The organism is Streptomyces sp. NPDC002779, from assembly GCF_042888685.1.
In the GTDB taxonomy this organism is placed as follows: Bacteria; Actinomycetota; Actinomycetes; order Streptomycetales; family Streptomycetaceae; genus Streptomyces.
In genome coordinates this window covers 230,687-287,641 of the sequence record NZ_JBIAQC010000001.1, presented here as the reverse complement: position 1 = coordinate 287,641, position 56,955 = coordinate 230,687, and the positions used below count along the sequence as shown (strand labels likewise).

Here is a 56,955-nt window from a genome sequence, read left to right as displayed (position 1 = left end):
ACCCGGCGCAGCAGCTTCAGGATGAACGTATCGCCATAGACGATCGACGAGTTGGACTGCTCGGCGGTCATCACGCGCGGGACCAGGCCCGGGCGGATCTCCTGGTCCTGCTCCCGTTCGAAACGCAGCCCGCCGATCCGGGCCTGGGTGCGCAGCGCCTCCAGGAGCAGTTCGGCGGGCCGGGGGTCGTACAGGGCCTCGTACACCGTGCGTCCGGCGAGCGGGCCCCCCTCCACGTGTCCGATCAGCGCGGGCGCGAGCCTGGGCGGCAGCGCCTCGCGCGCGCCTATGAGGAGCTGGTAGCAGTCTCCGGGGTGCGTCTCGGCGCCGAGGGCGAGCGGCTGATGGGCGCGGACCAGCAGGTGGTACAGGCCCAGCTGGCCGTCGGCCGGCAGCAGCTCGGTGGCGGCGACCAGGGAGAACCCGGTGACCGGCCGGCCCTTTCCGGCGAACCACCGCTGCCGCGGCAGCCACTCCCGCAACAAGGGGTCCAGGGACGCAAGGAAACCCGGAGTCGAAGTGAGCGTACGGATGACGGCTTCCGACATGACGTCGCGTCCTTTCCCCGGGGGGTGGTCGGGGTGTTAGTGATGCGTGCCCCGGGCGGGGCGGAGGAAACCGCCCCGCCGGGCTTGTGGGAGTCAGTTCTCCGTGCGGAGGCGGAACCAGTAGAAGCCGTGCCCCGCCAGCGTCAGCAAGTACGGGAGTTCCCCGATGGCCGGGAAACGCACCCCTCCGAACAGCTCCACCGGATGCCGTCCGCTGAATTCGCGCAGGTCCAGCTCGGTCGGCTGGGCGAACCGGGAGAAGTTGTGCACGCACAGGACGAGATCGTCCTCGTACTCCCGCAGGAACGCGATCACGGCCGGGTTGGACGACGGGAGTTCGGTGTAGGAGCCGAGTCCGAACGCCGGGTTCTGCTTGCGGATCTCGATCATGCGCCGGGTCCAGTGCAGCAGGGACGACGGCGACGCCATGGACGCCTCGACGTTGGTGACCTGGTAGCCGTGGACCGGGTCCATGATCGTGGGCAGGAAGAGCCGGCCGGGGTCGGCGGTGGAGAAGCCCGCGTTCCTGTCCGGCGTCCACTGCATCGGGGTGCGGACGGCGTCGCGGTCGCCGAGCCAGATGTTGTCGCCCATGCCGATCTCGTCGCCGTAGTAGAGGATCGGCGAGCCGGGCAGCGACAACAGCAGGGCGGTGAACAGCTCGATCTGGTTGCGGTCGTTGTCCAGCAGGGGCGCGAGCCGGCGGCGGATGCCGATGTTGGCGCGCATGCGGGGGTCCTTGGCGTACTCGGCCCACATGTAGTCGCGTTCCTCGTCGGTGACCATCTCCAGGGTCAGCTCGTCGTGGTTGCGCAGGAAGATGCCCCACTGGCAGCCGGAGGGGATGGCCGGGGTCTTGGCGAGGATCTCGGAGACGGGGTAGCGCGACTCCCGGCGCACGGCCATGAAGATGCGGGGCATGACCGGGAAGTGGAAGGCCATGTGGCATTCGTCGCCGCCGCTGCGGTAGTCGCCGAAGTAGTCGACGACGTCCTCCGGCCACTGGTTGGCCTCCGCCAGCAGCACCGTGTCCGGGTAGTGGGCGTCGATCTCCTTGCGGACCCGCTTGAGGAACTCATGGGTCGCCGGAAGGTTTTCGCAGTTGGTTCCTTCCTCGGCGTACAGATACGGCACCGCGTCGAGCCGGAAGCCGTCGATGCCGAGGTCGAGCCAGAAGCGCAGCGCGGAGATGATCTCCTCCTGCACGGCCGGGTTCTCGTAGTTGAGGTCCGGCTGGTGGGAGAAGAACCGGTGGAAGAAGTACTGCTTGCGGACCGGGTCGAAGGTCCAGTTGGAGGCCTCGGTGTCGACGAAGATGATCCGCGCGTCGGGGTACTGCTTGTCGTCGTCGGCCCACATGTAGTAGTCGCCGTAGGGGCCGTCGGGGTCCTTCCTGGACTCCTGGAACCACGGGTGCTGGTCACTGGTGTGGTTCATGACGAAGTCGATGACGACCCGCATGCCGCGCTGGTGAGCGGAGTCGACGAACTCCACGAAGTCGGCGAGGTCGCCGAACTCCGGCAGCACCGCGGTGTAGTCGGAGACGTCGTAACCGCCGTCCCTGAGCGGCGACTTGAAGAACGGGGGCAGCCACAGGCAGTCCACGCCGAGCCACTGGAGGTAGTCCAGCTTGGCGGTCAGGCCCTTGAGGTCGCCGACACCGTCGCCGTTGCTGTCCTGGAAGGAACGGACCAGCACCTCGTAGAAGACGGCGCTCTTGAACCAGTCGGGATGCCGGTCCTTGGCCGGGGTGTCCTCGAACGTGTCATGGACGGGCTCGTTGACGATCATGTGGTGGGTGACCCTCCGATCTGCGGGGTGGACGGTCGCAGGACGGTGAGGAGGTGCGCGGGACGAGTGCCCGGTTCGAGACGCACGTAATTCGTCCTGCCCCAGTGATAGGTCTCGCCGGTGAGCTCGTCGCGCACCGGAACCGACTCGTGCCAGTCCAGGCCGAGTTGCGGCATGTCCAACGAGACCGTGGCCTCCTGGGTGTGGTGGGGGTCGAGGTTGACGACCACCAGAACCGTGTTCGACCCCGACCGCTTCGAGTAGACGATCACCTGATCCTGGTCGGCGTGGTGGAAGTGCAGGTTGCGCAGCTGCCGTAGGGCGGGACTCGCGCGTCGGACGGTGTTGAGCCGGGTGATGAGGGGAGCGATGGTGTCGGCGGTGTCCCAGTCACGCGGCCGCAACTGGTACTTCTCCGAGTCCAGGTACTCCTCGCTGCCCTCGCGCAGCGGGGTGTTCTCGCACAGTTCGTAGCCGCTGTAGATGCCCCAGGTCGGCGAAAGGGTGGCGGCGAGGACCGCGCGCAGTTCGAAGGCGGGCCGGCCGCCGTGCTGGAGGAAGGCGTGCAGGATGTCGGGGGTGTTGGCGAAGAAGTTCGGCCGCATGTAGGAAGCCGCCTCGCCGGACAGTTCGGTGAGGTACTCCGTCAGCTCCTGCTTGGTGTTGCGCCAGGTGAAGTACGTGTACGACTGCTGGAAGCCGATCTGGGCGAGGGTGTGCATCATCGCCGGCCGGGTGAACGCCTCGGCCAGGAAGATCACGTCCGGGTCGGTGCGGTTGATCTCCGCGATCACCCGCTCCCAGAACAGCACCGGCTTGGTGTGCGGGTTGTCCACCCTGAAGATCCGCACCCCGCAGGCCATCCAGTGCCGCAGCACCCGCAGCGTCTCGGCGACCAGCCCGTCCAGGTCTGCGTCGAAGGCCAGGGGGTAGATGTCCTGGTACTTCTTCGGCGGGTTCTCCGCATAGGCGATGGTGCCGTCGGGACGGTGGTGGAACCACTCCGGATGCTTGTGCACCCACGGATGGTCCGGCGAGCACTGCAGCGCGAAGTCCAGCGCCACCTCCAGCCCCTGCGCGCGGGCCTGCTGAACGAACCAGGTGAAGTCCTCCAGGGTGCCCAGCGCGGGGTGGACGGCGTCGTGGCCGCCCTCGGGGGAGCCGATCGCCCACGGCACCCCGACATCCTCGGGGGCGGGGTCGAGGGTGTTGTTGCGGCCCTTGCGGAAGGTCGTGCCGATCGGGTGGACCGGCGGCAGGTACACGACGTCGAAGCCCATCGCGGCGATCGCCGCAAGCCGCCTGGCCGCGGTCCGGAACGTGCCGTGCGGCACCTGCTCGGTGCCCTCGGAGCGGGGGAAGAACTCGTACCACGACCCGTACAGGGCCCGCTCCCGCTCCACCAGCAGCGGCAGCGGATCCGACGCGGTCACCAACTCCCGCAGCGGATACCGCGACAGCACCGCATCCACCTCGGGAGTCAGGGCCGCCGCGAGGCGCGCGGTCGCCGGGCGGGTGTCGTCCCTGAGGTGTTCGGCCGCGGTGAGGAGGATCCGCCGCTGTTCGGAGGGGACTTCGGTGGCGGCCCGCTCGTACAGCCGGGCGCCCTCCTCCAGGACCAGCTCCGTGTCCATTCCGGCCGGGATCTTGATCCGGGCGTGGTGCCGCCAGGTGGTCACCGGATCGCCCCACGCCTCCACGGTGTACGTCCACAGGCCCTCGGCGTCGGGCGTGACGTCGGCGCCCCAGCGGTCGGTGCCCGGCGCCAGTTCGCGCATCGGCGTCCAGGGACCGGGACGGCCCTCGGGGTCGCGCAGCACGACATTGGCGGCCACGGCGTCATGTCCCTCGCGGAACACGGTCGCCGAGACCTCGAACGTCTCGCCGGTCACCGCCTTGGCGGGCCTGCGGCCGCGCTGGACGAACGGGCGGACGTCGAGGACGGGTATGCGCCCGACACCGCGAACGCCGTTCGCGGAGGGTGGCTCCGCGCCGGGCGGTCCGGCGGCGGCCGGGCGTGGTGCGGGAGATCGCTCGGGTTTGCGCGTCGTGGGTGCTGACGAGTGGTGCTTGGCGGGCATGACCGCTCCTGTCCGCGTCAACGTGGGTGGGCGGATGGATAGGGGGTGGGTCCTGCGGGATGCTGTTGTGGTGTACCTGTGGAGTGTCCCGGAGGAGCCTTCCCACCCTATTCGGGTGAGCAATCCGGCACTTTGTTAACTACTCACGCGTATATCTGCCCACAGGGCCGGCCCCGTCCGGTGAACGGGACCGATCCTTCCGGGGTGTTCTCAACGGGGCGCGAACATGTCGCTACGAGCCCGGTACCTGGAGCAGTTTGTTCGGTGAGCCCGGCCCGCGCCCGGAGACCCTTCCGCTCACCGCCCCGGCCACGAGCGCCTCGGACACCTGTGCGGGCATGGCCTTGCGATGGTCGGCCAGATGGAGTGCGGCAGCGCCCGCCGCGTGCGGCGACGCCATCGACGTACCGGACCGGGTGGCCCTGGCGCGGTCGCCCCTGGACGACGTCGAGGTGATCGACACGCCCGGTGCGAACAGGTCGAGGGCCGAGCCGAAGTTGGAGAACCCCGCCCGCGCGTCCTCGCGGTCGGTGGCGCCGACCGTGATCGCCTGGCGCACCCCGGCCGGTGAGGAAAGACCGGCCGGGAGACCGTCGTTGCCCGCGGCGACGGTGTGGGTGACGCCGGACGCGATGGAGGTGCGTACGGCCGCATCGAGCTGGGCGTTGTAGGCGCCGCCCAGGCTGAGGTTGGCGACCGCCGGCTTCCTGGCGTTCCTGGTCACCCAGTCGATGCCCGCGATGGCCTGGGCGGTGGTGCCGGCGCCCGCGTGGTCGAGGACGCGCACGGAGACCACCTCGGCCTTCTCGGCGACGCCGTACGCCGATCCGGCGACCGTGCCCGCCACATGGGTGCCGTGGCCGTTGCCGTCGCCCGCGGACCCGGGCGCGGTGTAGCGGCCGTTGAGCGGCAGGCTCGGCTGGTCCACGCGGTCCAGACCCCAGGACGGCGGGTTCTTCCGGGTGGTTTCCGGGGCCACCCGGGTGTCCTGCGCGACCGAGGCGACACGCGGGTCGGCGGCGAGTTGTCCTGCCTGTCTCTCGCTCGCCCGGACCGCGCAACCGTTGAGAACGGCGCCGTAGGTGTGGCTGATTCTCGCCCCGTACCGTTCCGCCAGGCCCTTTCCGGCCACCGAGGGAGCCCGCGTGCCCTCCTTGAGTGTCACCAGGTAGCTTCCGCTGACGGTGCCGGGTCGCCCGGCGCCGTGGATCCGCCCCTCCGGTACGGCGCGCGCGAGCGGGCCGATGGCCGAAAGCGCCGCGGTACAGGTCACCGCGGTCAGGCCGCCCGCCCAGCGCAGAGACCGGGTTCGCGTCCGTGCCATGGTCCGAGTCCCCTCCTCGCTCGGCGTCCGGCCACCGCTGCCCGCCGGGCCGCACCCGGCGCGGGCCGGACGCCACGAGCAGCCTCGCGTGGCGGACGAAGTCGCCACAAGGACGCCGGTGAGGGCGGAATCGGCCATATCGCCGAGGGCGGATCCGGGAAGGTGGCGGTGCTTTTCGGACGACGTCCGTGAGTGGTCCGGGTGGAGTCCCTGTCCAGGTTCGAGGGAGACGCGGGAAAGGCGCCGTGGTTACAAAGCGCCCGCACCGATACCGTGCAGATGATGACAGGACGCACACCGCCGTGCGTCCTCTTCCGCACGCCTGCCGAGGTGGAATGTGAAGGCGATCCGTCGATTCACCGTCCGTCCCGTTCTCCCCGAACCCCTGCGGCCGCTCAGCGATCTGGCGCGCAATCTGCGCTGGTCCTGGCATGCGGAGACCCGCGACCTCTTCCAGTCCGTCGATCCCGAGCGCTGGGCCGCCTCGGGCGGCGATCCGGTACGGCTCCTGGGCAGTGTGGCGCCGGGAAGGCTGGCCGAGCTGGCCGAGGACCGGCGTTTCCTGCGCCGTCTGACGGCCGCCGCCGACGATCTCCACGACTATGTCTCCGGTGACCGCTGGTACCAGGCCCAGTCCTCCGAACTCCCGGCCGCCGTCGCCTATTTCTCCCCCGAATTCGGCATCACCGCCGCCCTGCCGCAGTACTCCGGCGGCCTGGGCATCCTGGCCGGCGACCATCTGAAGGCGGCCAGCGATCTCGGGGTGCCGTTGATCGGTGTGGGGCTGCTGTACCGGCACGGCTACTTCCGGCAGAGCCTTTCCAGGGACGGCTGGCAGCAGGAGCACTACCCGGTGCTCGACCCCAACGAACTGCCGGTGGCCCTGCTCAGGGAGGCCGACGGCACCCCAGCCCAGGTCTCCCTCGCCCTGCCCGGCGGCCGCTCCCTGCACGCCCGGGTCTGGCTGGCCCAGGTCGGCAGGGTCCCGCTGCTGCTCCTCGACTCCGACGTGGAGGAGAACGACCTCGGCGAACGCGGGGTGACCGACCGGCTCTACGGCGGCGGCAGCGAGCACCGGCTGCTCCAGGAGATGCTGCTCGGCATAGGAGGGGTCCGGGCGGTACGGACGTACTGCCGGCTGACGGGCCACGCGGAGCCCGAGGTCTTCCACACCAACGAGGGGCACGCCGGCTTCCTCGGGCTGGAGCGGATCGCCGAACTCTGCGACCGGGGACTCGACTTCGACTCCGGCCTGGAGGCGGTCCGGGCCGGGACCGTCTTCACCACCCACACCCCCGTCCCCGCCGGCATCGACCGCTTCGACCGGGAACTCGTCGCCCGCCACTTCGGGCCCGACGCCGAACTCCCGCGCATCGACGTCGAGCGGATCCTCCAGCTCGGCATGGAGTCCTATGCCGGGGGCGAGCCGAACCTGTTCAACATGGCGGTGATGGGTCTGCGTCTCGGCCAGCGCGCCAACGGCGTCTCACTGCTGCACGGCAACGTCAGCCGGGAGATGTTCTCCGGGCTCTGGCCGGGCTTCGACGCCGACGAGGTGCCGATCACCTCGGTCACCAACGGGGTGCACGCCCCGACCTGGGTCGCCCCCGAGGTCTTCCGGCTCGGCGCCAAGCAGATCGGCGCCCAGCGCACCGAGGACGCCTTCACCGTCGGCGGTTCCGACCGCTGGGACGCGGTGGCGGACATCCCGGACCAGGAGATCTGGGAGCTGCGCCGGGTGCTGCGCGAACAGCTGGTGACGGAGGTGCGCGAGCGGCTGCGCGCCTCCTGGCGGCAGCGCGGCGCCGGCAGCGCGGAGCTGGGGTGGATCGACGGGGTGCTCGACCCGGACGTCCTCACCATCGGCTTCGCCCGCCGGGTCCCGTCGTACAAGCGCCTCACCCTGATGCTGCGCGACCAGGACCGGCTGATGGAGCTGCTGCTGCACCCCGAGCACCCGGTCCAGATCGTGGTGGCGGGCAAGGCGCACCCGGCGGACGACGGCGGCAAGCGGCTCATCCAGGACCTGGTGCGGTTCGCGGACGATCCGCGGGTGCGCCACCGGATCGTCTTCCTGCCGGACTACGGCATGGCGATGGCACAGAAGCTGTACCCGGGCTGCGACATCTGGCTGAACAATCCGCTCCGCCCGCTGGAGGCGTGCGGCACCTCGGGCATGAAGGCGGCGCTGAACGGCTGTCTCAATCTGTCGGTGCTGGACGGCTGGTGGGACGAGTGGTTCCAGCCGGACTTCGGCTGGGCGATCCCCACCGCGGACGGCTCCCAGACGGACCCGGACCGGCGCGACGACATCGAGGCGGCGGCCCTCTACGACCTGCTGGAGCAGCGGGTCACCCCGCGCTTCTACGAGCGCGGCCAGGGCGGACTGCCCGACCGCTGGATCGAGATGGTCCGCCAGACCCTCACCCTGCTCGGCCCGAAGGTGCTGGCCGGGCGGATGGTCCGGGAGTACGTCGAGCGCCTGTACACCCCGGCCGCGCTCGCCCACCGCGCGATGGACGCGGACTCCGCGCGCGAACTGGCGCTGTGGAAGGCGCGGGTGCGGGCGGCCTGGCACCGGGTGAGCGTCGACCATGTGGAGACCTCGGTCGCCACCACGACGGCGGAGCTGGGCACGACCCTGAGCCTGCGGGTCCGGGTCGGCCTCGGCGAGCTGGTCCCCGACGACGTGGAGGTGCAGGCGGTCTCGGGCCGGGTGGACGCCGAGGACCGGATCACGGACGCGGCGACGGTCCCGCTGAAGCCGACCGGCGGTCCCGACCTGGACGGCCGCTGGGTCTACGAGGGCCCGCTGTCCCTGGACCGCACGGGGCCGTACGGCTACACGGTACGGATCCTTCCGGCGCACCGGCTGCTGGCGTCGAGCGCGGAACTGGGGCTGGTGACCGCGCCGTCGCAGGACGTGGTGGAGGGCGCCGGGGTCCTCCTGCGCTGAGGCGGTACGGCGGGGGCGTCAGCCGGTGTCGCCCCCGCACAGCCTGCGCAGGGCCGCCCCGCACCGCCGCGCGTAGGCCTGCTGCAGGCCGCGGCCGGCGGGGCCGCCCGCGCGGGCGTACCACTTCGCGGCCCGGCTGAAGGCGTGCACCGTCAGCCAGACGGTGCCGTCGCCGGTGCGGTCCACGACGAAGGACTCCTCGCCGCACTCCGGATGCCCGGGCAGCGTGCCGTACGCCCAGCCCGCCCGGCGGTGCTCCTCCAGCGTCCAGACCACCCGGCACGGTGCCTTGATGACGCCGGCCAGGGTGACGGTGACGTCGACCCCGGGCGCGGCCCGTTCCGCGGAGGCGTCTATGCCGACGCCCACCGCCCGGTGCATGTCCCAGGTCAGCACCGCCTCGGCCGCCCGGGTGAAGACCTCGTGGCCCTCGCCGATACGGGTGCGCACATGCAGGGGACGGAATCCGGGCGGGCAGAACCCGGGCTCCCGGGTGGCGCCGACATCGTCGTACGTGAAGGACATGGGGCCTTAGCCTAGGGCGGCCGGCGCCCGCGGGACGCAGCGGGCGCCGTCCCGGGGAGTCGAACCACCGGGACGGCGCCCTGGTCACAGGGGAGCGGGACGTTCTACGGGAACGTCAGCTTCCAGCTGTTGATGTAGCCGGTGTCGGCGGACGCGTTGTCCTGCACCCGCAACTGCCAGACGCCGTTGGCGACCTCGGAGGAGGCGTTCACGGTGTACGTGGTGTTGATGTTGTCCGCGCTGCCGCCGGTGCCGTAGCCCTTCAGCGTGTACGCCGTGCCGTCGGGGGCGACGAGCTGCACCTGGAGGTCACCGATGTAGGTGTGGACGATGTCGACCGCGACCGCGAGGTTCGACGGCGCGTTGCCGGTCCGCCCGGAGACGGTGATCGACGAGGTGACCGCCGCGCCCCGGTCCGGGATGGCCACGTCGGCGGTGTTCTCGAAGGAGGTGCCGCCACCGCCGCCGCCGGGCCGCGCGCCGACCGCGACGCCCGCCCAGGCGTGCTGCACCGCCGCGTACTCGGGGCTGGTGGTGCCGTACAGCTCACCGGCCGCCGCGAGGGTGCCGGTGCGGGCGCCCGCGTAGTTGGTGGTGGAGGTGAACTTCGTGGTGAGCGCGCGGAACCAGATCTTCTCCGCCTTGGCGCGGCCGATGCCGGTGACCGGGAGGCCGTCCGCGGTCGGCGAGTTGTAGCTGACGCCGTTGATGGTCTTGGCGCCGCTGCCCTCGCTCAGCAGGTAGAAGAAGTGGTTGGCGGGGCCCGACGAGTAGTGCACGTCGATCGAGCCGATCCCCGAGTACCAGCTGTCCTTGGACGAGCCGTCCCTGCTGGGCTTGTCCATGTAGCGCAACGGGGTGCCGTCGCCGTTGATGTTGATCTCCTCGCCGATGAGGTAGTCACCGACGTCGGAGGAGTTGTTGGCGAAGAACTCGACGGTCGCGCCGAAGATGTCGGAGGTCGCCTCGTTCAGGCCGCCGGACTCGCCGCTGTAGACCAGGCCCGCGGTGTTGGAGGTGAGCCCGTGGGTCATCTCGTGCGCGGCGACGTCGATCGAGGTCAGCGGGTTGGCGTTGCCCGAGCCGTCGCCGTAGGTCATGCAGAAGCAGCTGTCGGACCAGAACGCGTTGACGTAGTTGTTGCCGTAGTGGACCCGGGAGTACGCGCCGACGCCGTCGCCGCGGATGCCGCTGCGCCCGTGCACGTTCTTGTAGTAGTCCCAGGTCAGGGCGGCGCCGTAGTGCGCGTCGGCGGCGGCCGACTCCAGGTTGGACGGGCTGCCGTTGCCCCACACGTCGTCCGGCCCCGAGAAGAGCGTCCCGGTGCCGGAGGTGCCGCGGTTGAGGTTGTACGTCTTGTGGTTGCCGCGCGCGCCGTCGGTGAGGTTGTACGTCGAGCCGGACTGGGTGGTGCCGAGCGTCACCGTGCCGCTGTAGACGGTGTTGCCGGTGCCGGTCTCGATCGCCTCCCACTCGTAGAGCTTCTCGCCCGAGGTGGCGTCCGTGATGACGTGCAGCTCCTGCGGGGTGCCGTCGTGCTGGAAGCCGCCGACGACCGTCTCGAACGCCACCTTCGGGGTGCCGCTCGCCGCCCAGATCACCTTGCGGGGCGCCCGGTTGACGTCGGCGTCCTTGGCGTCCTCCGCCTCCGCCGCGGCCAGGGCCTGCCGCTCGGCCTTCGCCGCGGAGACCGCCGCCTCGGTGGTGGCCGGCTCGATGGCCCGCTTCGTGGCCTTCACGACGGCCGCGGTGGCGTCCGCCTTCGTGCTCTTGACGACGAGGTCGCCGCCGAGGACGGGCAGTCCGTCGTAGGTGCGCTCGTAGCGGGTGTGGATCGTGCCGTTGCCGTCCTTGAGGACGTCACGGACGACCAGCTTCTCCTTGGCGCCCAGGCCCAGCTCCGCGGCGGTCTGTGCCTTGGTGGCGTTGGCCGTGCGGATCAGCTCGGCGCGCTGGGCGGGGGTGAGCTTGACCGACTCGGCGCCGGGGATGACCTTGCCCGCGGCCGACGGTGCCTTCTCCGGGGCGGCGGTGGCGGCGCCCGACTGGACGGCCGTGGCGATCAGGGCGGCCACACCGACGAGGGCGGCTGCCGCGGCCCGGCGGGTGGTGGATCTGTGGGGGGTGCGTCTGTCCGAGGAACTGCTTCTCAAAACTGACTCCTTCTGCGCGGCCGCGGATCGCGCGGCCAGGGGAGACCGTCCGGCGGGTGGGCCGGGCGGGCAGAGCAGCGGTACGCAGAACGACGTGCGGGAGCGACGGCCGGGCGCAGCGGGCGAACCTATGGGGTTGCTGTGCGTCGGCCGTGGGAAGAGTGGCAGGAGATCCGCACTCCTGTCAGGGGCGCGTCAGAAAGTTGGCCGGAAATCGTTCGTTGTCCGGGAATTCATGTTCGCTATACGAACCCTTTGGATCTATGGCCGCGCACCCGACCCGGCGCTAGGCCAGACTGTCCCGCCACGCCCGGTGCAGATCCGCGAACCGACCGGTGTCCGCGATGAGTTCGGCGGGCGAGCCGTCCTCGACGATCCGCCCGTGCTCCATGACCAGCACCCGGTCCGCGATCTCCACGGTGGACAGCCGGTGCGCGATCACCACCGCCGTACGCCCGTGCAGCACCGTCGCCATCGCGCTCTGCACCGCCCGCTCGCCGGGGATGTCCAGCGAGCTGGTCGCCTCGTCGAGGATCAGCACCGCGGGGTCGGCCAGCAATGCCCGCGCGAACGCCACCAGTTGGCGCTGACCGGCGGAGATACGGCCGCCCCGCTTGCGTACGTCGGTGTCGTAGCCGTCGGGCAGGGCGCTGATGAACTCGTGCGCGCCGATCGCCTTCGCCGCCCGCTCGATGTCCTCCCGGCTCGCGTCCGGGCGCCCGAGGGCGATGTTCTCGGCGACCGTGCCGGAGAACAGGAACGCCTCCTGGGTCACCATCACCACCCCGCGCCGCAGTTCGGACAGGGACAGCTCGCGCAGATCGACCCCGTCCAGCAGCACCCGGCCGTCGGTGGGGTCGTAGAACCGGGCCAGCAGCTTCGCCAGCGTCGACTTGCCGGCGCCGGTCGAGCCGACCACCGCGACCGTCTGCCCGGCCGGAAGGGTGAGGTCGAAGGCGGGCAGCACTTCGCCGCCGGTGCGGTAGGCGAACCGCACCCCGTCGAAGACGACCTCGCGCCCCGGGTGCTCGGACTGAAGCGCCGGGAGCTGCCTGGGCGCCGGCGGTTCGGGGACGGACGGGACCTGGGCCAGCAGCCCCGCGATCTTCTCCAGGGAGGCGGCCGCCGACTGGTAGGAGTTCAGGAACATCCCGAGCCGGTCGATCGGGTCGTACAGCCGCCGCAGATACAGCACCGCGGCGGCCAGCACGCCGAGCGCCAGCGTGCCGCCCGCGACCCGGTGGGCGCCCCACAGCACGATCGCCGCGACGGCGGTGTTGGCCACCAGCCGGGAGCCCACCACGTACCGGGCCATCTCCAGCAGCGCGTCGCCGTTGATCCGCTCGTGCCGCTGGTTCAGTACGGCGAAGTCGGCGTCGTTGACGGCCTCGCGGCGGAACGCGCGCACCGGCCGGATGCCGTTCATCGTCTCCACGAACTTCACGATCACCGAGGCGATGGCCGTCGACCGCAGCCGGTACACCCGCCCGGCGCGCCGCTGGTAATTCCGCATGAGCAGGAACAGCGGCACGAAGGAGGCGACCGCGACCGCGCCGAGCCCGAGGTCCAGCCAGAGCAGCAGCGCCGAGATGTACACGAACGACAGGATCACGGTGACGAGTTCCTGGAGCCCTTCGCTCAGCAGCTCCCGCAGCGACTCCACGTCCGCGGTGGACCGGGAGATCAGGCGGCCGCTCGTGTAGCGCTCGTGGAAGTCGATGCTCAGCGCCTGCGCGTGCCGGAAGATCCGGCCGCGCAGATCCAGCAGCACGTCCTGGTTGACGCGGGCCGACGCGATGACGAACCCGTACTGCAGGGCGCCGGAGGCCGCCGCGCAGAGCAGATAGCCCACGGCCACGGCGATCAGCGGGCCGTGGTCGCCCCCGCGGAACGCCGGCACCGCCCGGTCGAGGGCGTACGCCACCAGCAGCGGGCCCGCCTGCACGGCCGCCTGCTGGACGAGCAGCAGCAGCGTGGTGAGCGCCACCCGGGCCTTCATCGGCGTCAGCAGCGAACGCAGCAGTGCGCCGGTGGCGCCCGGGGGAGTGGGCAGGACGTCCCGGTCGAACGGGTCGCCGGTCTCCTCGGGCCGGTCCTTGGACGGGGCGGTGAGGGTGGGCGCGGTCATCCGGGTGCCTCCGCTCCGGACATCAGACGGGCGTACTCGGCGTTGCTGCGCAGCAGTTCGTGATGGGTGCCGACCGCGGTGATCCGGCCGCGGGACAGCAGCGCGACCCGGTCGGCGAGCAGCACGGTGGACGGCCGGTGCGCCACCACGATCGCGGTGGTCTGCGCGAGCACGTCCCGCAGCGCGGCCTCGACGGCGGCCTCGGTGTGCACGTCGAGCGCGGACAGCGGATCGTCCAGCACCAGGAACCGCGGCCGTCCGACGACGGCCCGGGCGAGCGCCAGCCGCTGCCGCTGCCCACCGGAGAGGCTGAGCCCCTGCTCGCCGACCTGGGTGTCGGTGCCCTGCGGCAGGGAGTGCACGAAAGAGGCCTGGGCGACGGCGAGCGCGCGGTCCAGCTCCGCGGCTCCCGCGGTGCCGTCGGTCCCCATCAGCACGTTCTCCCCGACGGAGGCGGAGAACAGGGTGGGTTCCTCGAAGGCGACGGCGACCTTGGAGCGCAGTTCCTCCCGGGACATGGCCCTGATGTCCTCGCCGTCCAGGGTGATCCGCCCGGAGGTGACCTCGTGCAACCGGGGCACGAGCGCGGTGAGGGTGGTCTTGCCGGAGCCGGTGGCACCGACGAGGGCCATGGACTCGCCGGGGCGGATGTGGAGGTCGATGCGGTCCAGGACGGGCGGGGAGTCGGGCGGGGCGTCGGGGTAGCGGAAGCAGACGCTCTCGAAGACCAGCCCCTCCGCCCCGGCCGCGACGCGCCCCGGCTCGGGCCGCTCCGCCGATTCCGGCGCCTCGTCGAGCACCTCGAAGTACCGCTCCGTGGCCGTCGCCGCCTCCTGGCTCATCGCCAGCAGGAACGCGATCGACTCCACGGGCCACCGCAGGGCGAGCGCCGTGGACAGGAACGCCACCAGCGTGCCCGCCGACAACTGCCCGTCCGCGACCTGCACGCACCCCACCACCAGCGCCGCCCCGACGGCCACCTCGGGCAGCGTCACGATCACCGCCCAGATCACCGCCAGCAGCCGCGCCTTGCGCAGCTCGGTCCCCCGCAGCGTCGACGACAGATCCCGGAACGCCCGGGCCTGGCTGCGGTGCCGCCCGAACCCCTTGATGATCCGGATCCCGAGCACGCTCTCCTCGACGACGGTCGTCAGATCCCCGACCTGGTCCTGCGCCCGCCGCGCCACCTCCGCATACCGCTTCTCGAAGACCACGCACATCACGATCACCGGCACGGCGGGCCCGAGGATCACCAGTCCCAGCGTCCAGTCCTGGAGCAGCATGAGGACCACGCCGACCAGGATGGTGACGCCGTTGACCAGCAGGAAGGTCAGCGGAAACGCGAGGAACATCCGCACCAGCATCAGATCGGTGGTCCCCCGCGACAGCAACTGCCCTGACGCCCACCGGTCGTGGAAGGCGACCGGCAGCCGCTGCAGATGCCGGTACAGGCCCGCCCGCATCTCCGCCTCGACATGCGACAGCGGCCGGGCCACCAGCCACCGCCGCAGCCCGAACAGCAGCGCCTCGGCGAGCCCGAGCAGCAGCAGGAACAGCGCCCCGAGCCACACCCCGGCCGGATCCCGCCCGGCGACCGGCCCGTCCACCATCCACTTCAGCACGAGCGGGATCACCAGGCCCGTGCACGAGGCGAGGATCGCCACGAACGCGGCGGTGAACAGCCGCGCCCGCACGGGGCGGACGTACGGCCACAGGCGCAGCAGGGTCCTGACGGCGGAGCGTTCCTCGGCGGGCGCGGGTGTCGTGGGCATCAGCAGCGAGCCTACGGATCGCCACTGACAACGCCCACCGAGTTTTGGCCCCTTGCGCGGGACCCGGCGCCCGTCACGCCACCCCCGTCAGGCCACCACCTTCAGCAGCAGCACCGCCCGCGCCGGCACCGTGATCGCCGTACCCGCCCGGTGGACCAGACCCGGCGCCGCGCCCTGCTCCTCGCGCGCGGTGTCGACGACCACCTCGTACTCCTCCGCCCACGGCGGCGCCGGCAGTACGAAGCTCACCGGCTGGTCCCCCGCGTGCAGCACCGCCAGGAAGCTGTCGTCGACGATCGGGGCGCCCCGCTCGTCCCGGCCCGGGATGTCCCGCCCGGAGAGGTACATGCCGAGCGTGGCGGCGGGCGCGTACCAGTCCCGTTCCGTCATCTCCGTCCCCCGCGCGGTGAACCAGGCCAGGTCCCGCAGCCCGTCCGCCGAGTGCGCGCGCCCGGAGAAGAAGGCCCGCCGGCGCAGCACGGGATGCCGGTGGCGCAGCTCGATCAGCCGGGAGGTCAGCTCGAACAGCGCCTTCCAGCCGGGGTCCTCCAGCAGCCCCCAGTCCAGCCAGCTGATCTCGTTGTCCTGGCAGTAGGCGTTGTTGTTGCCGCGCTGGGTGCGCCCCAGCTCGTCGCCCGCCACCAGCATCGGCACACCCGTGGACAGCAGCAGGGTGGTCAGCAGGTTCCGCAGCTGCCGCCGCCTGAGCTCCCGTACCCCCTCCTCGTCCGTCTCGCCCTCCGCGCCGCAGTTCCAGGCCCGGTTGTCGTCCGTGCCGTCCCGGTTGCCCTCGCCGTTCGCCTCGTTGTGCTTGCGCTCGTAGGAGACGAGGTCGCGCAGCGTGAAGCCGTCGTGCGCGGTCACGAAGTTGACGGAGGCGTACGGCCGCCGCCCGCCCCACGCGTACAGGTCGCTCGACCCCGACAGCCGGTAGCCGAGATCCCGCACGTCCGGCAGCGCGCCCCGCCAGAAGTCCCGTACGGCGTTGCGGTAGCGGTCGTTCCACTCCGTCCACAGCGGGGGGAAGGCGCCCACCTGGTAGCCGCCGGAGCCCACGTCCCACGGTTCGGCGATCAGCTTCACCCGGCTCAGCAGGGGGTCCTGGGCGATGACGGCGAGGAACGGCGAGAGCATGTCGACGTCGTGCATCGAGCGGGCCAGCGCGGCGGCGAGGTCGAAGCGGAAGCCGTCGACGCCCATCTCGGTGACCCAGTAGCGCAGCGAGTCGGTGATCAGCCGCAGCACATGGGGCTGGACCACATGGAGGGTGTTGCCGCAGCCCGTGTAGTCGGCGTACCGGCGCGCGTCCGACTGCAAGCGGTAGTAGCCCCGGTTGTCGATGCCCTTCAGGGACAGGGTGGGGCCCAGCTCACCGGCCTCCGCGGTGTGGTTGTAGACCACGTCGAGGATGACCTCGATGCCGGCCTCGTGCAGCGACCGCACCATCCGCTTGAACTCGCCGACCTGCTGTCCCGTGGTCCCGGAGGCCGCGTACCCGGCGTGCGGGGCGAAGTAGCCGATGGAGTTGTAGCCCCAGTAGTTCTTCAGGCCGCGCCGCAGCAGATGGTCCTCGTGCGCGAACTGATGGACCGGCAGCAGCTCCACGGCCGTCACGCCCAGCTTGACCAGGTGCTCGATGGCCGCCGGGTGCGCGAGACCCGCGTACGTCCCGCGCAGTTCCTCGGGGATGCCCGGGTGCAGCCGGGTGAAGCCGCGCACGTGCACCTCGTAGATGACCGAGTCCGCCCAGGGCGTCTTCGGCCGCCGGTCGTCCGTCCAGTCGTCGTCGTCGTGCACGACGACGCCCTTGGGGACGTACGGCGCCGAGTCCCGGTCGTCCCGGACGGTGTCCGCGACCTGCTGCTGCGGCCAGTCCCGGACATGGCCGTACACCTCCGGCGGCAGCCCGAAGTCGCCGTCCACCGCGCGGGCGTACGGGTCGAGCAGCAGCTTCGCCGGGTTCCAGCGGGCGCCGGTCCAGGGGTCCCAGCGGCCGTGCACCCTAAAGCCGTACCGCTGGCCCGGCAGCACCCCGGGCACGAAGCCGTGCCAGATCTCGTGCGTCAGCTCGGTCAGCTTGGCCCGGGTCTCCTTGCCCGCGTCGTCGAACAGGCACAGCTCGACGGCCTCGGCACCGCCCGCCCACAGCGCGAAGTTGGTCCCGGCCACCCCGTCCGGGCCCACCCGGAAGCGGGCGCCCAGCGGAGTGGGCGCACCGGGCCACACGGGCATGCCCGGCGTCCGGCGCGGCGCACCGTTCAGTAGGAGGGCCCCCGGCCCTTCGGCGGCCCGCTCCTGAGCCACTGCCTCACGCTCGGCTGCGCTGCTGGACACCCTTGGCCTCCCACGGCTCGCTGGACGACGTGCAAACGGGCATGCAAGACCCCGGCAGCGGCTCCCCGTCGCGTCGTCCTCCCCACTGTTCTGCCCAGCGCTTGGCTCGCACTCACGTTTCCCCGGAGCGTGCCCGGTCGTTGGGCTCCTCGTGAGGCACGTACAAGGGCGCGCACGGCGCGCGGGGGCCGCACTGGCCGCCGTACTGACATGGGCAGGACTGCTGGCCGGAGCCGCCGGCTGCACGTCGGAGACGACCGGAGGGGCCGGCCTCGGCGGGCTCGGCAAACCCCGGGCACCCGAGGAGGTGATCCGTGTCTTCCCGGACGACGGCAGCCGGGGGGTGAAGCCCGACGCGAAGCTGCGGGTGGGGGTGCCCAGCGGGCGCCTGGAGTCGGTGCGGGTCGTCAAGTCGCAGGACGCGCAGGAGACCCCGGTCCCCGGGCAGATCTCCGCCGACGGACTGCGCTGGGAACCCGACGACCGGCACCTGGCGCTGGCCGCCCGCTACACCGTCGACGTGGTGGCGCTGGACGGCCACGGCCGCCGCTCCGCCCGGCACACCACCTTCACCACCCACGTCCCCGAGGAGCGGTTCATCGGGTACGTCTCCCCGGAGAACCGCTCCACGGTCGGCACCGGAATGATCGTCTCCCTGGAGTTCAACCGGGAGATCGAGAACCGCGCCGCCGTGGAACGCGCCGTCCACGTCACCGCCCGCCCGGCCGTCGAGATCCGCCCGCACTGGTTCGGCAAGGGCCGCCTCGACTTCCGCCCCGAGCGGTACTGGAAGCCCGGCACCCAGGTCACCGTCTCCCTCAAGCTCCGTGACGTGGAGGGCGCGCCGGGGGTCTACGGCCTGCAGTACAAGACGTTCTCCTTCACCGTCGGCCGCCACCAGGTCTCCACCGTCGACGCGGCCGCGCACACCATGGAGGTCCGGCGCGACGGCGACCTGCTCGCCACCGTGCCGATCACGGCGGGCGCCCCGAAGACCACCACCTACAACGGCAAGATGGTCGTCACCGAGATGCTCGAGGTGACCCGGATGAACGGCGCCACGGTCGGCTTCACCGACGACGACGGCAAGGGCGAGTACGACATCCCGGACGTCCCGCACGCCATGCGGCTGACCGAGTCCGGCACCTTCCTGCACGGCAACTACTGGGCGCCGCACGCCTTCGGGAAGGTCAACGTCAGCCACGGCTGCGTGGGCCTGAGGGACGTCAAGGGCGGCGGCTCGGACACCCCGGCGGGCTGGTTCTTCGACCGGAGCCTGATCGGGGACGTGGTCGAGGTCGTCCGCAGCAAGGACAAGAAGGTCGCTCCCGACAACGGCCTGGGCGGCTGGAATATGGGCTGGAAGGACTGGAAGGCCGGAAGTGCGGTGAAGTAACAGGACAGGGGGGCCACTCGACGCACGTTTCCGTCGAAGTCGGTACTGAACTCGGTACGGAACGGTGACAATCCAGGGGCGCCGCGCCGGATGACCTTGTGGTTAATATGCGCCGAGCGCCTGGCAGACGCGCGGGGGCGGGGGCCTGACCAGGCCCGGCGAGGGGAGAGAAGGACTTGAACGTGCGACCGATATCGGGGGCGTCGGTTGACGCGCGCAGGAGGATCACGGCCGTGCTCGCCGGAGGTCTGCTGCTGGCCGTCACCGCGTGCGGTGGCGGCTCGGACTCGGGCTCCGGCGACGGCAAGGGCAAGGGCGGTGACTCCGGTGCCGCGCAGAGCGGGCCGTCGCAGGCCGTGGTCTCCATAGCCCCGAAGGACGGCGCCGAGTCCGTCGACACCAGCGGCGCCCTCAAGGTCAGCGCGAGCAAGGGCAAGCTCTCCGAAGTCGTCGTCAAGGACGGCAAGGGCGAGGCGATACCCGGGAAGATCACCGACGGGGGCGCGAGCTGGACGCCGTCCACCCACCTCGCCGCCGCCACGAAGTACACCGTCCACGCGGTCGCCAAGGACTCCGAGGGCCGCGAGGCCGCCGAGGACTCCAGCTTCACCACGCTCACCCCCGAGCACACCTTCCTCGGCACCTTCACCCCGGAGGACGGCTCCAAGGTCGGCGTGGGCATGCCCTTCTCGCTCCGCTTCGACCGGGGCATCACCAACCCGGACGACGTCGAGAAGGCCGTACGGATCAGGACCGAGCCCGCCGTGGACGTCCAGGGCCACTGGTTCGGCAACGACCGCCTCGACTTCCGCCCCGAGAAGTACTGGAAGGAAGGCACCAAGGTCACCGTCGACCTCGATCTCGACGGCGTCGAGGGCCGGGACGGCGTCTACGGCAAGCAGGACAAGACCGTCTCCTTCACCATCGGCCGCGACCAGGTCTCCGTCGTCGATGTGAAGACCAAGAAGATGAAGGTCATGCAGGACGGCAAGGTCGTCAAGACCCTCCCGGTCACCACCGGCAAGCCCGGTTACGACACCTGGAACGGCCAGATGGTCATCACCGAGAAGTTCGTCGAGACCCGGATGAACGGCGACACGGTCGGCTACGACGGCGAGTACGACATCGACGACGTCCCGCACGCCATGCGCCTGAGCCAGTCCGGCACCTTCATCCACGGCAACTACTGGGGCGGCGACGCCTTCGGCAACTACAACGCCAGCCACGGTTGCGTCGGCCTGCGCGATGTGAAGGGTGCCTGGGACAAGGGGACCCCGGCCGCCTGGTTCTTCAACCACTCCATGATCGGCGACGTCGTCGTCGTGAAGAACTCCGACGACGCGACCATCGCCCCGGACAACGGCCTCAACGGCTGGAACATGTCCTGGGAGGAGTGGACGAAGTAGCGGGGCCGGTCTTCTGCGCGAGGGTTAGTCACCGTTAACCTGCGGAGCATGACCGTGAATCTCGAAGTCGCCGACGGCGTGGGCACGCTCCGCCTGGACCGCCCCCCGATGAACGCGCTGGACGTCGCCACCCAGGACCGCCTCAAGGAACTCGCCGAGGAGGCGAGCCGCCGGGAGGATGTGCGCGCGGTGGTGATCTACGGCGGCGAGAAGGTGTTCGCGGCCGGCGCGGACATCAAGGAGATGCAGGCCATGGACCACACGGCCATGGTGCTGCGCTCCCGCGCCCTGCAGGACTCCTTCACCGCCGTGGCCCGGATCCCCAAGCCGGTGGTCGCGGCGGTCACCGGCTACGCCCTCGGCGGTGGCTGCGAGCTGGCCCTGTGCGCGGACTTCCGGATCGCCGCGGAGAACGCGAAGCTGGGCCAGCCCGAGATCCTGCTCGGTCTGATTCCGGGCGCGGGCGGCACCCAGCGGCTGTCCCGGCTGGTGGGCCCCTCCAAGGCGAAGGACCTCATCTTCACCGGCCGGATGGTCAAGGCGGACGAGGCGCTGACCATGGGTCTGGTGGACCGCGTGGTCCCCGCCGAGGAGGTGTACACCGCCGCGCACGCCTGGGCCGCGAAGCTCGCGCAGGGCCCGGCGATCGCGCTGCGCGCCGCGAAGGAGTCCATCGACACCGGCCTGGAGACGGACATCGACACCGGTCTGGCGGTGGAACGCAACTGGTTCGCGGGCCTGTTCGCCACGGCGGACCGGGAGACCGGGATGCGCAGCTTCGTGGAGGACGGCCCGGGCAAGGCCAAGTTCCTCTGATGTACTGCGCCGAATACCGCGGAACCTCTTGCAATTGACGCGATGTCTCATCCGGGTCCCTCGATGGGACGGTTTATGGGAGCCTTAACGCAGCCTTAAGCCTGTCGTGTCGAGGAGGCCCGTCGATTGCCGCCACCAGATCCTTCGCCGCAGGTCAGAGGGGTCGTGAAGGGCTCCGAATTGCCTTTGGCATATGCCGATCGACCCTCGCGGAACAGTGGATTCCGGGGAGCGGATTCCGCAGGAACGGCTCCGGAAGGTGCTCTGGGCGGCCATGATGGTGGCATGGCGGGGCTGGAGGGCATGGAACAGCCGCGGGGACACGGCCGTGCGACCGCGGCGCGCTGGTCGCCGGCGGTCGAGGACGAACACGCCGTGAAGGCGCTGGAGTTGTTCGGCAACCCGACGGAGGCGGAAGTCCGGCTCGCGTCCCTCCCGGAATCCGCGGCGACCGCCCGCCGACTGGCCCAGGTGGTCGTCCTGCGTCAGTGGGGCCTGACGGCGAAGATGACGGAAGACGCGGTCTTACTCGTCTCGGAACTGGTGGGGAACGCGGTACGCCACACCGGGGCCCGGGTCTTCGGCCTCCGGATGCGCCGGCGCCGCGGCTGGATCCGTATCGAGGTCCGTGATCCGTCGCGGGGCCTGCCGTGTCTGATGCCGGTCCAGGAGCTGGACCTCAGCGGCCGGGGCCTGTTCCTGGTGGACAAACTGGCGGACCGCTGGGGAGTCGATCTGCTGCCCCGGGGCAAGACGACCTGGTTCGAGATGAGGGTCGCGGACCGCTGACGTAAGGGTGGCGGAGGCGAAATACCCGAAATTCACCCATAACCCCCTTAAATAGGGCGGGTGACCCAGACCGATCGCCGGACGGTCCTCCAAGCAGCCGCCGGCCTAGTCACCGCGGCGGCCCTCACGGCCGCCTGCACCGCCCCCACCGGCGCCCTCGCCCCCCGCAGCGCGCCCCGGCCCCTCACCGCCCCCACCCCCCGCCGCATCCCGGGCCACCCCGCCCACCTCACCCACGGCCCCCGGCACCGCCTCCGGGTGGCCCTCACCTTCCACGGCAACGGCGATCCTCGCACCGCCGAAGCCGTCCTGCGGGCCGCCGAACGGCAGGGCGCCCACCTCACGGTCCTGGCCGTGGGCAGCTGGCTGGACGCCAACCCCCGGCTCGCCCGCCGCATCCTCGACGCCGGCCACGACCTCGGCAACCACACCCAGCGCCACCTCGACATCAACGCGATGCCGGAGGCGGAGGCCCGCGCCGAGATCACCGACTGCGCCGCACGCCTGCGACGCCTCACCGGCTCCATCGGCACCTGGTTCCGCCCCTCCCGCGCGGCCCGGGCCTCCCCCCGGGTCGCCCGCCTGGCCCGCGAGGCCGGCTACCCCCAGGTCCTCTCCTACGACGTCGACTCCCTCGACTTCACCGGCCCCGGGCCCGCCGCCCTCACCCGCACCCTCGCCACCGGGATCCGCCCCGGCTCGATCGTGAGCCTGCACTTCGGCTACGACGACACCGTCGCCGCCCTCCCCGCCGTACTCGACGACCTCGACCGCCGCGGACTGACCGCCGTCACCACCACGGAGCTGTTCAGCTGATGCACCACCACCTTGTGAAGGCCACCCTGATCGCGGGCGCCGCCCTCGCCACGCTCGCCGCCTGCGGCACCGAGACCCGGGAGCGGACCGAGGCCGCCGGCACCGGGGCCGCCGTCCCCGCCCCGCCGAAGCAGAGACCCGTCCAGGGGCTGCCCGGGATGCCCCCGGTGCTGGACCCGCAGGACGTCTACGCCGCCGACCGCCCCAACAAGCTCTCCCCGGTGGTGAAGGACTTCCCGAGCCGGGTCTACGTCCCCAACACCGAGTCCGACACGGTCTCCGTCATCGACCCCAAGACGTACGAGATCATCGACACGATCCCGGTCGGCCGCCAGCCCCAGCACGTCGTGCCCTCCTGGGACATGAAGACGCTGTGGGTCAACAACAACCGCGGCCACACGCTCACCCCCATCGACCCGAAGACCGGCAAGGCGGGCAAGGAGGTGGAGGTGCACGACCCGTACAACCTCTACTTCACGCCCAACGGCAAGTACGCCGTGGTCATGGCCTCCCTCGACCGTGAGCTGGTCTTCCGCGACCCGCACACCATGAAGGAGGTCAAGACCGAGCCGGTCAGCTGCTACGGCGTCAACCACGCCGACTTCTCGGCCGACGGCAAGTACTTCATCGTCTCCTGCGAGTTCAGCGGTGAGCTGCTGAAGGTCGACACCGAGAAGATGAAGGTGATCGGGCAGCAGAAGCTCCCCTTCACCGGCGCCATGCCGCAGGACGTCAAGATCTCCCCGGACGGCAAGAAGTTCTACATCGCCGACATGATGGCCGACGGCATGTGGGTGCTGGACGGCAAGACCTTCGGCAAGCCGAAGCTGCTGCCCACCGGCAAGGGCTGCCACGGCCTGTACATCAGCCGCGACTCGCGCGAGATGTACGTCTCCAACCGCGGTGAGGGGTCGGTGTCCGTCTTCGACTTCGCCCGGAACAAGCTCACCAAGAAGTGGCATCTGCCCGACGGCGGGAGCCCCGACATGGGCGGGGTCTCGGCGGACGGCAAGGTCCTGTGGCTGTCGGGACGTTACGACGGCGAGGTGTACGCCATCGACACCCGCACCGGCGCCCAGCTCGCCCGCATCCCGGTCGGCAGCGGCCCGCACGGGCTCGCGGTGTACCCGCAGCCGGGCCGCTACTCGCTCGGCCACACCGGCATCTTCCGCTGACACGCCGCCTTGCGGGTGAACGTCCACCACGCGCCGCCGCGGAACCGGAATCGTGCTCTCCATGATCACGCCTTCCCTGCGGCGGCGCGCCGCGTCCGTCGTCCTGTCCCTGGCCGCGGTGTTCGCCACCACCGCGGCCACCGCGCCCGCGAACACCCCTGCTCCGGCGGACTGTCCCGTCCAGTTCGACGACCCGGTCAAGGCCGCCGCCGACCGCCGCGTCGACGTCGGCCGCATCACCCCCGAGCCGGTCTGGCGTACGGCCTGCGGCACCCTCTACCGCGTCGACAGCCGTGGCCCCTCGACCGTCTTCGAGGAGGGCTTCAAGCCCAAGGACGTCATGAACGGCCAGTACGACATCAAGCAGTACGTCCTCGTCAACCAGCCCTCGCCGTACGTGTCCACGACCTACGACCACGACCTGTACAAGAAGTGGTGGAAGTCCGGCTGGAACTACTACATCGACGCTCCCGGCGGCATCGACGTCAACAGGACCATCGGCGACACCCACAAATGGGCCGACCAGGTCGAGGTGGCCTTCCCCGGCGGCATCGACCGGAAGTACATCATCGGCGTCTGCCCGGTGAACAAGACGACCAAGGTCGAGATCATGAGCGGCTGCGAGAGCAACCCGCACTACGAGTCCTGGCACTGAGCAGCAGCTCCGAGCCGACGGGACGGTAACCGGCCGCCTGGAACGCCCGCATGCTGCGGGCGTTCCCCGCGGAGATCTGCGCCCACACCGGCTCACCACCGCTCAACTGCCGCGCACAGCGGGCCAGTTCCCGCCCCAGCCCCCGATGCCGTACGTCGTCCCCCACCTCGACCGCCACCTCCAGCCGCCCCGCCACCCCGCGCCCGAGGACCAGCACACCGCCCTGCGCGGCCCGCACCCGCACCTCGTCGCGCCGCCCGCGGGAACTCGCCACCCTCGGATGGCCGGGGTCGTCGATCCCGGTCAGGGGCAGCGCCGGCTCACCCGGCAGGGCGGAGGCCACCGTCATCACGTCGATCGTGTCGCTGCCGCGTCCCGTGCGGTCCATGAGGGCCGCGAGGAACCGCGCGTTCATGGTCGCGGCGAGGGCGTCGCAGTCGAGGGCGCGCAGGGTCGCGTACACCCAGTCCGGATCCTCGTCGGTCGCGATCACGGAGTGCGCGGTGAAGGCGAACACCCCCGCGTCCCGGGGAGAGGGCTGGGGGACCACCGTCGTGCCGCCGTCCGGGGCCGGGAAGATGCCGTGGGCCGCCGCGTCGAATATGTCCCGCAATGTCTCCATCACCGTGCTCCTCGACTCTTCGCACACCGGGCGCCGCGGTGCGGGCTCGGCGTGCCGGTTAATCTGACCTTCGTCAGTAGGACAGCAGGACCTGGCAAGGTACGACGAAGGGGCGGATCGGTGGCGGACATCGACGAGGCACGCAAGCAGTTCGAGCGGATCGACACGGACGGTGACGGCTTCATCACCGCGGCCGAGTTCAAGACCGCTATGGCCCAGGGCGGCGACTGGAACGTCACCGAGTCCGTCGCGGAGGCCGTCATCAAGTCCCGCGACCTCAACGGCGACAAGCTGCTGTCGTTCGACGAGTTCTGGTCCTACGTGGGCAAGTGACGCGTGCGGCAAGGGGGGCGCGCCCGCTGGGCCGCCCCTTTTTCCGTCCGCTTCAGCAGCCCCGGCTTGTCCGTCCGCTTCACGAGACCCTGCGCCGGTACTGTCCCGGCGCCACTCCGAACTCCCGCTTGAACGCCTTGGCGAACGCGAACTCCGAGGTGTAGCCGGCGCGTTGGGCGACCAGTCGGAGCGGGGCGCCGTCCTCGCGCAGCAGCCGCCCCGCCGTCGTCATGCGCCACCAGGTCAGATACGTCAGCGGCGGCGTCCCCACCAGTGCCGTGAACCGGCGGGCGAAGGCCGCGCGGGACAGGCCGCCGCGGGCGCCGAGTTCCGCCACCGTCCAGGGGTGGGACGGGTCGCCGTGGATGGCGCGCAGGGCCGCCGTGACCGCCGGGTCGGCGAGGGCGGCCGCCCAGCCCGTGGGGTGCCCGTCGGCCCGTGCCTCCCCCTGCCACCAGGCGCGCAGGAGGTACAGCAGCAGGGTGTCCAGCAGCGAGGTCACGATGGTGTCCGAGCCCGGCCGCGGCTCCGCCAGTTCCGCGCCCAGCAGTTCCACCGCCGCCCGCAGCGAACGGTGCGTGCCGACGCGGGCGGGCAGATGCACCACCTCCGGCAGCTCGGTGAGCAGGGGGTGGGCGCGGGAGCGGTCCAGCAGATAGGCGCCGCACAGCATGACCGTGGTCGGCGGGCCCGACCCGACCGGATCGGGCGGCAGTTCGGGCCAGGTGCCGTCGTCCTGGAGCCGCACCTCCCGCATCGGTACGTCCAGGGCGCTGGCCACCCCGTGTCCGCACCCGCTCGCCAGGAACACCACGTCCCCCGGCCCGAGTTCGACCGGTTCGCTCTCGGCGGGGACCAGCCAGGCCGATCCTCTGAGCAGTACGTGGAACCCGGCGCCGGCCGAGGCCTCGAAGCGCAGGCCCCAGGGCCCGTACATGTCGTTGCGCGAGGAGTGCGGTCGCCCGGTGCGCATGGCGGCGACCGCGTCGCTGAGGACATCCATGTCCGTACGGTAGCCCTCCGGTCAAGGGGTGAGACGAACGGACATGAAGGGAGGACCGGCGGACATGGATCGTCTCCGGCACCGCCCGTACCGTCGATGCCATGCCAACGACCGCACGCACCGTGCTCTTTCACGACCTCGGCGGACCCGACGTCCTGACGATCGAGGACGCGGCCGTCCCCGATCCCGGCCCGGGTGAAGTCGCCCTGCGCGTGGAGGCGCTGGGCCTCAACCGCGCCGAAGCCCTTTTCCGCGCCGGGACTTACTACTACCAGCCCACACTTCCCGCCTCCCGCCTCGGCTACGAGGCCTCCGCCGTCGTCGAGGCGGTCGGCGAGGGCGTCACCGAACTCGCCGTCGGTGACCTGGTGATGACCGGCCCCGGTATCGAGATGAGCGCCCAGGGCGTGTACGCCGAGCGGCTCGTCCTGCCCGGGTCCGCCGTCGTCCGGCGCCCCGCCTCCGTCGACGCGGTGACCGGGGCCGCCGCCTGGATGACGTACAGCACCGCCTACGGGGCCCTGCTGGAGACCGCCGGGCTCAAGCCCGGGGACCATGTGCTCGTCACCGGCGCCTCCAGCGGCGTGGGCACGGCCGCCGTCCAGGTCGCCCGGCGCATCGGTGCGATCCCGATCGCCACCACCCGGACCGAGGCCAAGCGCCAGCAGCTGCTCGACGTGGGGGCGGCCGAGGTGATCGTCACCGGGGATGCCGTAGGGGACGCGGTCGCCGCGGAGGTCAAGCAGCTCACCGGCGGCCGGGGCGTCGAGGTGGTCTTCGACGGGATCGGCGGCCAGGGCTTCGGCGCCCTAACCTCCTCGCTCGTGCCCGGCGGATGCGTCGTGCTCTACGGCTGGCTGGACGGCCGTCCCGCCGAGATCCCCTTCAACTGGCCCTTCACGATCCACACGTACGCCAACATGGCCTTCACCGACACGGGCGACGGCCGCCGCCGCGCCACCGCCTTCGTCGACGCCGGTCTCGCCGACGGCGGCTTCCGGCCGGTCGTGGCGGAGGTCTTCGAGGGGCTCGACACCATCCAGGACGCCCACCGTCTGATGGAGTCGAACCGGCATACCGGCAAGATCGTCGTACGGCTCTGAGAGCGGCGGTCCACCGAGGAATAGCCGCAACGGCCGCGAGGTTGACGCCCGACAGCAGAAGAATGCACGTGCATTTACCTTGGGAAGGGCTGACATGAAGATCGGCATCATCGGCGCGGGTCAGATCGGCGGCAACCTCACCCGGCGGCTGACCGCCCTCGGCCACGAGGTCTCCGTCGCCAACTCACGCGGGCCGCACACCCTCGATGAACTGGCCACGGAGACCGGGGCGAGGGCGGTCCGGGTGGAGGAGGCCGCGCGCGGCGCCGAGATCGTCGTGATCACCATCCCGGTCAAGGCCGTACCGGACCTGCCGGCGGGCCTGCTCGCCGAGGTGGCGGAGGGCGTCGCCGTCATCGACACCGGGAACTACTACCCGAAGCAGCGGGACGGGAGGATCGCCGGGATCGAGGACGAGGGCCTGACGGAGAGCCGCTGGACGGAACGGCAGATCGGCCACCCGGTGATCAAGGCGTTCAACGGCACCTACGCCCAGGACCTCCTGGACCGCCACCGCCCGGCCGGCGACCCCGACCGGATGGCCCTGCCGGTGGCCGGCGACGACGAGGCGGCGAAGGCGAAGGTCCGCGCCCTGATCGACGAACTCGGCTACGACACGGTCGACTCGGGCGGGATCGACGACTCCTGGCGCCAGCAGCCCGACGCCCCCGTCTACGGTCTGCGGGCCGGCGTCGAGGAGGTCGCCAAGGCCCTGGCGGAAGCGTCCCCGCACCGCAAGCCGGAGTTCCGGGCCTGAGCCGTCGCTCGGCGGCGACGACCCCCTCTGATCACACCTCGTCGGCCCACTCGCGCAGCGCCGCCCTGCTCGCGAAGTCGGCGACGTTCCGGTCCAGGGGGTCGTCGGTGTACTGGTGGAAGCGCCACTTCGCCTTGATGCGGGGCTTGCCCGCGGTGACGTAGTCGGCGATCCACAGGCCGTCGCCGGCGTAGGAGGTGCGGTCGATGTTGAGCCAGAAATTCCGGTTGCAGTACAGCACGACCGGGTTGTTCGGCCGCAGCTCCTTCACCTTGCGGATGAACAGGTCCTTCTCCGCGTTGGACGCGTGGGTGCCGTCGCTGGTGGTCTCCCAGTCGACGGCGAGGATGTCGCCCGCCTTCTCCGGGGCGTGCTTGACGAAGTACTGCGCCTGGGCCGTGAGGTTGCCCGGCCACAGGAAGTGGTAGAAGCCGACCACCAGTCCCGCCTCGCGGGCACGCTTGGTCTGGGCCGCCAGTTTGGGGTTGACGTACGAACGCCCCTCCGTCGCCTTGACGAAGACGAAGGAGAGGCCGTCCGTGTCATAGGCCGACGACTGGTACGAGCTGACGTCAATGCCGCGAAGCATCGTGGACTCCCTGAAGTGTGCGTGGGGGGACGGGAGTTGTTGATGCCCCGGTTGCCGGGCCTTGACCCTTGGTCTCGGACCGCTGGCCCCGCACGGCCGCGGGGACGAACCGTCGCTCAGGCCGCCGACACCAGTCGTGCCGCCACGGATCGCGCGGTCTCCAGCGCGCCGGCGCGGTCCGCGCCGGGCTGGCCGAGCACCACCCGGGTGCTCAACCCGTCGAGCAGGGCCAGCAGTACGGAGGCCACGGCCGCGGTGTCGAGTCCGGCGGCGAAACGGCCCTGCTGCACGCCCTTGGCGAGGAGTGACTCGAGGTCCTCCTGCCAGCTGACGTCGATCTCGGCCTGCGCCGCGCGCAACTGCTCGTTCGCCCCCGTCCGCGCCCACAGCTCGATCCAGAGGGTCCAGCGCGGGTCCCGCGGGCCGACGGGAAGGTAGAGCTCCAGGAAGAGGGCGAGTTTGCGCTCGACGGTGACCCGGCGCGCCAGCAGGGCCCGCCGCTCCTCGGCCAGCACGTTCTCGCTCCAGCGCAGCGCCTCCAGCAGCAGCCGGTCCTTGTTGCCGAAGTAGTAGAGGATGTGCCCGCCGCTGGTGCCGAGGCGCTTGGCCAGGGCGGACATGGTGAGCGTCGCCAGCCCGTCCTCGGCGATGGCCGCCATCGCCTCCTTCAGCATCCGTTCCCGGGCGTCGTGCCCATCGCGTCGTCGCGCAGTCGTCGCCACGTCGCCCCTCCTCTTCGCTACGGCTGGAGACGACCTTAGCCGCCGTTTTCCGCAGAGGTCTTGACGGCAGCGCCTCCGTCCGCGCATCTTGAATGCCGTTCTAACTTCTAGAACGGCATTCAAACCAGCGTGGCCGTCCGGTGACGCGCGGGGATGAGAGGTGGGCCGTATGGCTCAGCAGGACGCGGGTGTGGCACCAGCCGACGGGAACGCCTCCACCGACCAGGTCTTCCAGGTGGAGAAGCACGGCATCGACCCCATCCCCGTGGCGGAGCGCCACGGCAGCGCGAAAGATCTGTTCTGGCTCTGGTTCGGTTCCAACCTCACGTTCACGTACGTCATCAACGGCGCCCTGGCCGTGGCCTTCGGCCTGTCCTTCTGGCAGGCAACCTTCGTCGTCGTCGCCGGTGGCCTGGCGTTCTTCGCGATCAGCGCGGCGGGCCTGAGCGGCGTTCGCACCGGAACCGCCACCCTCGTCGTCTCCCGCGCGGCGTTCGGCGTACGCGGCAACTGGCCGGCCGGGATGCTCAACTGGGTGGTCAGCATCGGCTACACCATCGTGAACACGGTCGTCGGCGTGCTCGCTCTGGAAGCCTTCTTCGCCGACCTCGGATGGGCGTCGAACGACGCCGGACGGGCTCTGGCGCTCCTGATCACGCTGGCGCTGACGTTCGCGGTCACGCTCTGGGGGCACGCCACGGTCCAGTTCGCCGAGCGCTGGATCGCGTACGTCCTCGCCGCAGGCTTCGCCGTGCTCCTCGTCTTCCTGCTGCCCGGCACCGAGACCGGCGCCACCACGGCCGCCGCGCCCGGTGCCGCCGGATGGAGCCTGGCCTTCGTCGTGATGCTGGCCGGGCCGTTCAGCTACGTCCCCATGCCGGCCGACTACACCCGCTATCTGCCGACCACGACCTCGCTGCGGTCGCTGACCTGGTACGGGGCCCTGGGAGGCTTCGTCTCGTCCGTCGCCCTGGGCGTGGCCGGGGTGGCCGCAGCCACCCAGACGGACATGACCGACGCCGTGGCGGGCACGGAGGCACTGCTGCCGGGCTGGTTCCAGCCGCTCTTCCTCGCCCTCGTCCTCGGCGGCTCCGTGACCAACTCGATCATCACGCTCTACTCGTCGAGCCTGAACCTCCAGGTCCTCGGCGTCCCCTGGAGCCGCTCCCAGGCCATCCTCATCAGCGCGGCCGTCACAGCCGCGGGATCGCTCTACGCGCTCTTCCTCACCGACTTCACCAGCTCGCTGCTGTCCTTCCTCTCCCTGCTGATCATCGTGTTCGCGCCCTGGGGCGGCGTGTTCCTCGCGGACATGCTGATGCGCCGCTGCCGCTACGACGCACCGGCTCTGCACGCGGGACGGGACGGCGGCTACTGGTACCGGTCCGGCCACCACCCCGCCGGTATGGCAGCCCTCCTCGCGGGCATGGCCTTCGCCGCGCTCACCTGCGACTCGGAACTGTGGACCGGGCCGCTGGTGGCCCCGCTGGGCGGAGCCGACCTGACCCTCCTCGGCTCCCTCGTCTCCGGCGGCGTGTACTGGGTCCTCGCCCGGCGCACGGTCGTCCCGCACACATCCCTCGGCTGAGCCGCGGCCGCGCGCCGCACACTCCGCTCCGCGCGGAGGTCTCCACACCCGAATCACCGCACCACCAACGGAGTTCCCTCACATGCCCCTGGCCTCACACCCCGCAGACCTTCTCGTGCGCAACGCCCGGATCCACACCGTCGACCCGGCGCTCCCCGAAGCGCAGGCCCTGGCGGTGTCCGGCGGCCGGATCGCCTGGCTCGGCTCCGACGCCGACGCCGCGGAATGGACCGGACCGCGCACACAGGTGATCGACGCCGCGGGGAAGCTGGTCCTGCCAGGGTTCATCGACGCGCACAACCACGTCCGGCTCGGCTCCGACGACGCCTGCGTGCAGCTCGCCGGCGCCGCCACGCTCGACGAGGTCCACGCCCGCATCCGCGCCTGGCACACGGCCGGCTCCGACGCGCCGTGGATCGAGGCGGAAGCCTTCGACTACTCGGCGATCCCCGGCGGTCGCATGCCCAGTGCCGCCGACCTCGATCCGGTCACGGGTGACGTGCCCGCCTTCGTCCTGAGCTACGACGTGCACACCGCGTGGGTGAACACCGCCGCCCTGCGGCGGCTCGGCATCGACCGGGACCACACCCATCTGCCCTTCGGGGAGGCGGTCACCGACCCTGCCACGGGCGAACCGACCGGCTTCATCAGGGACTTCGCCGTCAAGGGCCTCTCCCGAGACGGTCACCGTGCCCTGCGGGAACTCGGCCTGCCCTGGGCCTCGGCCGACCGCCAGTACGGACGGCTCACCGCATCCCTGGACGACGCCATCGCCTTCGGCATCACCACCGTCGTCGAACCGCAGAACTCGCTCGACGACCTCGCGCTGTTCGACCGCGCCCGCGCCGAGGGCCGGCTCAGGTCCCGGATCGTCGCGGCACTGTTCCATCCGCGTGGCACCACGGACGCCGACCTCGACGACTTCGCCGCCGCCGCACGCAGGTACGCGGACGACCGGCTGCACGTCGGCCCCCTCAAGCTCTACATCGACGACGTCGTCGAACCACGAACGGCGGCCCTTCTCGAACCGTACGCGGGCTGCCGCCACCACCGCGGCGACACCTTCTACCCGCCCGAGGAGTTCGCGGCCCTGCTGGCGAAGCTGGACGCGCGCGGCTTCCAGTGCTTCGTGCACGCGACCGGCGACCGCGGCATCAGGACCGTCCTGGACGCCGTCGAACACACCCGCACGGTCAACGGGCCGCGAGACGCCCGGCATCAGGTGGTCCACGTCGAGTGCCTCGACCCCGCGGACACACCGCGCTTCACCGAACTCGGCGTCGTCGCGTGCATGCAGCCACGCCACGCCGCCCCCGAGATCGCGGGTCCCGGGAAGGACTGGGCCGAGAACGTCGGTGCCGGACGCTGGCACAAGGCGTGGCCGCTGCGCAGCCTGCACGACGCAGGCGCCGTACTCGCTCTCTCCAGCGACTGGAACGTGGCCGAGATGGACCCGATGGTCGGCATCTACACCGCCGTCACACGGCGTCCGCTGGGTGGCGGAGAGCCCTGGATGCCCGAGGAGACGATCAGCGTGGAGACCGCGGTCCACGGCTACACGATGGGCTCCGCGTACGCCAATTTCCTGGAACACGACCGGGGGTCACTGACGGTGGGGAAAGCGGCCGACTTCGTGATCCTCTCCCGGGACATCCTGCGCTCGGCGCCGGAGGACATACCGGGCACCGTCGCGGAGACCGTGGTGGTCGGCGGCCGGGTCGAGCACGGGTGATCTGCCTCGTGGCCAGGACGAACCCTCAGCATTCGATGATGTTGACCGCCAGCCCGCCCCGCGCCGTCTCCTTGTACTTCACGCTCATGTCGGCGCCGGTGTCCTTCATGGTCTTGATGACCTTGTCCAGGGACACCTTGTGCGAGCCGTCGCCGCGCATCGCCATCTTCGCCGCCGTGACCGCCTTCACCGCGGCCATGCCGTTGCGCTCGATGCACGGGATCTGGACCAGGCCGCCGACCGGGTCGCAGGTCAGGCCCAGGTTGTGCTCCATGCCGATCTCGGCCGCGTTCTCCACCTGCTCCGGGGAGCCGCCCAGCACCTCCGCGAGGGCTCCCGCCGCCATCGAGCAGGCCGAGCCCACCTCGCCCTGGCAGCCGACCTCGGCGCCGGAGATGGAGGCGTTCTCCTTGAAGAGCATGCCGATCGCGCCGGCGGCGAGCAGGAACCGGACCACGCCGTCCTCGTCCGCGCCCGGCACGAAGTTGATGTAGTAGTGCAGGACCGAGGGGATGATGCCCGCGGCGCCGTTCGTCGGGGCCGTGACCACCCGCCCGCCCGCCGCGTTCTCCTCGTTCACCGCCATCGCGTAGAGCGTGAGCCACTCCATCGCGTGCGCCAGCGGGTCCCCCTCGGCCCGCAGCTGGCGCGCCGACACCGCGGCCCTGCGGCGCACCCGCAGCCCGCCCGGCAGGATCCCCTCCCGGGACATGCCGCGCGCCACGCACGCCTGCATCACCCGCCAGATCTCCAGCAGGCCCGCGCGGATCTCCTCCTCCGTGCGCCAGGCCCGCTCGTTCTCCAGCATCAGCGAGGAGATCGAAAGACCCGTCTCCTTCGTCAGCCGCAGCAGCTCGTCACCGGTGCGGAAGGGGTACTTCAGCACCGTGTCGTCGAGCTTGATCCGGTCGGCGCCCACCGCCTCCTCGTCCACGACGAAGCCGCCGCCGACCGAGTAGTACGTCTTCGCGATCAGCTCGGCGCCCTGGGCGTCGTACGCCCGGATCGTCATGCCGTTCGCGTGGTACGGCAGCGCCTCGCGCCGGTGCAGCACCAGGTCGTCGTCGAAGGAGAACGCGATCTCGTGCTCGCCCAGCAGCGACAGCCGCCCCGTGGACTTGATCGACTCGACCCGCTCGTCCGCGCCCTCCACGTCCACCGTGCGCGGCGAGGCCCCCTCCAGCCCGAGCAGCACCGCCTTCGGCGTGCCGTGGCCGTGCCCGGTCGCGCCCAGGGAGCCGTACAGCTCGCAGCGGACCGAGGTGACGCCCTCCAGCAGCCCTTCGTTGCGCACGCGGCGGGCGAACATGCGGGCCGCACGCATCGGGCCGACCGTGTGGGAGCTCGACGGGCCGATGCCGATCGAGAACAGGTCGAAGACCGAGATGGCCACGGGAACTCCTCCAAAAAAGGGTGGGGGCACACGTCCTCGGGTGCCCCCACCAGGGAACTACTACTTGCTCAGGCCGGGGTACAGCGGGTGCTTGTCGGCCAGGGCCCGGACCCGGGCCTTCAGCGCCTCCGCGTCGTAGGACGGCTTCAGCGCCTGTGCGATCACGTCCGCGACCTCGGCGAAGTCCTCGGCGGTGAAGCCGCGGGTGGCCAGGGCGGGCGTGCCGATCCGCAGACCAGAGGTGACCATCGGCGGACGCGGGTCGTTCGGGACGGCGTTGCGGTTGACCGTGATCCCGACCTCGTGGAGGCGGTCCTCGGCCTGCTGTCCGTCCAGCTCGGACTCGCGCAGGTCCACCAGGAGCAGGTGGACGTCGGTGCCGCCGGACAGGACGTTGACCCCGGCCTCGCGGGCGTCGGCCGCCGTGAGCCGCTCGGCGAGGATGCGCGCACCCTCCACCGTACGCCGCTGCCGCTCCTTGAAGTCCTCCGAGGCGGCGACCTTGAAGGAGACCGCCTTGGCCGCGATCACGTGCTCCAGGGGACCGCCCTGGAAGCCGGGGAAGACGGCGGAGTTCAGCTTCTTCGCGAACTCCTTGCCCCGGGCGAGGATGATGCCGCCGCGCGGACCGCCCAGGGTCTTGTGGGTGGTGGAGGTCACGACATCGGCGTACGGCACCGGGTTCGGGTGCAGCCCCGCGGCCACCAGGCCGGCGAAGTGCGCCATGTCGACCCACAGGTACGCCTCGACCTCGTCGGCGATCCGGCGGAACTCCGCGAAGTCCAGCTGGCGCGGGTACGCCGACCAGCCGGCGATGATCACCTTGGGGCGGTGCTCCTTGGCGAGCCGCTCGACCTCGGCCATGTCGACCAGACCGGCGTCGTCGACGTGGTAGGCGACCACGTTGAACTGCTTGCCGGAGAAGTTCAGCCGCATCCCGTGGGTCAGATGGCCGCCGTGGGCCAGGTCCAGACCGAGGATGGTGTCGCCGGGCTGGGCCAGCGCGAACAGCGCGGCCTGGTTGGCGGAGGCACCGGAGTGCGGCTGGACGTTGGCGTACTCGGCGCCGAACAGCTCCTTGACCCGGTCGATGGCGATCTGCTCGGCCACGTCGACGTGCTCGCAGCCGCCGTAGTAGCGGCGGCCCGGGTAGCCCTCGGCGTACTTGTTGGTGAGGACCGAGCCCTGGGCCTCCATGACCGCGACCGGCGCGAAGTTCTCGGAGGCGATCATCTCCAGGGTGGACTGCTGGCGGTGCAGCTCGGCGTCGAGCGCGGCGGCCACGTCCGGGTCGAGCTCGTGCAGGGGCGTGTTCAGGACGGACATGCGTCTACGACTCCTCAGCCGGCGGAAAAGGCGGTGTACTCGTCGGCGGAGAGCAGGTCGGCCGGCTCCTCCGTCACGCGGACCTTGAACAGCCAGCCGCCCTCGAAGGGGGCCGAGTTCACCAGCGAGGGGTCGTTGACGACGTCCTCGTTGATCTCGGTGATCTCGCCGGCGACCGGGGAGTACAGGTCGCTGACCGACTTGGTGGACTCCAGCTCGCCGCAGGACTCGCCCGCGGCCACCGTGGAGCCGACCTCGGGGAGCTGGGCGAAGACGACGTCACCGAGCGCGTTGGCCGCGTACTCCGTGATGCCGACCGTCGAGACGCCGTCCTCGGCGACCGACAGCCACTCGTGCTCCTTGCTGTAGCGCAGCTGCTGGGGGTTGCTCATGGCCTGAATTCTCCTGTACGCGGGGGAGTGCTGATGAAGGGGGGACTGCAGAAGGCGCGCGTGACCAGCGCAAAGGTGTCCGGGGTCACGCCCGGTGGCTACTTCCGGCGCTTGTAGAAGGGCAGCGCCACGACCTCGTACGGCTCGTGGGTGCCCCGGATGTCCACGCCGACGCCGGCCGTGCCGGGCGCCGCGTGCGCGGCGTCGACGTAGGCCATGGCGATCGGCTTGCCCAGCGTGGGGGAGGGGGCGCCGGAGGTGACCTCGCCGATGACCTGGCCGTCGGCGACGACCTGGTACCCGGCGCGCGGGATGCGGCGGCCCTCGGCGATCAGGCCGACCAGGACCCGCGGCGGGTTGCTCTCCGCGCGCTCGGCGGCCTCGGTGAGCGCCTCGCGCCCCACGAAGTCACCCTCCTTCTCGAACTTGACCACCCGGCCGAGACCGGCGTCGAAGGGGGTCAGCGAGGTGGTGAGCTCATGGCCGTACAGCGGCATGCCCGCCTCCAGCCGCAGGGTGTCCCGGCAGGACAGGCCGCACGGGATCAGGCCGACGGGCGCGCCCGCCTCGGTGAGCGCCTGCCACAGCTTCTCGGCGTCGGCGGGCGCCACGAACAGCTCGAAGCCGTCCTCGCCGGTGTAGCCGGTGCGCGCGATCAGCGCCGGGACGCCCGCGACGGTGCCGGGGAGCCCGGCGTAGTACTTCAGGCCGTCGAGGTCGGCGTCGGTGAGCGAGCCGAGGATGCCGGGGGACTCCGGGCCCTGCACCGCGATCAGCGCGTAGGCGTCCCGGTCGTCGCGCACCTCGGCGTCGAAGCCGGCGGAACGATCCGCCAGCGCGTCCAGCACGATCTGGGCGTTGGAGGCGTTGGCGACGACCATGTACTCGGTCTCGGCGAGCCGGTAGACGATCAGGTCGTCGAGGATGCCGCCGTCGGCCCGGCAGATCATGGTGTAGCGGGCGCGGCCGACGCCGACGGAGGCGATGTTGCCGACGAGGGCGTAGTTCAGCAGCCGGGCGGCCTCCGGGCCGGTCACGGTGATCTCGCCCATGTGGGAGAGGTCGAAGAGGCCGGCCTTGGTGCGCACGGCGGTGTGCTCGTCGCGCTCGGAGCCGTAACGCAGCGGCATGTCCCAGCCGGCGAAGTCGGTCATCGTCGCGCCCAGCGAGCGATGCAGGGCATCGAGGGCGGTACGGCGGGGTTCGGAACTGCTCATCGGACGGTCGTCTCCCAGGGCATGACGGCGAGGTCTTTCCTCCCCATCTGTCATCGGAACCTGAGAGGTTCGTCATGACCACGCGGGGCATGACTTGCACCTTGGGTGGGACCACCGGCAAAGGGCGGTCCGCTTTTCAGATGTGCCTCGCCCGCGCGGTAACGGGGCCTGAGAGATTCAAGGGAGGGACTTGCTCCTTCGGCGCCCCAGCTGAAGGCTGGGAACTCTCCCGCGCGGATTCGAACGGCCGGTATGCAGTTGGCGCGGCCATCATTGCATGACCGGGGCGTCCGTGGGCAGGCCGCTTCTGTAACCGGCTTGTGGCGGTACGCACACGAAAACGCGAGAGATCGCCCATTACCTTCTCTTTACGTTCAGTGGGGAGGGGAGATCCCGACCCGGAGGAGGACGATCACGGTGAACAGGACCACGGCGTACGCGACCACGTCGGGCCTGGCGCTGCCCGAGCAGCCCACGGCCCCGGCGCTCGAAGCCCGCGGCACGCTGCCCGCACCCGTCGTCCGCGACCTGCGCGCACGCGACGGCCGCAGCCCGCATGCCCTGCTCTTTGGGCCCCGGGACCTGGTCGTGATCACCGGCCTGCCGGGCAGCGGCAAGTCCACGCTGATGCGGCGGACCGTGAAGGGCCCGCGCATCGACTCCCAGGACACCCGCGACCGCTGGGACGCCCGGATGCCGGGCTTCCTGCCGTACGCGGTCTACCGGCCCCTGGTCCGGCTCGCGCACTACGCCGGGCTGTGGCGCGCGCTGCGCTCGGACCAGGGAGTCGTCGTCCACGACTGCGGCACCCAGGCCTGGGTGCGCGGCTGGCTGGCCCGCACCGCGCGGCGCCGGGGCGGCATGCTGCATCTGCTGCTCCTGGACGTCACCCCGGACGAGGCGCTGGAGGGCCAGCGCGAGCGCGGGCGCGGTGTCTCGCGGTACGCCTTCCTGCGGCACCGCTCGGCGGCGGGCCGGCTGCTGCGCGCGGTGGAGCAGGGCGAGCTGCCCCCGGGCTGCGGTTCGGCGGTGCTGATCGACCGGCCGGCGGCGGGGGCGTTGCGGCGGATCGGCTTCACGGGCTGACCCGGGCGGCCGGGCAGGCGTTAGCCTTTTCAGCCACATCAGTGGTTCAGGGCAGGCGGTCAGACAGATGGACTTCCCGGCGGATCTCCCCGCGGACTTTCCGGCGCAGGCACACCCCCATCCGCACGGCGGATGGCCCGGCAACGAACTGGAGGAGGTGCTCTCCGCCTCCCTCGGCGTCCCCACGGCGGGCGGCCGGATCATCGAGGTCCTCGGCCGCAGCTTCCTGTGGGTCCCGCTGCCGTCCGGCGGCGGCCCGCACAGCGGCCCGCTGGACCTGCCCACGCTGGAGATCGAGGGCCAGGCCTATGTCCCGGTCTTCAGCTCCGAGGAACAGTTCCGCCAGGTCGTCGGCTCCCACATGTCGTACACGATCGCCCCGGCGGTGGAGTTCGCCCGCGGGCTGCCGCCGCAGGTGGGCATCGCGGTGAACCCGGACGGCATGGTGGGCATCCCCCTTCCGCCGCCGGCGGTGGCCGAGCTGTGCAGGGTGGGCCGCACCCCGCTGGACGGCCCGGCGAGCGGCGGCCGCGTCAAGCTGTACGAGCCGGACTGGCAGGACGACCCGGTCGACTTCCTGTCCGCCGCCTCCGCCGAGTTCGCGACGACCGGCGTGGTCACCACCGCCCGTCGCTGCCTGGCCGCCATCGAGACGGCGGACCCGGTGATGTTCATAGGGGTCGAACTCTCCGACTGGGAGGGCGACCTGCGCACGGCCCCGATGGACGCCCTGGGGCGGGCCCTGGGCAGGGTCCCGACCAAGTGGCCCGTCAACCTGATCCTCCTGGACATGGCGGCCCAGGACCCGGTGGCGATATGGATGCGGGAAAAAGTGCGGCCCTTCTACACGCGTGGTTAGTCGAGGGACACAAGGGGCGCGGGGCTGTGTCGATGTGCGCCTCCGCCGCGGGGCGCGACCGGCCACACGCAGCCCGCACTCGCACAACCGGAGCAAGTCCCGAGTCCGCAGGCGGGCTTAAGCTAGGCCCAAGGCTCGGTCGGAGAAAAGGTGAAGGGGCGGTACAGGTGAGCGCCAGCGGCATCGCGGCCGGGCAGGTCGAGCACATGCTGCGCCAGGTCACGCCCGGGCGGTACGACGCCTACGAGGCGCTGCTGCGCGCGCTCGCGACCCCGAACTCCGGCCAGATCTGGATGCTGCTGTGGCACGGCCAGGCCGGCTCCCCGGACGCCCAGTACGGGAACATGGAGGTCGACGGCTACGGCTACGCCCCCTGCGTGACCTCCGCCCAGGAACTCTCGGCCAGCGGCTGGAACCGCAGTTACGAGGTCGTCGACGGAGTCGACGTCGCCCGCACGCTGTACCCCGACCACTTCGGCCTCTGGCTGAACCCGCACGCCCCGGGCGGCGGCGTCGGCATCCCCTGGCTCGACCTGCGCCGGATCGCCACCGGTCTGGAGCGCCAGCCCGCGGGCCCGCTGCAGCTGTCCGAACCTGGCATCGAGATCCCGCACTTCTACGCCCTGCTCGCGCAGAACGCCCACCGCACCCCGGCCGTCCGCGCACTGCGCCGCGCCTGGGTGCAGCCCGCGCTCGGAGCGCCGTACCTCGCCATCGGCCTGGACGTGTACGACACCAGCCCGCCCGCCGTGGACTCGGTGCGCGCGATGATGCAGCAGTCCATCGGCGCCGTTCCGGACGGGCTGCCGGTTTCCACGGTGGCGATGTCCGACGAGTACGACCCGGTCGCGCTGTGGATGCGGGCGAACGCCCGCCCCTTCTACGACCGTGAGGCCCACGCGGCGCAGGCGCCCGCCGCGGGGTACGGTTACCCACCGGTACAGGGCGGCTACTGACCTCCTCACGGGCCATCGGCCGTTCACGGACCCGACACATTTCTTCGCGCGTAGATGACGCCGAATGTCGCCTAGTGACCGATGTGTCCTAACTCCCTCCCGTTCGGCCTCCGTTATCTGCTGTTCGGATAACGGAATCCCCAGTGCATCATCACGGTTGCGCATACTTTCGCCGTCAGACCTGGCGGGTGATCGTGACGACGCTGAAGACTCCCGAGACAGACATGGGATCGGTCGATCCTGTGATCGAGTGCAAGTCGACAAAGCCGTAATCCACGGCGGGCGTAGGCCGGTCACCACCGGCGAGAGGGGTCGGGTCACTGTGACCGCACCGATCGAGACCACTAAGGCAGCCGAGGCTCAGCCGGAAGCTGTCCTCAGCGGTGCCGACAAGGGGCAGATCGAGGGCCGTTCCCTTGGGCAGATCGCCTGGACCCGGTTCAAGAAGGACAAGCTCGCCGTGTCCGGCGGCATCGTCGTCATCCTGCTGGTGCTGCTCGCCGTCCTGTCCCGGCCCATCCAGGCCCTCTTCGGTCTCGACCCCAACGCCTTCAACCAGGATCTGATCGACCCCAACACCTCGCTGCCCACAGGGGACTTCGGCGGGATGAGCATGGACCACCCGCTGGGCGTCGAGCCCAAGTTCGGGCGGGACATCGCCACCCGCATCCTGGAGGGCTCCTGGGTGTCCCTGGTCGTCGCGTTCGGGGCCACCATCCTGTCGAACACCATCGGCACGGTCCTCGGTGTGATCGCTGGCTACTACGGCGGGCGCGTGGACACGATCATCAGCCGCCTGATGGACACCTTCCTCGCCTTCCCGCTGCTGCTCTTCGCCATCGCCATCTCGGCGACGCTGCAGGGTGGTGCCTTCGGCCTGGAGGGTCTGCCGCTCCACATCGGCGTGCTGATCTTCATCATCGGCTTCTTCAACTGGCCGTACCTGGGCCGTATCGTCCGCGGTCAGACCCTGGCCCTGAGGGAACGTGAGTTCGTCGACGCCTCCCGGGGCATGGGCGCCAAGGGCCCGTACATCCTCTTCCGGGAACTGCTCCCGAACCTGGTCGGCCCGATCATCGTCTACTCGACGCTGCTCATCCCGACGAACATCCTTTTCGAGGCCAGCCTGAGCTTCCTCGGCGTCGGCATCCAGCCCCCGCAGGCGTCATGGGGCGGCATGCTCAGCGAGGCGGTCAACTTCTACGAGGTCGACCCGCAGTTCATGATCGTGCCGGGCCTCGCCATCTTCGTCACCGTCCTGGCGTTCAACCTGCTCGGCGACGGACTCCGTGACGCTCTCGACCCGCGCAGCCGCTGACATGCGGCCGCGTCGAGAGCCCATCAAGTTTCCACCTATGGAGGGGAAGCAGACCATCATGCGAAGGTCAGCGCTGGCCGCAATCGCGGCTGTCGGCACTGTGAGCCTGGTGCTTTCGGGTTGCAGCAAGGCCGATGACAACAACGACAATGGTGACGGCAACAACAAGTCGGCCGGCGCCGACGCCGCGACCAAGGGTGTCGTCAACGCCTCCGACGCGAAGGGGGGCACGGTCACGTACGAGTACTCGGACGTGCCGGACTCCTTCGACCCGGGCAACACGTACTACGCGTACATGTACAACCTCAGCCGGCTGTACGCCCGCCCGCTGATGACGTTCAAGCCCGCCGCGGGTGAGGCCGGCAACGAGCTGGTCCCCGACCTCGCGTCGGCTCCGGGTGAGCCCAGCGACGGCGGCAAGACCTGGACGTACAAGCTGCGTGAGGGCCTCAAGTACGAGGACGGCACGCCGATCACGTCCAAGGACGTCAAGTACGCGGTGGAGCGCTCGAACTTCGCGCGTGACGTGCTCTCCCTCGGCCCCAACTACTTCCAGCAGTTCCTCGAGGGCGGCGACAAGTACAAGGGCCCGTACAAGGACAAGAGCGCCAAGGGCCTCGCGTCCATCGAGACGCCGGACGACACCACGATCGTCTTCAAGCTCAACCGTGCCTTCCAGGAGTTCGACTACCTGGTCGCCACCCCGCAGACGGCTCCCGTGCCGAAGGCCAAGGACAACGGCGTCGACTACGTCAAGAACGTCGTGTCCTCGGGCTCCTACAAGTTCGAGAGCTACGAAGAGGGCAAGCAGGTCGTCCTCGTCCGCAACGAGAACTGGGACGCCAAGACCGACCCGCTGCGCAAGCAGTACCCGGACAAGATCGTCGTCAAGCTGAAGGTCAACGCCGAGACCATCGACCAGGACGTCATGGCCGGCACGGCCATCGACCTCGGTGGCGGTGGCGTCCAGGCCGCGACGCAGGCGAAGGTCGTCAACAAGGCGGACCTGAAGGCCAACACCGACAACACCTACGGTGGCCGCCTGGTCTACATGGCGATCAACACCAAGCTCGCGCCCTTCGACAAGGTCGAGTGCCGCAAGGCCGTGCAGTACGCGGTCGACAAGGTCTCGGTGCAGACCGCCCTCGGCGGCCCGATCCGCGGTGACATCGCCACGACCGTCCTGCCGCCGGACATCCCGGGCTACGAGAAGTCCGACCTGTACGCCACCCCGGGCAACAAGGGTGACGTCGCCAAGGCCAAGGAGCAGCTGAAGGCCTGCGGCAAGGACACGATCAAGACCAACATCTCGGCGCGCAGCGACCGTCCGCAGGAGATCGACGCGGCCACCGCGATCATCAACTCGCTGAAGGCCGCAGGCATCGACGCCACCCTGAAGCAGTACCCCTCGGGCAAGTACTTCACCGACAACGCGGGTGTGCCGAAGTTCAACAAGAAGGAGAACATCGGCCTGCACATGATGCAGTGGGGTGCTGACTGGCCGTCCGGTTACGGCTTCGAGCAGCAGATCCTGCACGGTGACGCGATCGGCGAGTCCGGCAACACCAACCTGTCGCAGCTGGACAACGCGGACGTCAACTCCATGCTGGAGGAGGCGATCGGTACCGAGGACGAGGCCAAGCGCAACAGCCTCTACGCCCAGATCGACAAGAAGACGATGGAGGAGGCGGCCCTCGTTCCGCTGTCCTACTTCAAGGTCCTGCTGTACCGCCCGTCCGGCTTCACCAACCTGGTCTCGACGGCGGCCTTCAGCGGTCAGTACGACTACCTCAACATCGGCACGACCAAGAAGTAGCCCCGGAAGGCAGGTGAAGGCTTTGGTGCCCGCGGACTTCGCGGTCCGCGGGCACCGGCGCCGATCCCCGTGATCTCGTACATTCTCCGCCGGATGATCGCAGCGGTGATCCTGCTGCTGGTCGTCACCGCGGTCACCTTCGCGATCTTCTTCCTGCTGCCCCGACTCGCCGGCCAGACGGCCGACCAGCTGGCTCAGCAGTACATCGGGAAGAGTCCCACGAAGGCCGACATCGCAGCGGTCAAGCAGAACCTCGGTCTCGACCAGCCCGTGTACGTCCAGTACTGGGATTTCATCAAGGGGATCGTCTCCGGCGCCAGCTATGACCTGGGCCCCACCATGGCGCAGTGCAACGCGCCGTGCTTCGGCTACTCCTTCAAGACGCACCAGGAGGTGTGGCCGCAGCTCACCGACCGCCTGCCGGTGACGCTGTCCCTGGCCGCCGGTGCCTCGGTGATGTGGCTGATCGGCGGTGTCACGGCCGGTGTGATCTCCGCACTCAAGCCGCGCTCGCTGCTCGACCGCACCTTCATGGGCATCGCGCTCGCCGGCGTGTCGCTCCCCATGTTCTTCACGGGCAGCCTGGCGATCCTGCTCTTCACCATCGAGTGGCCGATCTTCGGCCGCACCTACGTTCCGTTCACCGAGAACCCGGCGCAGTGGGCCAACACCCTCTTCCCCGCTTGGTGTTCCCTCGCCCTGCTGTACTCCGCCATCTACGCGCGGCTCACCCGCTCGGGGATGCTGGAGACGATGAACGAGGACTTCATCCGCACGGCCCGCGCCAAGGGCCTGCGGGAGCGCAAGGTGGTGGCACGGCACGGACTCAGGGCCGCGCTGACCCCGATCATCACCGTCTTCGGTATGGACCTGGGACTGCTGCTCGGCGGTGCGGTCATCACCGAGTACGTCTTCTCCCTGCACGGCATCGGCGAGTACGCCGTGAAGGCCATCCAGGACAACGACCTGCCCCCGATCCTCGGCGTGACCCTGCTCGCCGCCTTCTTCGTCGTGATCGCAAACTTCCTGGTGGACCTGCTGTACGCCGCCGCCGACCCGCGGGTGAGGCTCTCGTGACCGAACTCTCCAAGACCGGTGCCGCAGTGGGGGAGCCCGTCAAGGCGCCCTCCGACACGCCCACCGCGTTCCTCGAAGTCCGTGACCTCAAGGTGCACTTCCCGACCGACGACGGCATGGTCAAGTCCGTCGACGGGCTCAGCTTCAAGCTGGAGAAGGGCAAGACCCTCTCCATCGTGGGCGAGTCCGGCTCGGGCAAGTCGGTCACCTCGCTGGCGATCATGGGCCTGCACCGCCTCGGCGCACGCGGCAAGAACGTCAAGATGTCCGGCGAGATCTGGCTGGACGGCAAGGAACTGGTCTCCGCCGACCCGGACGAGGTGCGCCGGCTGCGCGGCCGCGAGATGGCGATGATCTTCCAGGACCCGCTGTCCGCGATGCACCCGTACTACACGATCGGCAACCAGATCGTGGAGGCGTACCGCGTCCACCACGACGTCAGCAAGAAGGTGGCGCGCAACCGGGCCATCGAGATGCTCGACCGGGTCGGCATCCCCGAGCCCGCCAAGCGCGTCGACGGCTACCCGCACGAGTTCTCCGGCGGTATGCGCCAGCGCGCGATGATCGCCATGGCGCTGGTGAACAACCCCGAGCTGCTCATCGCGGACGAGCCGACCACCGCCCTGGACGTCACCGTGCAGGCGCAGATCCTCGACCTGATCCGGGATCTGCAGAAGGAGTTCGGTTCGGCGGTCGTCCTCATCACCCACGACCTCGGAGTGGTCGCCGAGATCGCCGACGACGTGCTGGTGATGTACGGCGGCCGGTGCGTGGAGCGCGGTCCGGTCGACGACATCTTCGAGCGGCCGCAGCACCCGTACACCTGGGGTCTGCTCGGCTCGATGCCCCGCATCGACCGGGAGACCTCGGACCGGCTCATCCCGGTCAAGGGCCAGCCGCCGAGCCTGATCAACATCCCCTCGGGCTGCGCGTTCCACCCCCGCTGCCCGTACGCGGACGTCCCCAAGGGCGATGTCACCCGCACCGTGCGCCCCGAGCTGTCGCAGGTCGGCACCGGACACTTCTCCGCCTGCCACCTCTCGCCCGAGGACCGCACGCGGATCTGGACCGAAGAGATTGCGCCGAAGCTGTGAGTGAAACCAAGAAATCGGACGTGACCGTCCCGGCGCAGGCGTCGGCCCCCGCGGAGGAGCGCGAGGTGCTGCTGAAGGTCGAGGGCCTGCAGAAGCACTTCCCGATCCGCAAGGGCGTGCTCCAGCGCCAGGTCGGCGCGGTGAAGGCGGTCGACGGCATCGACTTCGAGGTGCGCAAGGGCGAGACCCTGGGCGTGGTCGGCGAGTCGGGCTGCGGCAAGTCGACCATGGGGCGGGTCATCACCCGGCTCCAGGACCCGACGGGCGGCTCGATCCACTTCGAGGGCAAGGACATCACGCGGCTGAGCACGGCCGGGATGCGCCCGCTGCGGCGGGACATCCAGATGATCTTCCAGGACCCGTACGGCTCCCTGAACCCGCGGCACACCATCGGCTCGATCGTCTCGGCGCCCTTCCGGCTCCAGGGCGTCGAGCCCGAAGGCGGGGTGAAGAAGGAGGTCCAGCGGCTGCTGGAGCTGGTCGGCCTCAGCCCCGAGCACTACAACCGCTATCCGCACGAGTTCTCCGGCGGTCAGCGTCAGCGCATCGGCATCGCGCGGGCGCTGGCGCTGAAGCCGAAGCTGGTCGTGGCGGACGAGCCGGTCTCCGCTCTCGACGTGTCGATCCAGGCGCAGGTCGTGAACCTGATGGACGACCTCCAGCAGGAGCTCGGCCTGACGTACGTGATCATCGCGCACGACCTGTCCGTCGTCCGCCATGTCTCGGACCGGATCGCGGTGATGTACCTCGGCAAGATCGTCGAGCTCGCCGACCGCACCGCGCTGTACGAGTCCCCCATGCACCCGTACACCAAGGCCCTGATGTCGGCCGTGCCGGTGCCGGACCCCAAGCGCCGGGGCACCAAGAGCGACCGCATCCTGCTCCGCGGCGATGTGCCCTCACCGATCGCGCCGCCCAGCGGCTGCCGCTTCCACACGCGGTGCTGGAAGGCGACGGAGATCTGCAAGACGACCGAGCCGCCGCTGCTGGAGCTGCGCCCCGGCCAGCGGGTCGCCTGCCACCACCCGGAGAACTTCGAGGACCAGGCCCCGCAGGACACGGTCCTGCTGACCGCCGCGAAGGAGGCGGCGGAGCTGGTGTCCGACGAGGTGCTGGCGGAATCGGCGGAGACCTCGGCGGCGGTGGCCGCGGAGGTCGCCGCCACGGAAGAGGAAACCCCCGGCAAGAAGGACTAGTACCCCACGCCCGACCGAGCCCCCGCCTTGCAATGAAAGGCGGGGGCTCGTCGTCGGGTAAGAATGGCAGGGTGCTCCAGCAACTCTTCACCCCCTCCGTCCAGCACACGCTCGACCTGATCGGCATCTTCGTCTTCGCAATCTCGGGCGCCCTGCTGGCGGTCCGCAAGAACTTCGACGTCTTCGGCATCGCCGTCCTCGCCGAGGTCACCGCGCTGGGCGGCGGACTCTTCCGGGACCTGGTCATCGGCTCGGTGCCGCCCGCCGCCTTCACGGACCTGGGGTACTTCCTGACCCCGCTGCTCGCCGCTCTCCTGGTGGTCTTCCTGCATCCGCACGTGGAGCGCATCCAGAGTGGCGTGAACGTCTTCGACGCGGCCGGCCTCGGCCTGTTCTGCGTCACCGGCACGACGAAGGCGTACGACCACGGCCTGGGCCTCACCGCCTCCGCCGCCCTGGGCCTGGCCACCGCGGTCGGTGGCGGCGTCCTGCGGGACGTGCTCGCCAACGAGGTCCCCTCCCTGCTGCGCTGGGACCGTGACCTGTACGCGGTGCCGGCGATGGTCGGCGCCACGATGGTCGCCCTGTGCATCCGCTACGACGCCCTCGGCCCCGTCACCGGCGGGCTCGCGGCGGTCACCGCGTTCGTCCTGCGGCTGCTCGCGATGCGCTACCACTGGCGGGCCCCGCGGGCCTGGAACCGGCGCTCGACGGTACGGGAGGAGTAGGCGCCGAGGTGCGGGCCGGTGCCGGGAACGACGAGGAAAGCTACCGCTTAGTAGTCGCCTGTTGTACCGTTCACCCATGCCAGAAGCAGCGTCCACGCAGGCCACGATCGGCGACAGCGAGTTCGACCGCGACACCGCGCTCACCCGGCGGGAGCCCGGCGTCTATGACATCGACCTCTCCGCCGGCTGGACCATCATCAGCGCCGTCAACGGCGGCTATCTGCTGGCCGTCCTCGGCCGCGCGCTCTCCGACGCCCTGCCGCACGCCGACCCGTTCACGATCTCGGCGCACTACCTGACCGCGTCCCAGCCCGGCCCGGCCGTCGTGCGCACCTCGGTGGTCCGCACCGGCCGCACCCTGTCGACCGGCCAGGCCTCGCTCTTCCAGTACGACGACCAGGGCCGCGAGGTCGAACGCATCCGCGTCCTCGCTTCCTACGGCGACCTCGACGCCCTCCCTGACGACGTCCGTACGACGGCGAAGCCGCCCGCGATCCCGCCGATGGACCAGTGCTTCGGCCCCCAGGACGGCCCCGCCCCGGTCCCCGGCAGCTCCGCCATCACCGACCGCCTGATGATCAAGCTGGACCCCGCCACCCTGGGCTGGGCCCTCGGCGCCCCCTCCGGCAAGGGCGAGATGCGCGCCTGGTTCGGCTTGGCCGACGGCCGCGACGCGGACCCGCTCTCCCTGCTGCTGGCGGTGGACGCGCTGCCGCCGACCGCCTTCGAGCTCGGCATCAAGGGCTGGGTCCCGACGGTGGAACTGACGGTCCACGTCCGCTGCCGCCCGGCCCCGGGCCCGCTGCGGGTGGGGATCACCACGCGCAACCTGGCGGGCGGCTTCCTGGAGGAGGACGCGGAGGTGTGGGACAGCGAGGACCGTCTGGTGGCCCAGTCGCGGCAGCTGGCCCGGGTCCGTCTCGGCTGACCGGGGAAGCGGGCCTCGGTCCAGCCAGGTCTCGGCCGACCGGGGGCGCGGGCCTCAGTCCAGCCAGTGCCGGCGGCCGATGCTGATCAGCCGCATCCGGCGGGTGGCGACCTGGACGACCTGCGCCTGCTTCTCCTCGGCCCCTTCCTCCAGCGTGTCGAGGAAGAGGGAGGCCACCATGAGCATCTGGTCGACATAGAGGTTGGCCAGCATCAGCAGGTCGTCGTCGCTCCAGCCCTCTGACATCGGGTCCTTGGCGAGCTCGTGCTGCACCTCCTCGCCGAACCGGGCGAGTTGCTGCTGGATGGCCTCCCGCACGGGCTGCACACCGCCGTGCCGCTCACGGGCGATGAAGCGGACGTGCGCCGGGTGCGCGGTGACATGACCGGCGATCAACTCCACGGCGCGCGCTATGCGTTCGTCGGGGTCGCCGTCCGCGGAGACGGTGGTGCGGATCATCGGGTGCAGACTGCCGAGCGCCTCCTCGACGAGGGCGACGCCGAGATCCGCGGTGGAGCGGAAGTGCCGGTAGAAGGCGGTGGGGGCCACGCCGACGGCACGGGTGACCTCGCGCAGGCCCAGACTGCTCAGGCTCTGCTCCTCCAGCAGCCCCAACGCGGCGTCCAGGAGCGCCTGTCGGGTCTTCTGCTTCTGGGCCTGCCGGATGCCGAGGGTGTGACTCATGCCATGCAGTTAACAACTGTTCTCCCGAATTGAAAAGTCATAAGGCGCGCTAGACTGGGAAGTCAGTGAACAGCTGTACCTACAACTGTTCACCCATGTACGAGACGCATCTCGGAGGGGGATCCCATCCCATGCTGTTCCTCGTCGCCGCGCTCCTGCTGCTGGGCGTCGTGCTGGGCACCGTCGCCCACGCACCGCTCGGCTTCACCGTCGTCGCCGCCGCGGTGATCGCCGTGTGGCTGTCCGTCTTCGCGCTCCGCGAGCGCCACGCCCGCCGCCACTGACCCGCACAGGGAGTTGATCCGTCATGCAGCTCACCGCCCCGACGACCGACCGCCGCATCGCCCGGGACACCGACGGCATGGCCGTGGCGTCCTTCATCCTCGGCCTGGTGGGCCTCCTGGTCCTCAACGTCTTCCTGGGCCCGATCGCGATCACCCTCGCCGCGGTCGCCTTGTCCCGAGGCACCCAGCGCCGGGGCCGCGCCTGCCTGGGCCTCGGCCTGGGAGTGGCGGACCTGCTGGTCCTGCTGGCCTTCATGCAGGCGGACGGCACACTGTCCTGGAGCTTCTGACAGGCCGTCGCCCGGCACCGCGCCCGCACCCGCGCCTACGGCCGCCGACCGGGCCCGTAGAATCGCTGCACCATGGCTTACCTCGACCACGCCGCGACGACTCCGATGCTCCCGGAGGCGGCTGAGGCACTCACCGCCCAGCTGGGCGTCACCGGCAACGCCTCCTCCCTGCACGCAGCCGGCCGCCGCGCCCGCCGTACGGTCGAGGAAGCCCGCGAGACCCTGGCGGAAGCGCTCGGCGCCCGTCCCAGCGAGGTCGTCTTCACCTCCGGCGGCACCGAGGCCGACAACCTCGCGGTCAAGGGCCTGTACTGGGCCCGCCGCGACGCCGACCCGGCCCGCACCCGGGTCCTCGCGTCGCCCGTCGAGCACCACGCCGTCCTGGACGCGGTCCACTGGCTCGGCGAGCACGAGGGCGCCACCGTCGAGTACCTCCCGGTGGACGAGCACGGCCGGGTCCACCCCGAGGCGCTGCGCGAGGCCATCGCCCGCAACCCCGACGACGTGGCCCTGGCCACCGTCATGTGGGCTAACAACGAGATCGGCACCATCCTGCCGGTCCGCGAACTCGCCCAGGCCGCGGCCGAGTTCGGCATCCCCCTGCACGCCGACGCCGTCCAGGCCGTCGGCCAGCTCCCGGTGGACTTCGCCGCCTCCGGCCTCGCCGCGATGACCGTCTCCGGCCACAAGATCGGCGGCCCCTACGGCATCGGCGCGCTGATCCTCGGCCGGGACCAGGCCCCCGTCCCGGTCCTGCACGGCGGCGGCCAGGAGCGCCAGGTCCGCTCCGGCACCCTCGACGTCCCGGCCATCGCCTCCTTCGCGGTCGCCGGCCGGCTGGCCGCCGAGCAGCACGAGTGGTTCGCCCGGGAGATCGGCGGCCTGCGCGACGACCTGATCGCCGCGGTCCGCACGGCCGTCCCGGACGCCATCCTCGGCGGCGACCCGGTGGACCGCCTCCCGGCCAACGCCCACTTCATGTTCCCCGGCTGCGAGGGTGACTCCCTGCTGCTCCTGCTCGACGCCCAGGGCATCGAGTGCTCCACCGGCTCCGCCTGCACCGCGGGCGTCGCCCAGCCCAGCCACGTCCTGCTGGCCACCGGCACCGACCCGGACCTGGCCCGCGGCACCCTCCGCTTCTCCCTCGGCCACACCTCCACCGACGCCGACGTCGACGCCGTCGCCCAGGCGATCGGCCCTGCGGTGGAGCGGGCCCGCGCGGCGGGGCTGACGTAGCGGCCCCCTCCGGGCGTGCACCTCGCGCCCCAGGCTTTCGCCCTGCCCGCCGCCGCGGCATCCGGGTCCCGGCCCGACCGCCGGGTCACGCCACGGCGGTCCGCGCCCTGCGCACGAGTGTCATGTACCGCTTCCAGTCCCAGTGCTCGCCCGGGTCGGTGTGGTCCGTGCCCGGTACCTCGACGTGGCCGATGATGTGCTCGCGGTCCACGGGGATGTCGTAACGCGCGCATATGCGGGCGGTGAGCCGCGCCGAGGCCGCGTACATCTCGTCCGTGAAACCCTCGGGCCGGTCCACGAACCCTTCGTGCTCGATGCCGACACTGCGTTCGTTGTAGTCGCGGTTGCCCGCGTGGAACGCCACGTCCAGCTCGCGGATCATCTGCGTGACGTGACCGTCCTTGCGCACGATGTAGTGCGAGGCCGCGCCGTGCTCCGGATCCTGGAACACCCGCACCGCGCTGTCGAAGCTGCCCTGGGTGACATGGATGACCACCATGTCGACGCCGTAGTCGTCAGGCCGGTCCGCGCGCCGCCAGTTCGCGTCCGACGCCGCCACCCAGCGCGCGCCCGCGAAGTCGACCTCCCCCTCCTCGCGCGGCTTCTCCACGCCGGGCATGCGCCACCACAGCCGCCCCAGCTCGTCGCGCGCCAGCACGGCGGTGCCCGCGGCCGCCGCGGCGCCGCCGATCAGCAGCGCCCGCCGGCCGATGCGCCGGTCCGTGTCCTTGGATGCCTTCCTCGCCCCCATGTGATCGTCAACGGATACTCGTGGGCTCCGGTTCCCGCGGCCCCTTACTCTTGAAGAGTTATGACTGACACCCCGCAGCGCCCCCTTCGCGTCCTCGCCGCCATGTCCGGAGGCGTGGACTCCGCCGTAGCCGCCGCCCGTGCCGCGGAAGCCGGCCACGACGTGACCGGCGTCCACCTCGCGCTCTCCGCGAACCCCCAGTCGTTCCGCACGGGCGCGCGTGGCTGTTGCACCATCGAGGACTCGCGCGACGCCCGGCGCGCCGCGGACGTCATCGGCATCCCCTTCTACGTGTGGGACCTCGCCGACCGCTTCCGCGAGGACGTGGTCGAGGACTTCGTCGCCGAGTACGAGGCGGGCCGCACCCCGAACCCCTGCCTGCGCTGCAACGAGAAGATCAAGTTCGCGGCGCTGCTCGACAAGGCGCTGGCCCTCGGCTTCGACGCGGTCTGCACCGGCCACTACGCCCAGGTGATCGTGGGCGAGGACGGCAGCCGCGAGCTGCACCGCGCCTCCGACATGGCCAAGGACCAGTCGTACGTCCTCGGCGTCCTGGACGACAAGCAGCTCGCCCACGCGCTCTTCCCGCTCGGCGACACGGTGACCACCAAGGACGAGATCCGCGCGGAGGCGGAGCGCCGGGGGCTCGCGGTCGCCAAGAAGCCCGACTCGCACGACATCTGCTTCATCGCCGACGGCGACACCCAGGGCTTCCTGGCGAAGCGGCTCGGCAAGGCCGAGGGCGACATCGTCGACGAGTCCGGCACCAAGCTCGGCACCCACGAGGGCGCGTACGGCTTCACCATCGGCCAGCGCAAGGGCCTGCGCATCGGCACCCCGGCCGCCGACGGCAAGCCGCGCTACGTCCTCGACATCTCCCCGGTCGACAACACGGTCACGGTCGGCCCGGCCGCAGCCCTCGACGTCATCGCCCTGCGCGCGATCCGGCCCCGCTGGTGCGGCGCCGCCCCTACCGGGCCCGGCACCTACACCGCCCAGCTGCGCGCCCATGGCGGCGAGACCGAGGTCACCGCCGAACTGATCGACGGCACCCTGGAGGTCACGTTCACCGAACCGGTCCGCGGTGTGGCCCCCGGCCAGGCGATCGTCCTGTACGACGGCACGCGCGTGGTCGGTTCGGCGACGATCTCGACGACCACGCGCGCGACGGCGGACGTGGCCTGACCGGTCCTGCGGACAGGACTGCCTAGGCGGCGAAGAACTCGGCCAGGACCGGTCCGAGGACCTGGGGCTCCACCATGTGGGTCTGGCCCGGCAGGGAGCGGTACGCGCCCCGCGGGGCCGCCTCGGCGACCGCCTGCGCGGCCTCCCGCATCCAGCCGGGGCTCTCGCCGCCCGCGACCGCCAGCACCGGTACCTCGATCCCGGTCAGCCGCTCGCGCGGCACATCGCCGTCCCGGAGCACCGCGGCGTCGTACGCGAGGCTCGGCGCGATGGCCTCCATGCCGGCCCACATGGGGGACTGGCGGGCGCCCTGGATCATCGCCTCGGCGAGCCCCGTGAGCCGCAGGAACAGCTCGACCGCGTCCCCGCGCCGGTCCTCGCCGAGCGCCTCGGTCAGGCGCTCGGTGTACGCGGCCCATTCCGCGGTGCCACCCTCGTACACGGTGAACGGCGTCTCGTACACGGCCACCTGACGCACCGGCAGCCCGCTCGCCGCCGCCTCCAGCGCCAGCGCGCCGCCCGAGGAGACCCCGCACAGCGCCGCCTCGCCGCCCACCGCCTCGATCAGCACCGCGAGATCCTCCACCTCGCGGGCCACGTCGTACGGCGGCGTGTCACCGCTCGCGCCACGGCCCCGGCGGTCGTACGTGACCGCGGTGAGCCCGTGCTCCGCGAGGGACCCGGCCAGCGGCGCGAGCGTGGCGCCCGTGGACATCGCGCCGCTGACGAGGACGACGACCGGGCCGTCACCGGTGCTCTCGTACGCGAGGGAGGTGCCGTCGCGCGAAATGGTCTCGTGTGCCATGCCCGACAGGTTGCCATCGAGCACCCGGCTAATCGCTCACAACACTTCAACGTCGTAGAAGCACAGGTGGTCCTTGATCCGGGCGACGTCCGGCTTGGGGTCCGGATACGACCACACCCGGTCGGGTGCGCCCGGCAGCGACCAGTAGGAGGCCGTGCCCTTGAACGGGCAGTACGTGTGCGTGTCGGAGGGCGTCAGCAGGTCCGTCCGGACGTCCTCGGCGGGCAGGTAGTAGCGCGCGGGACAGCCGGTCTCCCGCAGCACGAGCGGCCGGTCGCTCTCCGCGAGGACCTCGCCGTCGTGGACGACCCGCACGCGCCGCGTGCCCTGCTCGATCGTGATCGTGTGTCCATCAGCCATGGTTGGTGCAGCGCGCGCGGGGCGCCGGTTCTTCCCGCGTACGGTGATCGCATGCGAATCTGCGTCTTCCTCTCCGCGGCCGATCTCGACGAGCGCTACACCCGCCCCGCGCGGGAGTTCGCGAACCTGCTGGGCAAGGGCGGTCACACGCTCGTGTGGGGCGGCTCCGACGTCGGCCTGATGAAGGTGGTCGCGGACGGCGTGCAGGAGGCGGGCGGGCGGCTGCTCGGCGTCTCGGTGGAGTTCCTGTCCGCCAGGGCCCGCGCGGGCGCCGACGAGATGGTCGTCGCCAAGGATCTGGCCGAGCGCAAGAAGCTGCTGCTGGAGAACGCCGACGCCGTGGTGATCATGGTCGGTGGGACGGGCACGCTGGACGAGGCCACGGAGATCCTGGAGCTGAAGAAGCACGGGCACACGGACAAGCCGGTGGTGTTGCTGAACACGGCGGGCTTCTACGACGGCCTCAAGGAGCAGTTCCGGCGCATGGAGGACGAGGGCTTCCTGCCCCGGCCGCTGACCGACCTGGTGTTCTTCGCGGAGGAGCCGGTGGGGGCGCTGGCCTATCTGGAGGAGAGCCAGGGCATCGAGTGACGGCCCCGGGGGTGCGACGATGACCGGCATGGCTACTCATGTGATCACCGGGGCCGGTTCCGGCATCGGCGCGGCCGTGGCGCGCCGGCTGCACGCGCGCGGGGACGACCTCGTGCTGCACGCGCGTGACGCGGGGCGGGCGAAGGAACTGTCGGCCCGGTTCCCCGGGGCGAGGACGCTGGTGGGCGATCTCGCCGACCCCGACAAGCTGTCCTGGGCCTTCTCGCACCAGTCGCTCCCGGACCGGGTGGACTCGCTGCTGCACATCGCGGGCGTGGTGGACCTGGGCCGGGTGGGCGACCTGACCCCCAAGTCCTGGCGCCACCAGCTGAACGTCAACCTCATCGCACCCGCGGAACTGACCCGGCACTTCCTGCCGCAGCTGCGGACCACGCGGGGCCACGTGGTGTTCGTGAACTCCGGCGCGGGCCTGAACGCACACGCCGACTGGTCCGCCTACGCCGCCTCCAAGCACGGTCTGAAGGCGCTGGCGGACGCGCTGCGGCACGAGGAACACGCGAACGGCGTCCGCGTCACGTCGGTCTACCCCGGCCGCACGGCCAGCCCGATGCAGGCGAAGGTCCACCAGCAGGAGGGCAAGGAGTACGACGAGTCGCAGTGGATCGACCCGGAGTCGGTGGCGACGACGATCCTGACGGCCCTGGACCTGCCCAGGGACGCGGAGATCAACGACGTGACGGTCCGCCCCGGCCGCTGACCCACCGGGCGGCCCCGGCGGGGGCGAAGCGGGCCGGGGTACGCGGCGGTGCCCCCGCCGCCCCCTCCTACGTAGGCTTCCCTCCGTGAACGCACACTTCAGCTTCGCCCCCGCCACCGGCGTCGGCTCCCTGCCCGGCGGCGACGCCCGGGAGGCCGCCAAGACGGTCATCGGGTCCTTCGAGGACTTCCCGCACCTCGCCGAACTGCCCGCCCGCGGCCCCGGCGCCGACATGATCGGCCGCACCGCGGGCCTGCTCGTCGAGCTGTACGCGCGCGTGGAGCCCAGTGGATGGCGCCTCGGGGACCGGCCCGGCCGGGACACCAGGCGCGCCCGGTCCTGGCTCGTCGAAGACCTCGACGCCCTGGAGGAGTTCACCCAGGGGTACGAGGGGCAGGTCAAGGTGCAGGCCGTCGGGCCCTGGACCCTCGCCGCCGCGCTGGAGCTCAGGAACGGCGAGTCGGTCCTCTCCGACCCCGGCGCCTGCCGCGACCTCACCGCCTCCCTCACCGAGGGACTGCGCCTCCATCTCGCGGAGGTGCAACGCCGCATCCCCGGCGCCCAGATCGTCCTCCAGCTCGACGAACCCTCCCTCACGGCGGTCCTGCGCGGGCACGTCAGGACCGCCAGCGGGTACCGGACCCACCGTGCCGTGGACCGGCAGATCGTCGAGGCCGCGCTGCGCGAGACCGTCGGGGTGCACGCCGGCGGACCCGTCGTGGTCCACTCGTGCGCACCCGACGTCCCGTTCGCCCTGCTGCGCCGGGCGGGCGCCGCGGCGGTGTCCTTCGACGCCGCGCTCCTCACCGAGCGTGACGACGACACGATCGGGGAGGCGGTGGAGGCGGGCACCCGGCTGTTCGCCGGTGTCGTCCCGGGCACGGACGGCCCGTTGTCAGACCCTGCCGGTAGCGTCATGGGTGTCAGGACGCTGTGGCGCAGGCTGGGGCTGCGGCCGGGGCTCCTCGCGGAGTCCGTCACGATCACCCCGGCGTGCGGACTCGCGGGCGCATCCCCCGAGTACGCCCGCAAGGCCCTCGCCCACTGCGTCCGGGCGGCGAGATCCCTCGCGGACAACCCAGAGTAACGGGAGGACAACACGGTGGCCGGCGACAAGCAAGCGGAGACGACGGTGCCCGCCGAGGCGCGGGAACAGCACGCCAAGCTCGCTGAGCAGATCGAGGAGCACCGCTTCCGGTACTACGTGAAGGACGCCCCCGTCGTCAGCGACGCGGAGTTCGACAAGCTCCTACGCTCGCTGGAGGCACTGGAGGAGGAGTATCCGGAGCTGCGCACCCCCGACTCGCCGACCCAGAAGGTCGCGGGGGCGTACGCGACGGATTTCACCGCCGTCCAGCACCGGCAGCGCATGCTCTCCCTCGACAACGCCTTCGACGACCTGGAGCTCGCCGCCTGGGCCGAGCGCGTCCACAAGGACGTCGGCACCTCCGCGTACCACTTCCTGTGCGAGCTGAAGGTCGACGGCCTCGCCGTGAACCTGACCTACGAGCACGGCCGGCTCACCCGCGCGGCGACCCGGGGCGACGGCCG

General features: G+C 70.8%; 52 protein-coding genes and 1 riboswitch (2 of these 53 only partly in view). Of the genes, 31 read left to right on the top strand and 21 right to left on the bottom strand.

Annotation, left to right across the window (positions count from 1 at the left end; translation table 11 throughout):
- From ACFYW5_RS01260 to ACFYW5_RS01245, 4 genes are all read right to left on the bottom strand, one after another.
- Window positions 1-548, bottom strand: partial view of a maltokinase gene (locus ACFYW5_RS01260; RefSeq protein ID WP_389414868.1) — the beginning only. It extends 883 nt beyond the left edge of the window; the window shows 548 of its 1,431 coding nt (coding positions 1-548); its start codon is at window positions 546-548; the stop codon falls past the left edge of the window.
- A gap of 93 nt (window positions 549-641) precedes the next feature.
- A complete protein-coding gene (treS, locus tag ACFYW5_RS01255) occupies window positions 642-2,339 on the bottom strand; it encodes a maltose alpha-D-glucosyltransferase (RefSeq protein WP_389414867.1) in 1,698 nt (565 codons plus the stop codon).
- On the bottom strand, window positions 2,336-4,420 hold the full coding sequence (locus ACFYW5_RS01250; protein ID WP_389414866.1) for an alpha-1,4-glucan--maltose-1-phosphate maltosyltransferase: 2,085 nt from the start codon (window positions 4,418-4,420) through the stop codon (window positions 2,336-2,338). Before ACFYW5_RS01250 ends, treS begins: the two co-directional genes overlap by 4 nt.
- 232 nt (window positions 4,421-4,652) lie before the next feature.
- On the bottom strand, window positions 4,653-5,744 hold the full coding sequence (locus ACFYW5_RS01245; protein ID WP_389414865.1) for a S8 family peptidase: 1,092 nt from the start codon (window positions 5,742-5,744) through the stop codon (window positions 4,653-4,655).
- A 337-nt stretch (window positions 5,745-6,081) separates the two neighbouring features.
- On the opposite strand from ACFYW5_RS01245, the gene ACFYW5_RS01240 reads away from it, so the two are divergent.
- Window positions 6,082-8,700, top strand: a complete 2,619-nt coding sequence (locus ACFYW5_RS01240) for a glycosyltransferase family 1 protein (RefSeq protein WP_389414864.1) — start codon at window positions 6,082-6,084, stop codon at window positions 8,698-8,700.
- 18 nt (window positions 8,701-8,718) lie between these two features.
- Here ACFYW5_RS01240 and ACFYW5_RS01235 read toward each other — a convergent pair whose 3' ends face one another.
- From ACFYW5_RS01235 to glgX, 5 genes are all read right to left on the bottom strand, one after another.
- Entirely contained in the window at window positions 8,719-9,225 is a 507-nt protein-coding gene (locus ACFYW5_RS01235) for a DUF1990 domain-containing protein (protein WP_389414863.1), read from the bottom strand.
- 104 nt (window positions 9,226-9,329) lie between these two features.
- A complete protein-coding gene (locus ACFYW5_RS01230; protein ID WP_389414862.1) occupies window positions 9,330-11,378 on the bottom strand; it encodes a M4 family metallopeptidase in 2,049 nt (682 codons plus the stop codon).
- Between the two features lie 286 nt (window positions 11,379-11,664).
- On the bottom strand, window positions 11,665-13,506 hold the full coding sequence (locus tag ACFYW5_RS01225) for an ABC transporter ATP-binding protein (protein WP_389414861.1): 1,842 nt from the start codon (window positions 13,504-13,506) through the stop codon (window positions 11,665-11,667).
- Window positions 13,503-15,278: an ABC transporter ATP-binding protein gene (locus ACFYW5_RS01220; protein WP_389414860.1), complete on the bottom strand. Its 1,776-nt coding sequence runs from the start codon at window positions 15,276-15,278 to the stop codon at window positions 13,503-13,505. Before ACFYW5_RS01220 ends, ACFYW5_RS01225 begins: the two co-directional genes overlap by 4 nt.
- Before the next feature lie 87 nt (window positions 15,279-15,365).
- On the bottom strand, window positions 15,366-17,612 hold the full coding sequence (glgX, locus tag ACFYW5_RS01215) for a glycogen debranching protein GlgX (protein ID WP_389414859.1): 2,247 nt from the start codon (window positions 17,610-17,612) through the stop codon (window positions 15,366-15,368).
- Window positions 17,613-17,763: 151 nt separating this feature from the next.
- On the opposite strand from glgX, the gene ACFYW5_RS01210 reads away from it, so the two are divergent.
- The 7 genes from ACFYW5_RS01210 (at window position 17,764) to ACFYW5_RS01180 (ending at window position 24,665) form a co-directional block, all read left to right on the top strand.
- The gene (locus ACFYW5_RS01210) at window positions 17,764-19,008 is read left to right on the top strand and encodes an Ig-like domain-containing protein (RefSeq protein ID WP_389414858.1); all 1,245 of its coding nucleotides are present in this window, start codon (window positions 17,764-17,766) and stop codon (window positions 19,006-19,008) included.
- A 176-nt stretch (window positions 19,009-19,184) separates the two neighbouring features.
- On the top strand, window positions 19,185-20,414 hold the full coding sequence (locus ACFYW5_RS01205; RefSeq protein ID WP_389414857.1) for an Ig-like domain-containing protein: 1,230 nt from the start codon (window positions 19,185-19,187) through the stop codon (window positions 20,412-20,414).
- Window positions 20,415-20,462: 48 nt separating this feature from the next.
- The gene (locus ACFYW5_RS01200) at window positions 20,463-21,230 is read left to right on the top strand and encodes an enoyl-CoA hydratase/isomerase family protein (protein ID WP_389414856.1); all 768 of its coding nucleotides are present in this window, start codon (window positions 20,463-20,465) and stop codon (window positions 21,228-21,230) included.
- Between the two features lie 285 nt (window positions 21,231-21,515).
- Window positions 21,516-22,019 carry an ATP-binding protein gene (locus tag ACFYW5_RS01195; RefSeq protein WP_389414855.1) on the top strand — a complete coding sequence of 168 codons (504 nt, stop codon included), beginning with the start codon at window positions 21,516-21,518 and terminating at the stop codon, window positions 22,017-22,019.
- 60 nt (window positions 22,020-22,079) lie between these two features.
- Window positions 22,080-22,835 carry a polysaccharide deacetylase family protein gene (locus ACFYW5_RS01190; RefSeq protein ID WP_389414854.1) on the top strand — a complete coding sequence of 252 codons (756 nt, stop codon included), beginning with the start codon at window positions 22,080-22,082 and terminating at the stop codon, window positions 22,833-22,835.
- Entirely contained in the window at window positions 22,835-24,010 is a 1,176-nt protein-coding gene (locus ACFYW5_RS01185) for a PQQ-binding-like beta-propeller repeat protein (RefSeq protein WP_389414853.1), read from the top strand. Before ACFYW5_RS01190 ends, ACFYW5_RS01185 begins: the two co-directional genes overlap by 1 nt.
- A gap of 61 nt (window positions 24,011-24,071) precedes the next feature.
- Entirely contained in the window at window positions 24,072-24,665 is a 594-nt protein-coding gene (locus tag ACFYW5_RS01180; RefSeq protein ID WP_389414852.1) for an ADP-ribosyltransferase, read from the top strand.
- On the opposite strand, the gene ACFYW5_RS01175 is transcribed toward ACFYW5_RS01180, so the two are convergent.
- Window positions 24,619-25,287: a GNAT family N-acetyltransferase gene (locus ACFYW5_RS01175; RefSeq protein WP_389414851.1), complete on the bottom strand. Its 669-nt coding sequence runs from the start codon at window positions 25,285-25,287 to the stop codon at window positions 24,619-24,621. The two genes, ACFYW5_RS01180 and ACFYW5_RS01175, sit on opposite strands and share 47 nt — an antisense overlap.
- A gap of 120 nt (window positions 25,288-25,407) precedes the next feature.
- On the opposite strand from ACFYW5_RS01175, the gene ACFYW5_RS01170 reads away from it, so the two are divergent.
- Window positions 25,408-25,620: an EF-hand domain-containing protein gene (locus ACFYW5_RS01170; RefSeq protein ID WP_389414850.1), complete on the top strand. Its 213-nt coding sequence runs from the start codon at window positions 25,408-25,410 to the stop codon at window positions 25,618-25,620.
- A 79-nt stretch (window positions 25,621-25,699) separates the two neighbouring features.
- Here the strand turns inward: ACFYW5_RS01170 and ACFYW5_RS01165 are convergent, their stop codons facing one another.
- The gene (locus tag ACFYW5_RS01165) at window positions 25,700-26,623 is read right to left on the bottom strand and encodes an AraC family transcriptional regulator (protein ID WP_389414849.1); all 924 of its coding nucleotides are present in this window, start codon (window positions 26,621-26,623) and stop codon (window positions 25,700-25,702) included.
- Between the two features lie 101 nt (window positions 26,624-26,724).
- Between ACFYW5_RS01165 and ACFYW5_RS01160 the strand changes: the two genes are divergently transcribed.
- A complete protein-coding gene (locus ACFYW5_RS01160) occupies window positions 26,725-27,726 on the top strand; it encodes a zinc-dependent alcohol dehydrogenase family protein (RefSeq protein WP_389414848.1) in 1,002 nt (333 codons plus the stop codon).
- Window positions 27,698-28,483, top strand: a complete 786-nt coding sequence (locus tag ACFYW5_RS01155; protein WP_389415611.1) for an NADPH-dependent F420 reductase — start codon at window positions 27,698-27,700, stop codon at window positions 28,481-28,483. The genes ACFYW5_RS01160 and ACFYW5_RS01155 overlap by 29 nt, the downstream gene beginning before the upstream one ends.
- Window positions 28,484-28,514: 31 nt before the next feature.
- Here ACFYW5_RS01155 and ACFYW5_RS01150 read toward each other — a convergent pair whose 3' ends face one another.
- Together ACFYW5_RS01150 and ACFYW5_RS01145 are read right to left on the bottom strand one after the other, a co-directional pair.
- On the bottom strand, window positions 28,515-29,072 hold the full coding sequence (locus ACFYW5_RS01150; protein WP_389414847.1) for a glycoside hydrolase family 25 protein: 558 nt from the start codon (window positions 29,070-29,072) through the stop codon (window positions 28,515-28,517).
- Between the two features lie 116 nt (window positions 29,073-29,188).
- On the bottom strand, window positions 29,189-29,794 hold the full coding sequence (locus ACFYW5_RS01145; protein WP_389414846.1) for a TetR/AcrR family transcriptional regulator: 606 nt from the start codon (window positions 29,792-29,794) through the stop codon (window positions 29,189-29,191).
- A gap of 169 nt (window positions 29,795-29,963) precedes the next feature.
- Here ACFYW5_RS01145 and ACFYW5_RS01140 point away from each other — a divergent pair, with 169 nt between their 5' ends.
- The gene (locus ACFYW5_RS01140) at window positions 29,964-31,382 is read left to right on the top strand and encodes a purine-cytosine permease family protein (protein ID WP_389414845.1); all 1,419 of its coding nucleotides are present in this window, start codon (window positions 29,964-29,966) and stop codon (window positions 31,380-31,382) included.
- Window positions 31,383-31,464: 82 nt separating this feature from the next.
- A complete protein-coding gene (locus ACFYW5_RS01135) occupies window positions 31,465-33,114 on the top strand; it encodes an amidohydrolase (protein WP_389414844.1) in 1,650 nt (549 codons plus the stop codon).
- 25 nt (window positions 33,115-33,139) lie between these two features.
- Here ACFYW5_RS01135 and ACFYW5_RS01130 read toward each other — a convergent pair whose 3' ends face one another.
- The 4 genes from ACFYW5_RS01130 to gcvT form a co-directional block, all read right to left on the bottom strand.
- Entirely contained in the window at window positions 33,140-34,507 is a 1,368-nt protein-coding gene (locus ACFYW5_RS01130; protein ID WP_389414843.1) for an L-serine ammonia-lyase, read from the bottom strand.
- A gap of 60 nt (window positions 34,508-34,567) precedes the next feature.
- Window positions 34,568-35,833 carry a serine hydroxymethyltransferase gene (gene glyA / locus ACFYW5_RS01125; protein ID WP_389414842.1) on the bottom strand — a complete coding sequence of 422 codons (1,266 nt, stop codon included), beginning with the start codon at window positions 35,831-35,833 and terminating at the stop codon, window positions 34,568-34,570.
- A 14-nt stretch (window positions 35,834-35,847) separates the two neighbouring features.
- Window positions 35,848-36,225 carry a glycine cleavage system protein GcvH gene (gcvH, locus tag ACFYW5_RS01120; protein WP_389414841.1) on the bottom strand — a complete coding sequence of 126 codons (378 nt, stop codon included), beginning with the start codon at window positions 36,223-36,225 and terminating at the stop codon, window positions 35,848-35,850.
- 98 nt (window positions 36,226-36,323) lie between these two features.
- Window positions 36,324-37,442 carry a glycine cleavage system aminomethyltransferase GcvT gene (gene gcvT / locus ACFYW5_RS01115; protein ID WP_389414840.1) on the bottom strand — a complete coding sequence of 373 codons (1,119 nt, stop codon included), beginning with the start codon at window positions 37,440-37,442 and terminating at the stop codon, window positions 36,324-36,326.
- Between the two features lie 146 nt (window positions 37,443-37,588).
- A riboswitch (glycine riboswitch) is annotated at window positions 37,589-37,684 on the bottom strand.
- 175 nt (window positions 37,685-37,859) lie between these two features.
- Here gcvT and ACFYW5_RS01110 point away from each other — a divergent pair.
- From ACFYW5_RS01110 to ACFYW5_RS01065, 10 genes are all read left to right on the top strand, one after another.
- Window positions 37,860-38,528, top strand: coding sequence for an AAA family ATPase (locus tag ACFYW5_RS01110; RefSeq protein ID WP_389414839.1), 669 nt, complete (start codon window positions 37,860-37,862; stop codon window positions 38,526-38,528).
- Between the two features lie 67 nt (window positions 38,529-38,595).
- Window positions 38,596-39,387, top strand: a complete 792-nt coding sequence (locus tag ACFYW5_RS01105) for an enhanced serine sensitivity protein SseB (RefSeq protein WP_389414838.1) — start codon at window positions 38,596-38,598, stop codon at window positions 39,385-39,387.
- 167 nt (window positions 39,388-39,554) lie between these two features.
- Entirely contained in the window at window positions 39,555-40,343 is a 789-nt protein-coding gene (locus tag ACFYW5_RS01100; RefSeq protein ID WP_389414837.1) for an enhanced serine sensitivity protein SseB C-terminal domain-containing protein, read from the top strand.
- Between the two features lie 322 nt (window positions 40,344-40,665).
- Entirely contained in the window at window positions 40,666-41,661 is a 996-nt protein-coding gene (locus ACFYW5_RS01095; RefSeq protein WP_389414836.1) for an ABC transporter permease, read from the top strand.
- Between the two features lie 37 nt (window positions 41,662-41,698).
- A complete protein-coding gene (locus ACFYW5_RS01090) occupies window positions 41,699-43,477 on the top strand; it encodes an ABC transporter substrate-binding protein (RefSeq protein ID WP_389414835.1) in 1,779 nt (592 codons plus the stop codon).
- 69 nt (window positions 43,478-43,546) lie between these two features.
- Complete coding sequence (locus tag ACFYW5_RS01085; protein ID WP_389414834.1) at window positions 43,547-44,554, top strand: ABC transporter permease; 1,008 nt, start codon at window positions 43,547-43,549, stop codon at window positions 44,552-44,554.
- Window positions 44,551-45,648: an ABC transporter ATP-binding protein gene (locus ACFYW5_RS01080; protein ID WP_389414833.1), complete on the top strand. Its 1,098-nt coding sequence runs from the start codon at window positions 44,551-44,553 to the stop codon at window positions 45,646-45,648. Before ACFYW5_RS01085 ends, ACFYW5_RS01080 begins: the two co-directional genes overlap by 4 nt.
- Window positions 45,645-46,844, top strand: coding sequence for an ABC transporter ATP-binding protein (locus ACFYW5_RS01075; protein WP_389414832.1), 1,200 nt, complete (start codon window positions 45,645-45,647; stop codon window positions 46,842-46,844). Before ACFYW5_RS01080 ends, ACFYW5_RS01075 begins: the two co-directional genes overlap by 4 nt.
- A gap of 71 nt (window positions 46,845-46,915) precedes the next feature.
- Complete coding sequence (locus ACFYW5_RS01070; protein WP_389414831.1) at window positions 46,916-47,572, top strand: trimeric intracellular cation channel family protein; 657 nt, start codon at window positions 46,916-46,918, stop codon at window positions 47,570-47,572.
- Between the two features lie 76 nt (window positions 47,573-47,648).
- Window positions 47,649-48,500 carry a thioesterase family protein gene (locus ACFYW5_RS01065; RefSeq protein ID WP_389414830.1) on the top strand — a complete coding sequence of 284 codons (852 nt, stop codon included), beginning with the start codon at window positions 47,649-47,651 and terminating at the stop codon, window positions 48,498-48,500.
- Window positions 48,501-48,554: 54 nt separating this feature from the next.
- Here ACFYW5_RS01065 and ACFYW5_RS01060 read toward each other — a convergent pair whose 3' ends face one another.
- The gene (locus ACFYW5_RS01060; protein ID WP_389414829.1) at window positions 48,555-49,184 is read right to left on the bottom strand and encodes a TetR family transcriptional regulator; all 630 of its coding nucleotides are present in this window, start codon (window positions 49,182-49,184) and stop codon (window positions 48,555-48,557) included.
- A gap of 95 nt (window positions 49,185-49,279) precedes the next feature.
- Between ACFYW5_RS01060 and ACFYW5_RS01055 the strand changes: the two genes are divergently transcribed.
- From ACFYW5_RS01055 to ACFYW5_RS01045, 3 genes are all read left to right on the top strand, one after another.
- On the top strand, window positions 49,280-49,468 hold the full coding sequence (locus ACFYW5_RS01055; protein ID WP_389415655.1) for a hypothetical protein: 189 nt from the start codon (window positions 49,280-49,282) through the stop codon (window positions 49,466-49,468).
- Between the two features lie 23 nt (window positions 49,469-49,491).
- Window positions 49,492-49,758: a DUF4190 domain-containing protein gene (locus tag ACFYW5_RS01050; protein WP_389414828.1), complete on the top strand. Its 267-nt coding sequence runs from the start codon at window positions 49,492-49,494 to the stop codon at window positions 49,756-49,758.
- 72 nt (window positions 49,759-49,830) lie between these two features.
- On the top strand, window positions 49,831-50,994 hold the full coding sequence (locus tag ACFYW5_RS01045; protein WP_389414827.1) for a cysteine desulfurase family protein: 1,164 nt from the start codon (window positions 49,831-49,833) through the stop codon (window positions 50,992-50,994).
- An 85-nt stretch (window positions 50,995-51,079) separates the two neighbouring features.
- Here the strand turns inward: ACFYW5_RS01045 and ACFYW5_RS01040 are convergent, their stop codons facing one another.
- Window positions 51,080-51,745, bottom strand: a complete 666-nt coding sequence (locus tag ACFYW5_RS01040; RefSeq protein ID WP_389414826.1) for an N-acetylmuramoyl-L-alanine amidase — start codon at window positions 51,743-51,745, stop codon at window positions 51,080-51,082.
- Between the two features lie 60 nt (window positions 51,746-51,805).
- On the opposite strand from ACFYW5_RS01040, the gene mnmA reads away from it, so the two are divergent.
- Complete coding sequence (gene mnmA, locus ACFYW5_RS01035; RefSeq protein WP_389414825.1) at window positions 51,806-52,930, top strand: tRNA 2-thiouridine(34) synthase MnmA; 1,125 nt, start codon at window positions 51,806-51,808, stop codon at window positions 52,928-52,930.
- 22 nt (window positions 52,931-52,952) lie between these two features.
- Here mnmA and ACFYW5_RS01030 read toward each other — a convergent pair whose 3' ends face one another.
- Window positions 52,953-53,735: an alpha/beta fold hydrolase gene (locus ACFYW5_RS01030; RefSeq protein WP_389414824.1), complete on the bottom strand. Its 783-nt coding sequence runs from the start codon at window positions 53,733-53,735 to the stop codon at window positions 52,953-52,955.
- A gap of 36 nt (window positions 53,736-53,771) precedes the next feature.
- Complete coding sequence (locus tag ACFYW5_RS01025; RefSeq protein ID WP_389414823.1) at window positions 53,772-54,095, bottom strand: DUF427 domain-containing protein; 324 nt, start codon at window positions 54,093-54,095, stop codon at window positions 53,772-53,774.
- 51 nt (window positions 54,096-54,146) lie between these two features.
- Here ACFYW5_RS01025 and ACFYW5_RS01020 point away from each other — a divergent pair, with 51 nt between their 5' ends.
- The 4 genes from ACFYW5_RS01020 to ligA all read left to right on the top strand — a co-directional run.
- Window positions 54,147-54,686, top strand: coding sequence for a TIGR00730 family Rossman fold protein (locus ACFYW5_RS01020; RefSeq protein ID WP_389414822.1), 540 nt, complete (start codon window positions 54,147-54,149; stop codon window positions 54,684-54,686).
- A gap of 19 nt (window positions 54,687-54,705) precedes the next feature.
- Complete coding sequence (locus ACFYW5_RS01015) at window positions 54,706-55,404, top strand: SDR family oxidoreductase (RefSeq protein WP_389414821.1); 699 nt, start codon at window positions 54,706-54,708, stop codon at window positions 55,402-55,404.
- Window positions 55,405-55,489: 85 nt separating this feature from the next.
- Complete coding sequence (locus ACFYW5_RS01010; protein WP_389414820.1) at window positions 55,490-56,491, top strand: methionine synthase; 1,002 nt, start codon at window positions 55,490-55,492, stop codon at window positions 56,489-56,491.
- Between the two features lie 15 nt (window positions 56,492-56,506).
- Window positions 56,507-56,955, top strand: partial view of an NAD-dependent DNA ligase LigA gene (ligA, locus tag ACFYW5_RS01005; RefSeq protein ID WP_389414819.1) — the start only. 1,744 nt of this gene lie beyond the right edge of the window; 449 of the gene's 2,193 nt are visible here — the first part of the coding sequence; it begins with the start codon at window positions 56,507-56,509; its stop codon lies off the right edge, out of view.

Bases quoted from the DNA above. Each gene is read 5' to 3' on its own strand.
- ACFYW5_RS01060 (WP_389414829.1), bottom strand. From the start codon at position 49,184: ATGAGTCACACCCTCGGCATCCGGCAGGCCCAGAAGCAGAAGACCCGA.
- ACFYW5_RS01020 (WP_389414822.1), top strand. From the start codon at position 54,147: ATGCGAATCTGCGTCTTCCTCTCCGCGGCCGATCTCGACGAGCGCTAC.
- ACFYW5_RS01105 (WP_389414838.1), top strand. From the start codon at position 38,596: ATGGACTTCCCGGCGGATCTCCCCGCGGACTTTCCGGCGCAGGCACAC.
- ACFYW5_RS01235 (WP_389414863.1), bottom strand. From the start codon at position 9,225: ATGTCCTTCACGTACGACGATGTCGGCGCCACCCGGGAGCCCGGGTTC.
- ACFYW5_RS01025 (WP_389414823.1), bottom strand. From the start codon at position 54,095: ATGGCTGATGGACACACGATCACGATCGAGCAGGGCACGCGGCGCGTG.
- ACFYW5_RS01140 (WP_389414845.1), top strand. From the start codon at position 29,964: ATGGCTCAGCAGGACGCGGGTGTGGCACCAGCCGACGGGAACGCCTCC.
- gcvH (WP_389414841.1), bottom strand. From the start codon at position 36,225: ATGAGCAACCCCCAGCAGCTGCGCTACAGCAAGGAGCACGAGTGGCTG.
- treS (WP_389414867.1), bottom strand. From the start codon at position 2,339: ATGATCGTCAACGAGCCCGTCCATGACACGTTCGAGGACACCCCGGCC.
- ACFYW5_RS01160 (WP_389414848.1), top strand. From the start codon at position 26,725: ATGCCAACGACCGCACGCACCGTGCTCTTTCACGACCTCGGCGGACCC.
- ACFYW5_RS01185 (WP_389414853.1), top strand. From the start codon at position 22,835: ATGCACCACCACCTTGTGAAGGCCACCCTGATCGCGGGCGCCGCCCTC.
- ACFYW5_RS01150 (WP_389414847.1), bottom strand. From the start codon at position 29,072: ATGCTTCGCGGCATTGACGTCAGCTCGTACCAGTCGTCGGCCTATGAC.
- ACFYW5_RS01245 (WP_389414865.1), bottom strand. From the start codon at position 5,744: ATGGCACGGACGCGAACCCGGTCTCTGCGCTGGGCGGGCGGCCTGACC.
- ACFYW5_RS01135 (WP_389414844.1), top strand. From the start codon at position 31,465: ATGCCCCTGGCCTCACACCCCGCAGACCTTCTCGTGCGCAACGCCCGG.
- ACFYW5_RS01225 (WP_389414861.1), bottom strand. From the start codon at position 13,506: ATGACCGCGCCCACCCTCACCGCCCCGTCCAAGGACCGGCCCGAGGAG.
- ACFYW5_RS01045 (WP_389414827.1), top strand. From the start codon at position 49,831: ATGGCTTACCTCGACCACGCCGCGACGACTCCGATGCTCCCGGAGGCG.
- ACFYW5_RS01050 (WP_389414828.1), top strand. From the start codon at position 49,492: ATGCAGCTCACCGCCCCGACGACCGACCGCCGCATCGCCCGGGACACC.
- ACFYW5_RS01055 (WP_389415655.1), top strand. From the start codon at position 49,280: ATGTACGAGACGCATCTCGGAGGGGGATCCCATCCCATGCTGTTCCTC.
- ACFYW5_RS01090 (WP_389414835.1), top strand. From the start codon at position 41,699: ATGGAGGGGAAGCAGACCATCATGCGAAGGTCAGCGCTGGCCGCAATC.
- ACFYW5_RS01195 (WP_389414855.1), top strand. From the start codon at position 21,516: ATGGCGGGGCTGGAGGGCATGGAACAGCCGCGGGGACACGGCCGTGCG.
- ACFYW5_RS01040 (WP_389414826.1), bottom strand. From the start codon at position 51,745: ATGGGGGCGAGGAAGGCATCCAAGGACACGGACCGGCGCATCGGCCGG.
- ACFYW5_RS01220 (WP_389414860.1), bottom strand. From the start codon at position 15,278: ATGCCCACGACACCCGCGCCCGCCGAGGAACGCTCCGCCGTCAGGACC.
- ACFYW5_RS01180 (WP_389414852.1), top strand. From the start codon at position 24,072: ATGATCACGCCTTCCCTGCGGCGGCGCGCCGCGTCCGTCGTCCTGTCC.
- gcvT (WP_389414840.1), bottom strand. From the start codon at position 37,442: ATGAGCAGTTCCGAACCCCGCCGTACCGCCCTCGATGCCCTGCATCGC.
- ACFYW5_RS01175 (WP_389414851.1), bottom strand. From the start codon at position 25,287: ATGGAGACATTGCGGGACATATTCGACGCGGCGGCCCACGGCATCTTC.
- ACFYW5_RS01015 (WP_389414821.1), top strand. From the start codon at position 54,706: ATGACCGGCATGGCTACTCATGTGATCACCGGGGCCGGTTCCGGCATC.
- ACFYW5_RS01165 (WP_389414849.1), bottom strand. From the start codon at position 26,623: ATGGATGTCCTCAGCGACGCGGTCGCCGCCATGCGCACCGGGCGACCG.
- ACFYW5_RS01030 (WP_389414824.1), bottom strand. From the start codon at position 53,735: ATGGCACACGAGACCATTTCGCGCGACGGCACCTCCCTCGCGTACGAG.
- ACFYW5_RS01200 (WP_389414856.1), top strand. From the start codon at position 20,463: ATGACCGTGAATCTCGAAGTCGCCGACGGCGTGGGCACGCTCCGCCTG.
- mnmA (WP_389414825.1), top strand. From the start codon at position 51,806: ATGACTGACACCCCGCAGCGCCCCCTTCGCGTCCTCGCCGCCATGTCC.
- ACFYW5_RS01250 (WP_389414866.1), bottom strand. From the start codon at position 4,420: ATGCCCGCCAAGCACCACTCGTCAGCACCCACGACGCGCAAACCCGAG.
- ACFYW5_RS01065 (WP_389414830.1), top strand. From the start codon at position 47,649: ATGCCAGAAGCAGCGTCCACGCAGGCCACGATCGGCGACAGCGAGTTC.
- glyA (WP_389414842.1), bottom strand. From the start codon at position 35,833: ATGTCCGTCCTGAACACGCCCCTGCACGAGCTCGACCCGGACGTGGCC.